Genomic DNA, 57671 nt, shown 5'->3' with positions numbered 1-57671 from the left:
GCAGCCTGATGGAAATTCTCGGATTGAACGTCGGCAACTATCTGGTGGCGCAATTATTTGGTGATGACGTCGTGGGGATAAACTGCGCGGCGGCGGATGTTGGTATCCGCGACGGCGTGGCGGCACCTCGGCTGTTTGTGTTCGACACCGAGAACGCGATTATCAACATCAGCGGCAATACCAACTTCGCCACCGAGCGGCTGGACCTGTCCATCGATCCTGAAAGCAAGGGCATGCGGGTGCTGACGCTGCGTTCACCGCTGTACGTGAAAGGCACCTTCGCGCACCCGGATGCCGGTGTGAAGGCCGGCCCGCTGATTGCACGTGGTGCGGCGGCGGTGGCACTGGGCGTGGTGCTGACGCCGGCAGCGGCCCTGCTGGCATTGGTTTCCCCCAGCGAAGGCGGTGAAGAAAACCAGTGCGGGAAAATCCTTCAGCAGATGAAGCAGAAAAAATGATCGCTAACGGCCCGCATTGCGGGCCACGCTTACTGCAGAACCCGGCAGTCGTGATCCTGGATCTCTTCTGACGAAGCCAGCGTAAACGGCAGCAGGCTGCGCTCGGTGGCCAGCAACAGAAAATCGCCGCCCGGCAGTGCGGTCATTGCCAGGCCAAAGCTCCCCATGCGCCCCTTTGAGCGTGAGACCTCATCTGCCAGCAGGCGGAAAGCACCCTGTTTGTGCAACTCTTCAGGCGTCACCCGGCGCACCAGATAGTCATGGCCCAGCAGGCCGCCAGGCAACGGTTCCCACCGCTGGCTGTAATCTGCCGCATACTGCGCCAACTGCGTTTTTACCGCAGGCAGCAGGCAGGAGATATGAATGTGCAACTGGTTCTGAGTGCGGCCATAGGCCGAATTAATCGCCAGCGAAATATCGGCGTCGTCGATCGCCTTGCCGTACTTATCGGCCATAAAGTGCCGTGCCTGCCAGGCTTGCTCAAAGAAGTTTGGGGTCGTGGCAGCCAGTACCTCGGGGCTTTCAATGCCGGTAATTTTAGCGCTTGGCATCAACAGATATTGCAGTGGCCCGTTACGGTCCTTAAACACCACAAAACCGGCCTGAGGGTCCACCTGCGCACAGGGCGCCGGGTTGTTATTTGCCTGTTGGTTGGGCAGACACTGTTGGCTGACGATGCGCCACAGCGCGCTCGACTGGGGTGGCTTCACCCATATCCAGAGCGCACCAGCAATGACAATGGCGGCCATTAGCAACGGCGCAACGTACAAAAACAGCCTGCGGCGCAAAGACATGATTGATTTCCATTTCCGTAAAAGGAGAAGCATTCAGCATAGTCTGATTTTATGACAGGAGACAACGCGGGGAGTGCGGCCCGCAGGCAGGGGCCGCATAAGCAGGATTACAGCGACTGGTCGCGGGTTTCTTTCATCAGCAACAGGGCTATCAGCGTGAGACAGGCCATGGATGCCAGATACAGCCCGACGTAGAACAGGCCGTAGTGGGTTGCCAGCCAGGTAGCGATATAAGGTGCCACTGCCGCCCCGAGGATTGACGCCACGTTGTACGAGAACGAAGCCCCGGTATAACGCACTTCGGTCGGGAACAGTTCTGGCAGCAGCGCGCCCATCGGGCCGAAGGTCAGGCCCATGATGCTCAGACCACACAGCAGGAAGCCCATCACCAGCGCCTGGTTACCGGAGCCCAGCATGCTTGGGAACAGGAAGGCGAAGGCGATCATCAGCAGAGTGATAACGATCATGGTCTTGCGACGACCAAAGGCATCGGCCAGCAGGCCGGCAATCGGCACCATCACACCAAAACCAATCACCGCCACCATCAGCATCCACAGGAAACTGTTGCGCGAGTAACCCAGCCCCAGCGGCTGCGCCGTGGTGCCGTAGGTCATTGAGTAAACCGTCATCAGGTAGAACAGGGTATAGGTCGCCAGCATGATAAAGGTGCCGAGGATGGTCGCCTTCAAATGCTTGCTCAGCAGGGTACCGAGCGGGATTTTCACCTGTTTGCCGGCTTTGGCCACCTTGGCGAATACCGGAGTTTCATGCAGCGACACGCGCACGTACAGGCCGATCAGCACCAGGGCGGCGGACAGGATAAACGGCACGCGCCAGCCCCATTCCATAAATTGTTGGTCAGTCAGCAGCCAGGAGAGCAGCAGGAAGGTGCCGTTAGCGAAGAAGAAACCGATAGGCGCGCCCAGCTGTGGGAACGAACCATACAGCGCCCGCTTCTTGGGAGGGGCGTTCTCGGTTGCCAGCAAGGCGGCTCCGCCCCATTCACCCCCCAGCCCCAGGCCCTGACCGAATCGCGCCAGCGCCAGCAGGATAGGGGCGAAGATGCCGATGGTTTCGTAGCTTGGCAGCAGGCCGATCAGCACGGTGGAAATCCCCATGGTGAGCAGCGAGGCGACCAGCGTCACCTTGCGCCCCACGCGATCGCCAAAGTGGCCGAACAGCGCCGAGCCAATCGGACGCGCCACAAAGGCGACGGCAAAGGTGGCCAACGACTGTAGCGTCGCGGTGGTGGGATCGCCCTGCGGGAAGAAGATATGCGGGAATACGATCACCGCTGCGGTGGCGTAAATATAGAAATCGAAAAACTCGATGGCGGTCCCGACCAGCGAGGCGACAATCACTTTTCCGCGTGAGTTGACTGGTGTTGGCGCGTCGTCGGCGTCCAGAGTTGGTGCGATGGAGGCTTGCATAATTTTTCTTATATTTTGGATTGGTAAAAATCCATCTTAGTCATAGCAAAATGCCTTTTCAATGGTGAAACTTTGTACAATGCCGCAATTAACCGGTTAAAAAGCTTAATGTTTCATTGGCGTGTTTCTGCGTGGTTTTTAACGTTGCCAAATGAATGATTTGCAGACTTAACATCTGTAAAAGCCGCAAAGAAAAGTTATCGGGTAGTTTGTTATGCTGGATTTGCTAGGTGTGGTGTTGATATTTTGGTTTTATGTGCTGGGTTTTGGGCTAAATATCGGAATAAAAAACCAGCCACCAGAAGGTGGCCGGTATGATTGCATTGCTTTAGGGGGCAGGTTGCTCGGAGGCTGGCAGAGTTTTGTCTTCTTTATACTGCGCGGTGGCGATCCAGGCGGCGCAAAAAAGCGTCAGTCGGGCAAAGAAATAGAAAAACGCCATCAACCCGATTACCGAACCAAAGGCGGCACCGGAAGGCGATTTAGCCACCTGTGGCAGCGTCATGGTCATCACAAACTTAATCACTTCGAAGCCAATGGCGGCAAGCAGCGTGCCACGCAGCAGCGCCTTCTTTTTCGGCTTATGCCGCGGCAGCATCCAGAAGATCCACAGGAACAGCAGATAGTTGGCGAAGATGGAGATTGACAGCGCAATCAGCGTCATCGCCGGCCGCAGCCACTCGATACCCTCCAGGCCCAGTGCACGGACAATGGCCGCCTGTGCCGAACCGGCGATGGAGGTCAGCGTCAGGGTGATAATCAGCGCCACCACCAATCCACTCAGCGAAATAAAGTCGCGGGTGTATTTGAAGTAGATTTTTTCCTGATCCTGCGGATTACGTTCCCATACGTCACGCGACTGCGCGCGGATCGCCTCACGCAGGTTACCCATCCAACTGATGCCTGAATACAGCGCCAGCGCCAGACCGGTCAGCCCCACGGTGGTGCGCTGCTGAATCGCCGTATTGACGGTGTTTTTCAGCGTGCTGGCCAGCGTAGGGTCACTGATGCTGCCGACAATCTTATTAATCAGCTCAGTCAGCAGGTCAGGATTGGATGCCAGCACAAAGCCGACGGCGGCAAACGACACCATCAAAATCGGGATCAGCGAAAGAAACGAAAAATAGGTGATAGCGGCGCCGAACTGGCTGCCCAGACGATCGTTAAAGCGCTCGGTGGCGCGCAGCAGGTGAGCGATGCTTGGCCAGGCCTTGATGCGTTCGACCAGGCGTGAAAAACCGGAGATGCGGCGGTCAATAGTCTGATGGCCGGTTTTGATGGCGATCAGCGGCTTTTGCGGCGCTTCACTGTTGGGCTGTCGGGGGTCTTTATCTGATCCTGTAGGCATTACGTCACGATTTCCTTAACGATAAATAGGCTCTCTCAGCCTTGATTATAGCCAAAAGGCGCGCTGATTTGGCCGCCGGGTGGGGCAACCGGCTAATTTGTGAGCTTAACGCGTTCGTTCATCGGGTGAAATGTTACTACCTGCCGATAGGTAAAATTCTTATGTCAGCCCCGTGCCAGCGGGGTTTTTTTCGTTCATCGACCTCCAATTTTTATCTGTTTCATCACCAAGAAAGCGTTTACTCATGATGTGGCGCTGCGGTTTACCAGCCGCCGCGTGACTGCAGCCGTAGGGGCTGGAACGGTTTCACCTGTTATCACTGGATAAAATGGAAGGTCATATGAAATTACTTAATCACCCCACCTGTCGTCCGTTTACCGAAGCGGGCAATTTGACACAGATTTCCGCTTACTATGAAGAAGGGCGACACATCATGTGGATGCTGCTGCGTGCGGAACCGCGCCCTTGCTTTAATCAGGCGTTAATTGAAGACATCATGACGTTGGCGCAGGCAGCCAAAGAATCATCATTGCAGTTTGATTTTTGGGTCACTGGCTCGTTGGTGCCCAATATGTTCAACGTGGGTGGCGATTTGCAGTTCTTCGCCGAGGCGATTAAAAATCGCAAACGTGAGGCGATGATGGCTTACGCACGGGCCTGCATTGATTGCGTGCATGCGGCGGCTCGCGGATTTGATACCGGAGCGGTTAGCATCGCGATGGTCGAGGGCAGTGCACTGGGCGGCGGCTTTGAAGCGGCGCTGGCGCACCATTTCGTTCTGGCGCAGAACAATGCGCGCATGGGCTTCCCGGAAATTGCGTTTAATCTGTTCCCCGGCATGGGCGGTTATTCGCTGGTGGCGCGTAAAGGAAACATGCGCCTGGCAGAAGAGCTGATTTGGGGAGGCGAGTCGCATACCGCGGAATGGTTTGAAAGCCGTGGCCTGGTCGATCAGTTATTCCAGCCAGGCGACGCTTATATAGCGACCCGTACCTTTATCGATACCATTCGGCCCAAACTGAACGGCATGCGTGCCATGCTGCGTGCCCGTCAGCGGGTGTTGCAGTTGACGCGTTCGGAACTAATGGACATTACCGAAGACTGGGTGCATTCGGCCTTCACTATCGAGGAGAAAGATCGCGCCTATATCGAACGTCTGGTGATGCTGCAGGATCGTCATACCCTGAACCTGCGTCGTGCCGGCTAATGTTGCCCTGCCCGCCTCACGCTGAGGAGGATGGCGGGCGATAAGACTGCAGCCAATGCTCCAGCTGTTCCGGGAGCATTGGCCGCGCAAACAGGAACCCCTGTTTTTCATCCACGCCGATTTCATCGAGGAACCGATTTTCGCTTTCTGTTTCCACGCCTTCGGCGATCACCCGGAATTTAAGCGCTTCGGCCGCTGCGACGATGGCTCGCACCAGCGATTGTGAAACCGGATTGTCATTCACTCCGCGCACAAAGCTTTTATCCAGTTTAATCGCATCCAGCGGAATACGCGCCAGCTGTGCCAGCGAAGAGTAGCCGGTGCCAAAATCATCAAGATGAACCTGTGCGCCCAGCTCGCGTAGCCGGGTGATCACTTCGCGAGCGCGTTTCTCATCCTCAATCAGGCTGCTTTCCGTGAGTTCAAAATCCAGCAGGCAGGGGGTCAACTGATTGTGCTGCAACACCTGCGCCAGATCTTCAACGATAGAGTCATCCACCAACTGGCGGGCGGAAAGATTGACCGCGACCCGCAGTTGCAAGCCCTGTCGTTGCCACTGAGCGGCCTGTTTGGCGGCGGTTTGCAGCACCCAACGGCCGAGTGGGCCGATCAGACCGGACTCTTCCGCGTAAGAGATAAACTGCAGCGGCGGGATCAGGCCGCGCTCGGGGGAATCCCAGCGTACCAGCGCTTCCACGCTGCATACCCTGCCGCTGAGCGCCTCTATTTTTGGCTGGTAATACACCACCAGTTGATTTTGTTCCAATCCCTTACGCAGGTTGGTGTCCAGCCACATGTATTCCGCGACGCGTTTATTCATTTCCGGCGAGAACACGGTATAGGTCCGTTTGCCATGCTCTTTGGCGACATACATGGCGGTATCGGCACTGCGGATCAGGCTGTCGAGGTCGTTGCCGTGTTCGGGACACAGTGCGATACCAATAGAACAGCCGGTATAAACTTCGATAAGCCCTATGCGGAACGGCGTTTTCAGCCGGTCGATAATGCGCTGGGCCAGGCGTTGCAGCATTTCGCGGTCGGCCTGCTGGGCCAGCACCAGGAATTCATCTCCCCCCAACCGGGCCAGGGTTTGGTCGTTATCCAGACAGCCGAGCACCGCCAGCGACACCTCCACCAATAAACGGTCGCCGAACATATGGCCGTAGGCGTCGTTAACCTTTTTAAAATTGTCGAGATCGAGGTACACCAGGCCAACACTGTGGCCATCGCGAGTGGCGATCGACTGGGTTATTTTGTCCTGAATGGCATTGCGATTGGGCAGGCCGGTAATGATGTCGGTATTGGCCAGCACCCGCAGACGTTCCTGGGCGCGGCGTTCTTCGGTGATATCGGTACCGGAGCAAATCAAAAAAACTTCATTTTTGCCGCTGCCGCTGTGGACGAACTTGTTGCGGAACAAAAACAGCCGCTCGCCTTTCACCGTTTTGATCCAGCGTTCTACCTCATAGGAGGAACCATTACGGAAAAAACCGGCGATGTTGCGCCGTGATGCCGAGGCTTCCTCCGGGCTCATAAATAATTGAAAGACGTTTTTACCAATAACATCATGTTCGTGCAGGCCGGTGTACTCTTCGCTCAGGCGGTTGAAACGCTGAATGCGGCCGTGTTGATCGACAATCACAATCACGGAGTTGGCTTCGGACACCACCTGCTCGGCAAAGGATAGGCCGTGTACCAGGTCACGGGCGACCGATTGAGTGTCGCTGAAGGCGGAGGCGGTGCCTGCCCATTCCAGATTGTTGACTCGTCGGCCGACCAGATGCAGATGTATCGGTTCGCCGCCGAGCGTGATGGTGATATCAAGGCTGGCGGTAATGCCACTCAGGCGACGGATTTTAGCCGCCTGCATGGCGCTGAGCGCCACGGCCATATGAGTTTTACCTTTGACTGCCGACAACGCCAACGCATTGCTGTCAAACGCCAATCGCCAATAAGGGCTGTTGGTGCCGAAGTGAGCGTTAAGAAGCATAGGGCCTTGGTCTGCGAACATGATGATTCCTCAAAAGGGCACGACAGCCAGGTCTGTGCGATGAGCGCAGCCGCAGGTTTCTGGCCCGGGAGTGGCCGTAGTGCACGTATCTCCATCATATAACAGGTTTTACACCGGCGGGGGATGAAACTATTATATAAGCAATAATTAGTTTTGCCCTGTAATCGTCAAATTGCCGCACGTTTTAAAGTGTAAGTGAGAACCTGGGATTTCGAGAGATTGATGCGATCCTGGTGCTTCGCGCACTGCGATCATTTTGTTGCCGGGCGGTTGTAGCGGAGGGGGCTACATTATAATAAAGTGGGCCGCTGGTGGGAATAATCCTATAGAAAAAGACATCATGTTGTGGTGGTTTTTATGCTCTGGGAAACCAAACTTTCCAAATAATACGCATTATCTTCATAATTCATTCATTATTGATGGATAAAAGTGTTTCGGGCTTTAATAAATTTACACACAATCGCATTACTATATATTTATCGGCCTATTATTATCTCCGACGAAAGATGAGCCTGTTCACGTACAGCGCTCCTGATGAAGAATAATTTTAAGGAAATGAATATGCGTAAACTGACCGCTTTATTTGTCGCTTCAACTCTGGCACTGGGTTCTGCTTCTATGGCTTTCGCTGCAGATACCACGGCAGCACCGGCTACTACAGACGCCGCCCCGATGAACATGAAAATGATGCATCATAAAGGTGAAGGTAAAGGCGGCCCGTTTGCCGGCCTGAACCTGACCGAGCAACAGCGCCAGCAAATGCGCGATATTATGAAAGAATCGCACCAGAAACGCGGCGAAGGTACTAAAGAAGAACGCCAGGCACTGCATAGTATGGTCGCTTCCGACAGTTTCGATGAAGCCAAAGCGAAAACCCAAATTGATGCCATCAGCAAAGCACAGTCCGAACATATGCTGGAGCGCGCCAAGGCTGAAAATAAAATGTATAACCTGCTGACCCTTGAGCAGAAAAAACAATACAATGAGAATTATCAGAAACGCGAACAAAAAATGATGGAACACATGAATAACATGAAGTCGAAAATGACGAATTCACAGTAATAAATTCATGTGGTGAATATAAAAAGGGCCAGAGTAATCTCTGGCCCTTTTGCTTATCTCACTGCTACTTCACTTCCCGTTAAACAACGGGTTTCCCTGGTGTTGTGCGCGAGTAAGCTATTTTCCTGTCAATCTCTGTTAATTTTTTTAAATTGGCGCGTGGTTTCAGTTAACGCCAGTTCCGTAGGTAAGCGCTCCATCGAGCTGGCGCCGTAGAAACCATCGACTAACGGACAGTGCTGCATGATATACGCAGCATCTTCAGGCGTGGCTATGGGGCCGCCGTGACACAGGACGATTACGTCTTCGCGAACCTGTTTGGCGGCCTGGGCCCATTCGTTAATCAGAGGGACGCAATCAGCCAGTGTCAGCGAGGTTTCTGCGCCAATACTGCCGCCGGTTGTCAGCCCCATGTGTGGGACGATGATATCTGCCCCTGCTTCGGTCATCGCGATCGCATCTTGCGCATTAAAAACGTAGGGGGTGGTCAACAGGTCTTTCTCATGCGCCAGCCGAATCATATCCACCTCTAACGCATAGCCCATCCCGGTTTCTTCCAGGTTGGCGCGGAAATTGCCGTCAATCAGGCCGACCGTTGGGAAGTTTTGTACGCCGGCGAAACCCGTGTTTTTAATCTCATCGAGAAACTTATCAAAGTGGCAAAAAGGATCCGTGCCGTTAACCCCAGCCAGAACCGGGGTCTGCTTGACCACCGGCAGGACTTCTTTGGCCATGTCCATCACGATTTCATTGGCGTTGCCATACGCCAGCAGGCCAGCCAGAGAACCCCGGCCCGCCATGCGGTAGCGACCCGAGTTGTAAATGACGATCAGATCGATACCGCCGGCCTCTTCACACTTGGCCGAGAGCCCGGTGCCGGCACCGCCACCGATGATCGGTTCGCGGCGAGCAATCATTCCCCTGAATTTGGTCAGTAATGCCTGTCGAGTGTGTTTGGCCATGTGTAACTCCAATCAATAAGAATGAGAGATCTCCCGGAACTGTTGCACGGCGGCGTCGGCAAAGCGGGGATCGTTGATGTTGTAAGGGATCTTGATTAGGCGCTGTTTTTCTTTGGGTTGCCAAGTCGCTTCCAGCGCATTGACGAAAGCGGTCAACGCCTCTGGATCCCAAAATGCCTGCCCGGGTGAGTCAAGTGCTGAAACACCGCCTTCAGGGATCAGGAAGCGAATCTCCCCTGCGCATGCGTTCAACTTTTCGCCGATCCAGCGGCCCATTTGGGCATTTTCTTCTGGTGTAGTCCGCATCAGCGTCACTTGGGCATTATGGTTGTAAAACTGGCGTTCGGCGTAGCGAGCAGGGATGGTACCGGGATGACCAAAGTTGATCATATCCAGCGCACCGCAGGACATGACGCAGGGAATGCCGGTACGGGCTATCGCGTCGAAGCGATCTTCAGTACAGGCCAGCACGCCGCCAAACAGATGGTCACAGACTTCGGTGGTGGTTAAATCGAATACCCCGTTCAGCAGATGGCTGTCGACCAGTTTTTCCATTGCCTGGCCACCGCTGCCTGTCGCATGAAATACCAGGCAATCCCACTCATTTTCAATTGCCGCAGTTACTGCCTGAATGCAGGGAGTCGTGACACCGAACATGGTAAGCCCAACGGCAGGTTTACTGTCTGTATCAATCGGTGTGGCAAAGCGAACGGCACCGGCAATTTGATGTGCGGCATTGCCCAGCACGAGGCGGGAAATACGATTCAGCCCGGCGACGTCGGTAACCGAGTACAACATGCCAATATCGCTGGCACCGACATAGCCGGAAGTGTCACCGGAAGCCATGGTCGATACCATCAGCTTTGGCAGACCAATGGGTAATTGTTGCATGGCAGGTGTAATCAATGCGGTACCGCCGGAACCGCCCAGGCCAAGCAGGGCTGCAACATCCTGGCGTGAGAGCATGAATCGCTCGAAAGCAATGGCCATGGCGGCAATGGCTTTACCACGGTCGTCACAAAATACGGCATTCTCGCCTTCAGGATGATAACTGGCGACGGTGGCGGCGGAAACATCGGCAGGGTAGCTGGCCGGGATATGATGAGTAGATAAATCGACGGTTAGCGTGGGTAATCCGGTATCGGCGATCAGGCTGCGAACATAAGCCAGTTCTCGTCCTTTAGTATCCGCCGTTGTCGCAATATAGATGATTGCCTGATTATTGTTCATTAGCCTGTTCCTGAATTGTAGGTTCGGATGGCCGCCACGCTTTTTGATAATTTTATTATAATTTAATTGGTTAACTAAATTGAATCCCTGGTGCTGACTAAGGTTGCTGAGCGTAGTCGGTGAATTCATCATCATAATGAGACTGTAGTATCATTTATGCAAGTGGGTTTGATGGAAAAATGAGATTAATGTCTCATTAGCTAAGTGAAAGGACAGAATTGCGTCTTCTCCTGGATAGCACAGAGTCAGGCAAGTTTGTTACAGTGGGCTATATTTGCCTGAGCTCTTGTTCTGGCCTGCGTTAGATTGGTGAGAAAGGGGTCATCGTGCCATTAAATCTACCCGAAAATTTGACTCATACACGAGCCAGAACCCGCAAGCTGTTGCTCGCCAGCGCGATGGTATTGTTCGATGGTGGGGCCTTTCCCTCCATTACTGAATTGGCCCAGCACGCGCAGGTTTCCCGCGCGACGGCCTATCGTTATTTTCCTACTCAGAGCGCATTGATCACGGCGGTGGTTGCAGAGAGTTTGGGACCTATTCTTGAATGGCGGCCGATAGACAATGATGCCGGGGCGCGGATCCAACAATTACTGAGTTTTGCTTATCCGCAAATGGAGCAACATGAGGGAGCTTTGCGCGCGGCATTGCTATTGTCCCTCCAGCAATGGGCCGAGGCACAATCGAGCAACATTAAACCTGTTGAAAAGTTCGTCCGCGGCAACCGCAAACGCCTGCTGAATCTGGCAGTTGAGCCGTTGCAGGATAAACTACCGCCCGAGGCGTTACAGCGGGTGATTCATTCTTTCTCGCTGATCTATGGTTCGGAAGTTTTTCTGGTACTGAAAGATATTTGGGGACTGGATCTCGGTGGCATCCAGGATGTGACGCAATGGATGGCGAAAGCCATTATTCGCCAGGCTGAAGAAGATGCGATGAACAGCAGAAAACCACTAGCATGATAGTCCAATTTTTACGGTCATTCTCGGCGAAAACCAGCACATTTCACTGAGTGAGTATTGGCAATAGTTATAATTAAAACTGATAAAAAGAGCGTCTTAAGCATTTTTTTACCGGCCGCATGGAGATGTCCCTGCGGCCTTTTTTGTCTCTATTATCCCTATTTTTCATTGAATTATATTTTATCCTCAACACCCTAAATTCACGCTTCTCGCTGGTGATAGCCATCGAAGATCCTTATGCCTTTCCCCTGTTTTCTCGATCCTTAGGTTTGCCGTTTAGGTCATTTCGCCCATTGACCCATTAGGCGCGCTTGAGATTGTTGTGCTTTATTTATTTGGTGTTACGAAACTGTTACACAAAAAAATCAATAAGACATTTGCAAACAACAATGGACGGTATCTGGGATGGAAAATAGACGTAGAGGAGTCAAGCCTGTTCAGGCGGCCTTCGGCTGGCCTGAAATTGGTGTTAATCGCGCACAGTGGAGTGCTGTGCTTTTTTGTCTGGTGGCGATCGGTGGAGCGCAGGCTGCACCTTATGTAGAGAGCGGTAAGCCGGGCGATCCTGCGAGTTGGCGCAGTAATGAATTTAACGCCGAATGGGGGCTGGGAGCGATCCACGCCGATCAGGCCTATGCCGCCGGTTATAGCGGGAAAGGCGTAAAACTCGGCATTTTCGATCAACCGGTGTATGCCAAACATCCGGAGTTTGCCAGCCAGGGCAAAGTGATCAATCTGGTGACGACTGGCATTCGCGAATACACCGATCCCTACATTCCGGTAAAAAAAGGCGACGTATTCCGCTATGACGGTACGCCGAGCGTGGATTCCGACGGCACTCTGGGTTCACACGGCACCCATGTGGGCGGCATTGCTGCCGGCAACCGCGATGGTGGCGAGATGCACGGCGTGGCGTTCAACGCACAAATCATCAGCGCGGAAAACGGCGACCCCGGGCCGGAAGACGGCATCATTCTCGGTAACGATGGCGCGGTGTACCAGGCCGGCTGGGATGCGTTGATCGCCAGCGGCGCGCGCATTATCAACAACAGCTGGGGTATTGGCATCACTGAGAAGTTTGATCAGGGCGGCAAGGATCCGGCCTATCCCCACTTCACGCTCGCCGACGCGCAAAAGCAATTCGATCAAATCAAACAGATCCTCGGCACAAAAGCCGGTGGCGCTTATCAGGGGGCAATCGATGCGGCACGCAGCGGCATCGTCACCATTTTTGCCGCCGGTAACGATTACAACCTCAATAACCCGGACGCCATGGCCGGGCTGGCCTATTTCGTGCCGGAGATAGCCCCTAACTGGCTGTCGGTCGCCAGTCTGCAGGATCCGAATAACACCGGCGACTACAGCATCAGCACCTTCTCCTCCCGCTGTGGCTATACCGCCAGCTTCTGCGTTGCCGCGCCGGGCAGCAAGGTTTACAGCTCAATCATCGAAGGCAACAGCGTAGATAACCTGACCACCGGTTACGCCAAATACAGCGGGACCTCAATGGCGGCGCCACACGTGGCCGGCAGCATTGCGGTGCTGATGGAGCGCTTCCCGTACATGACCGGCGCACAGGTTGCCTCGGTGCTGAAGACCACCACCACCGATATGGGCGCACCGGGTATCGATGCGCTGTACGGCTGGGGGATGATCAATCTGGGCAAGGCGATTAACGGTCCGGGCATGTTTGTTACCGAGCAGGATATTCCTGAAGAGTTTCGGGTTAGCGGCGCTTACGGCCCGGAGCAGTTCGTGGTGAATCTGCCGGGCGTCGGTGCGGTGCTGGACAAGGGCAAACCGACCGAGCGCGTGTGTGACGATACGCATTGCGGATTGGATGTCTGGAGCAACAACATTTCCGGTCACGGCGGCCTGACCAAACAGGGTATCGGTACCCTGGTGCTGACCGGCAACAACAGCTACGCGGGGCCGACGCTGATCAATCAGGGCCTGCTGGCAATTAACGGCTCGGTGACTTCCGACGTCACGGTGCAAAACGCCGGCGTGCTGGGCGGTTCCGGCACGGTCGGTTCACTGACCGCCCGCAGCGGCGGTACCGTGGCACCGGGCAACTCGATCGGCACGCTGAACGTGACGCGTAACGTCAGCTTCGAGCCGGGTTCCCGCTATGCGGTGGAAGTGGCACCCAATGGCCAGAGCGATCGGATCCAAAGCAGCGGATCGGCGACGATCGGCGGCGGTGAAGTCGTGGTGTTGCAGGAACAAAACGCCAACCTGCTGTCGCAAAGTGAAGTCCGCAGCCTGCTGGGCCGCCAGTACGACATTCTGACCGCCCAGCAGGGTATCAGTGGGCAGTTTGCTTCCACTTCAACTTTCTCTCCCTTCCTGGGCGCGGGACTAACCTATCAACCCAATCAGGTCACGCTGAACGTTGGCCGTAACGACACCAGTTTTGCCAGCGTGGCCGCCACTCAGAATGAGCGTGCGGTAGCGGCAGCGGCGGATGCCCTGGCGGCAGGCAACCCGGTGTACGAGAGCATCCTCAATGCTGGCTCTACAGGGGAAGCGCGGCAGGCATTCCGTCAGCTGTCCGGGCAGATCCACGCGGATATCGCCTCGGCGCAGGTGAACGACAGCCGTTATCTGCGTGATGCGCTGAACGGCCGTCTGCGGCAGGCGGAAGGGCTGGCAACCTCGCCGGACATCAAGGCGGACGACGACGGCGGTGCCTGGGCGCAGCTGTTGGGAGCCTGGGACCATGCGTCGGGTGACGCCAATGCCACCGGCTATCAGGCATCGACCTACGGCGTGCTGGTGGGGCTGGACTCGGCGCTGGCGGACGACTGGCGGCTGGGGGTGGCGACCGGTTACACCCGCACCTCGCTGGACGGCGGCTACGGCTCGAATGCCGACAGCGACAACTACCACCTGGCGGTATACGGCGGCAAACAGTTCGGTGAACTGGCGCTGCGTGCCGGCGGTGGCTACACCTGGCACCGCTTCGATACCTCACGTTCGGTCAATTACGGCATGCAGTCAGATCGGGAAACCGCGAAATACAGTGCGCGCACCGAGCAGGTGTTTGCCGAAGCGGGTTACAGCGTGAAGGCCGATTGGGTGAATCTGGAGCCGTTCGCCAACCTGGCGTACATCAACTTCCAGAACAACGGTATCTCGGAGGACGGCGGGGCGGCGGCGCTACACGGCGACAAACAGCACACCGACGCCACGGTATCGACGCTGGGGCTACGTGCGGATACCGAGTGGCAGGCGAGCAAAACCACCAGCGTGGCGCTGCGCAGCGAACTGGGCTGGCAGCATCAGTACGGCGATTTGGATCGCGGCACCGGGCTGCGCTTCAACGGGGGTAATTCCCCGTTCGTGGTGAACAGCGTGTCGGCCTCGCGTGACGGTGCGGTGCTGAAAGCCAGTGCGGAAGTGGCGGTGAACAAGAACGCCACGCTGTCGCTGGGCTACGGCGGGTTGCTGTCGCAAAACTACCAGGACAACAGCGTCAACGCTGGCTTCACCTGGAAATTCTGATCTTAAAAAACAGAGGGACAAACCGCCTCGTCGGGGGGCGGTTTGACTAAAACAAAAAGGATAAGGGAATGAAGCAAGCTACAGGAAAGAATAAACCGGCATTGACGCCGACATGGAAACTGAACGCCTTGCTGTGCGCGCTGTTGGCGGCCGGTGGCGTACAGGCAGCGCCCTATACGGAAGGCGGTAAGTCAGGCGATCCGGCAAGCTGGCGTAGTAATGAATTCAACGCCAACTGGGGGTTGGGGGCCATTCACGCTGACGAGGCCTATGCCGCGGGTTATACCGGTAAAGGGCAAAAGGTGGGCATCTTTGATACCCCGGTGAACAAGCACCCTGAATTCGCCGGTGACGGCAAACTGGTGAACGTGGTGACCCAGGGGAACCGCGCCTATACCGATCCGCATCGGGAGGGGATTAAGGCCGGCGATCGTTTTTACTTCGACGGCACCTTCCATTTCTACAGTGGTTCACAGGGTATGCTGAGTAACCACGGCGTACACGTGGCCGGCATCAGCGGGGCCAATCGTGACGGCATCGGTATGCATGGCGTGGCCTTTGATTCACAGATAATCAGCGTTGATAACGACAATGATGGCCCGGCCTATGGCGAATTCCTCGGGCTGGATGGTAGCGTAACCAACGCCGGTTGGCAGGCGATGATCAACAATGGCGTGCGGGTTATCAATAACAGTTGGGGAGTCAGTATTCCCGATTTCTTATCGGATAATGGCAAAAAACCAGACGCGCTGCATTTCGAACTGAAAGACGCACAGGAACAGTTTGATCAGGTGAAACCACTGCTGGGCAGCCTGGCGGGAGCGGGTTATCAGGGCGCGATCGATGCGGCACGCAAAAACATTTTGGTCTTGTTCGCCGCCGGTAACGACGGCAACTACAACCAACCTGACGTGATCAGCGGTCTGGCCTATTTCGTGCCGGATATTGCGCCTAACTGGCTGTCGGTTGCCAGCGTCGCACAGGATGATGCCTCCACCAACAGCGTGCCTTATACCATCAGCAGCTTCTCTTCACGCTGCGGCTATACCGCCAGTTTCTGCGTCTCGTCACCGGGCAGTAAAATCTACAGTACCGTGGCCAACGGTTCCGATCCGAATCAACTGGTCTCGGATTATGGCAATAAAAATGGGACCTCAATGGCGACGCCGCACGTGACCGGCGCGGTTGCCGTGTTACTGCAGCGTTTCCCGTACATGACGTCGGCGCAAATTGCCGACGTGTTGAAGACCACCGCCACCGATATGGGCGCACCGGGGATCGATGCGCTGTACGGCTGGGGGATGATCAATCTGGGCAAGGCGATTAACGGCCCGGGCATGTTCTATACCGTCGAAGATATTCCTGAAGAGTTCCGCATTCCGGATCCGACAGGCGTGGCTTACGGCTCGTCACAGTTTGTCGCCAACATTCCCGGCTTCGGGGCGCAAATCGATCAAGGCACGCTGCAGGCTCGTATTTGTGATGACTACCACTGTTCGGTGGAGGTCTATTCCAATGACATCTACGGCCATGGTGGCCTGACCAAGGAAGGCCAGGGTGCGCTGGTACTGACCGGCACCAATACCTATTCCGGCCCGACCTGGGTAAATACCGGCCTGCTGGCGGTTAACGGTTCGGTCACATCAGACGTCACGGTGCAAAACAGCGGCGTGCTGAGTGGTTCCGGCACGGTCGGTTCACTGACCGCCCGCAGCGGCGGTACCGTGGCACCGGGCAACTCGATCGGCACGCTGAACGTGACGCGTAACGTCAGTTTTGAGCCGGGTTCCCGTTATGCGGTGGAAGTGGCACCCAACGGCCAGAGCGATCGGATCCAAAGCAGCGGATCGGCAACGATCGGTGGCGGTGAAGTCGCTGTTTCGCTGGAGAACAGCACTAATCTGCTGTCGCAAAGCGAAGTCCGCAGCCTGCTGGGCCAGCAGTACAACATTCTGACCGCTCAGCAGGGTATCAGCGGGCAGTTTGATTCGGTGGCTCCAAACTACCTGTTCCTGGGTACCGGGCTGACTTATCAACCGAATCAGGTCACGCTGAACGTTGGCCGTAATGACACCTCCTTTGCCAGCGTGGCAGCAACTCAGAACGAGCGCGCGGTAGCGGCAGCGGCGGATGCCCTGGCGGCGGGCAACCCGGTGTACGAGAGCATCCTCAATGCTGGCTCTACAGGGGAAGCGCGTCAGGCATTCCGTCAACTGTCCGGGCAGATCCATGCGGATATTGCCTCGGCACAGGTTAACGACAGCCGTTATCTGCGTGATGCGCTGAACGGCCGTCTGCGGCAGGCGGAAGGGCTGGCAACCTCGCCGGACATCAAGGCGGACGACGACGGCGGTGCCTGGGCGCAACTGCTGGGAGTCTGGGACCATGCGTCGGGCGATGCCAATGCGACGGGCTATCAGGCATCGACCTACGGCGTGCTGGTGGGGCTGGACTCGGCGCTGGCGGACGACTGGCGGTTAGGGGTGGCAACCGGCTACACCCGCACCTCGCTGGACGGCGGCTACGGCTCCAATGCCGACAGCGACAACTACCACCTGGCAGTGTATGGCGGCAAACAGTTCGGTGAACTGGCGCTGCGTGCCGGCGGTGGCTACACCTGGCACCGCTTCGATACCTCGCGTTCGGTCAATTACGGCATGCAGTCAGATCGGGAAACCGCAAAATACAGTGCGCGCACCGAGCAGGTGTTTGCCGAAGCGGGTTACAGCGTGAAGGCCGATTGGGTGAATCTGGAGCCGTTCGCCAACCTGGCGTACATCAACTTCCAGAACAACGGTATCTCGGAGGACGGCGGGGCGGCAGCGCTGCAGGGTGACAAGCAACACACCGACGCGACCGTCTCGACGCTGGGGCTGCGTGCGGATACCGAGTGGCAGGCGAGCAAAACCACGTCGGTGGCGCTGCGCAGCGAACTGGGTTGGCAGCATCAATACGGCGATTTGGATCGTGGCACCGGTCTGCGTTTCAACGGGGGTAATTCCCCGTTCGTGGTGAACAGCGTGTCGGCCTCGCGTGACGGTGCGGTGCTGAAAGCCAGTGCGGAAGTGGCGGTGAACAAGAACGCCACGCTGTCGCTGGGCTACGGCGGGTTGCTGTCGCAAAACTACCAGGACAACAGCGTCAACGCCGGTTTCACCTGGAAGTTCTGATCCCCCTATCTTAATTTTGTTAACGAACACTGGGCCAGCTTGCTGGCCCTATTTTTTGGGATTTTAACGGGGTGATGACGGAGGGAAAACGTATGATGCATCACGCCGCTTTGCGGTAAAAACGACAAAAAAAACGGGACCCTTGCGGATCCCGGTTCAAAACGCGGTAAAACAGATTAGCGCTACGGCCCAAATTACGACGAGGATCTATTGCATACATTCTCTCACGTCGTAACTGAAACGAGCTTTCCCTGGTGTCATTATGATTATTGGTGATGCGATCTTACTATTGTTATATTTTTATTGTGGTGTTGCTGTGTGTCTCTTCTGATACCATGTTTGACTATATAATGTGGTATGTCAAGCAATGTTTAGGTTATACATTGTACCATATACCAGTTTTGGATCGCTTTTTTGCACGGCAAGTATGAAAACGACTGAAAAAACAGCAAAAAAAATCGAAGGAAAAAATGGATAACAATCACCAGAAATTCGATTCACAGTCGATAGCAAACCGGGTCAGGGAACTGTTTGTACATTATGGGATTGGTAAGCGTCAGCATGCCAAAGAGCTCAGCCGCATTCTGGATCTGAGTTTTTCGCATGCGCATCGTAAGCTGAAGGGGCAAAGTCCCTGGACTCTGGAGCAAATTAACAACGTCGCTGCGGCATTAGGGGAAACGCCTGCCGCGATCGTGGACACCGGCCCTGAAAATGTCATCTCTGCGCAAACTATGGTGCGAGATGCCATCTTTTACGTGGGTGGTGTGGAACTGGGTTGTGTGGCTTATATCGGCCATGAGCTGGTTGGCGGACGTTCGTCGGAATATGTCGCGTTGCAGCAGGCGGGGCAATGGTGTCTTTATCGTGCGGATGATGCGCCGCTGGGGCAGCGTTTTTGCGTGGAGCTGATCGAGCTTCGCTCAGCCGCCGTCGAAGATGAGCGCCTGAGCATTGCGGTACTTGATGATTCACATCAGGCGGCCGATGAGCTGACCAAATACCTAAACAGCCGCGGTTTTCATGCGGTGGCATTTTATGATGTCAGCAGTTTTAACCTGGCGTTGCAGCAGAGCCTGTTCGATGGTTATGTGGTCGACTGGTTGATTGGTCAGGAAACGGCAGATCAATGTATTGCAGCCATCCGCGCCTCGGATAACCCGGATGCGCCGGTTCTGGTTCTCACCGGCCAGTTAGGGACCGATCAGCGCGAATCTGAAATCGCCAGGGCGATGCGCGACTATGACGTACTGGGCCCTTATGAAAAGCCAGTACGGCTCCATGTGATTGAAGCCGCACTGTTGCGCTGTTTTAATCTTTAGCGGCCAGCAGTGAAGCCAGTGCGGAAGACAACGCGTCCAGCCTGACCGGCTTCATCAGGTAATTGTCGAACAGCGCCCGCTGTTCGGCAGACAGTTGTTCCGGGGTGTAAGCGCTAATGCCCACGATCGGAATACCGCGGTTGGGGCCACGTTGGCTGCGTAATTGTTTAGCCAGCGCGGCACCGTCAATGCCGGGCATTTGCAGATCCAGCAGTAATGCGTCATAAGGGCGACGGAGCAGCTTTTGCAGCGCCCGTTCCGACGAATTGCACAGTTCATGTTGATAGCCGAGCTTGTCCAGCAGCGCCGCGAAGGCGTCACTCACCGATTTGTTGTCATCAACCACCAAAATATGCCGCTGTTTTTGCAGCAGGCCCTGGTGGTGGTGAGGTATTTCGTCGAGCCGTTCTTCGTTGCTGACTTCAACCGGAATACTGACGATGAAGGTGCTGCCTTTTTTGGGCTCACTGTAGACGGTAATGCTGCCGTCGAGCAGCGTGACCAGTCCGTGTACAATCGCCAGCCCCATGCCGACGCCGCCATACTGCCGGGTATGCGACTGATCGAGCTGGGTGAAGGGCTGGAATATCTGGTCGAGCATCTCCTTTTCGATACCGATACCGGTATCCGTGACCTCAATAATCAATGCATTGCCGTTAGGCTGGCGCCGCAGGCTGCTATACAGCGTGATGGTGCCGCTTTCGGTATATTTGAACGCGTTGGTCAGCAGGTTGACGATAATTTGCCTGATGCGCAGTGGGTCGGAATGTATCTGCAGATGACCGCACTCCACTTCACACAGCAGCGTCACCTGATCTTTCTGACTCAGCGTATTGATTTCATTAGCCGTTTCCTCGACCAGTCGCTGGACGTCGAAGGGGGCGATGCGCAGCTCCATCATTCCGCTGTCCAGGTGCGCGTAATCGGTCAGATCTTTCATCTGGCTTTCAATTTGCTGCGCGGCAGTTTCCAGACGTTGGAAGGTGTCCGCATGTTCGGCCGACACCTTGGTATTCACCAGCACATCAATGGCAGACATAATACTTTGCAGCGAGGTGCGCAGTTCGTGACCAATGGCCCCCAGGAAGGCGTTTTTGGTGCGAGTGGCTTTCTCTGCCTCAATCGCTTTGGCCTGCTGCCGGATTGTCAGGCGCTGCTGGCGTAGCACAATCAGGGTGATGGCGATCAGCGCGATCACCGAGAACATCACGATCACCAGACCATAAAAAATGATGTGTCGTTTTTCGATATAGTCTTCGTAGGCGGCGGTGCGCTGCTTCACTTCAGCGTGATCGGTCAGGTTGGCCATCTCAATCGCATAGGGCTTGATTTGCCTCATGGCCTGCGAAATCAACGAGAAATCAATCTTCGGGCTGTTGAGCAAATGATCAATCTGATCCATTTTCTCGCGCATGTGCGTGACCACCTCGGGATAACCCGGTTCGGCGTACAGTGGCTGGGTGGATTCGGACACCGTTTCCAGCACGTAAAAGCGAGAGTAAAGGATTTCAAATTTAAGCCGCAGATCCTCGGCATCCACCTGCGGCGCATTTTTCAGCTGTTCGACCAGCGTATCAAACTCGGCCAGCTTGATGGAGAACTTGGCGATCGACCAGGAGTAATTCTCCTGGGTGCCGGCGATAGCATACAGCCCCTTCTTTGACAGGGTTGCGCTGTAGTAATACAGCGTCACCGTAGAGGCAACCAAAAACAGTGCGGCAAAAATAGCCGGGATCGCCAGCCTGCTGTTGCTTTTAAACCCTGTGAGCTTCATTTGATCACAATCCTGTCCACTTGCCAGATAAAGCGTGAGTTGTAGAGCGGGGAATTCAACTCAGGCCCTGCGGCATCCCTGGGATAAACCAAAAACAGCGGGCCGAAGTTTCTGATCTTCAGCATTTCGCCGTCCATCTTGTAAGCCAAAATCATATTGTATTTCTCGACGTCGGACAGCGGCACGTCGATGTAATAATCGTTCAGCGCATAAAACGTCAGAGTGCTGCCCTTGGCCCCCACACGCGCCAAAATGTCTGCCACGGCAACCCCTTCGAACTTTCTTTGCGGCGTCCAGGAGGTTGAGGTGGTGATGCTGCTCACCGGCATCGCTAACAGTTGTTTATCGGTAAACAGGTAGTTTTTCTTTACCGGGTCGGTGGTGTTTTGGATGTTGCCCGAGACTTCCAGAGTAAAACTCAGCGCGCTGGATTGGACGACCATCAACGCAACAAATGCCAACGTGATGTTTTTAAATAACTTGAACAGCATCGGTGTCCTCCCGTGTCGCGGATGCTTGCATGAGCTCCGCCCATTGATCAGGCAAAATAATGGCAGAAAATAACAGTTTGTGTTGAAGGAAAGGGCAAAGAGCACGAAAAGAAAAGGCCAGGGATTGCCCTGGCCTCGGTTTGTGCTGATTTTTGCGCTTAACGCATGGTGACAAACTCTTCCGCAGCGGTCGGGTGGATCGCGACGGTGTTGTCGAAGTCTTTTTTGGTGGCGCCCATTTTAATCGCCACGGCGAAGCCCTGCAGGATCTCGTCCATGCCGAAGCCAATGCCGTGCAGGCCAACAATCTTCTCTTCCTTACCCACGCACACCAGCTTCATGCGGCACGGTTGACGGTGCTGCGTTACGGCGCTGTACATGGCGGTAAATGAAGATTTATACACTTTCACGCTGTCCGCACCGAATTTCTCGATTGCTTCCGGTTCGGTCAGGCCGATAGTGCCGATCGGCGGGTGGCTGAACACCACGGTGGCGATGTTGCTGTAATCCAGGTGTTCTTCCGGCTTGTTGTTAAACAAACGCTCGGACAGACGGCGGCCTGCGGCCACGGCAACCGGGGTCAGTTCAACGGCACCGGTGTTGTCGCCCACCGCGTAAATGCCTTTTACGTTGGTGTTCTGGTATTTATCGACGTCGATATAGCCATTTTCGTTGGTTTTCACCCCGGTAACGGCCAGGTTCAGGTTATCGGTCGCCGGTTCACGGCCGATTGCCCACACCAGGCTGTCGACGGTGAATTCCTTGCCGTTTTCCAACTGCAATGTCAGGCTGCCGTCGGCGTTTTTAACGATGGCCTTCGGCACCGATTCGGTGTGCAGGCTTGGCCCTTCGGTGTTCATCACTTCCACCAGGGTTTCGACAATCATCGGATCGAAGCTGCGCAGCGGCGCGTGTTTACGCACGAACAGGTGCGTCTCGGCACCCAGCGCGTTCATCACACCGGCGATTTCCACCGCGATGTAGCCCGCGCCCACGACCGCAACGCGTTTTGGCATCGCGTCCAACTCGAAGAAACCGTCGGAGTCGATGCCGTATTCTGCGCCCGGAATGTCTGGGTGGCTTGGGCGTCCGCCGGTAGCGATCAGAATATGATCGGCGGTGATTTTCTCACCGTTCACTTCCACCGTGTTAGCGTCGATAAAGCGCGCAAAGCCTTTGATCACGTCGACTTTGTTTTTGCCCAGCACGTTGTCGTAGGAATTATGGATGCGGTCGATATAAGCGGTGCGGTTAGCCACCAGCTTTTTCCAGTCAAAGGCATTGACGGTGGTATCGAAACCGTAATCCGGGCCGTACATATGAATGGCCTCGGCGATTTGCGCCGCATGCCACATAACTTTTTTCGGTACACAACCCACGTTGACGCAGGTGCCGCCCAGTTCTTTGGCTTCAATCAGTGCGCATTTCTGGCCATACATGGCTGCCCGGTTGATCGATGCGATGCCGCCGCTGCCGCCGCCAATTGCTAGATAATCGTAATGTTTGGTCATCTGGGATTTCCATGAATTGTGTGAATCGAAGAGCGTAAGAGTTTAACGCCTGATGCAGGTTTGTCGCAAAGGTTGCGTCGATGGTTGCGATAGGTGGGGTATACCCGTCATCTTTCAAGTTGCAGCGTTGTTATCTGCACTCGCTCACCCCAGTTACTTACTTAAGTAAGCGCCTGGGGATGAGCGAGTTGGCCGCCTAGCTGCAACTTGAAAGCTATAGGGTATAAAGGCGCGGCAGGCCGCGCCCCGGAAGCTTATTCCGGCACCACCCAGTTCACCAAATGGTGACCATGGCCCGACGGCACCAATATTTTGTGCAGCCATGGCAGCACGTTTTTCATCTGTTGTTCCAGCTTCCACGGCGGGTTAATCACGATCATGCCGGAGGCAGTCATGCCGCGCTGGTCGCTGTCGGGTTTTACCGCCAGTTCGATCTGCAGAACATTGCGGATGCCGGTGGCTTCCAGCTCTTTGAGCATACGTTTGATCTGCTGGCGCATGACCACCGGATACCACAGCGCGTAAGTGCCGGTGGCAAAGCGCTTGTAGCCTTCCTGCAGGCCTTTGATCACGTCCTGATAATCGGTCTTCATCTCGTACGGCGGGTCCATCAGGATCAGCCCACGGCGTGACAGTGGCGGCAACTGGGATTTCAACTGTTGGTAGCCATCGGCGCGTTGCACCTTGGCACGTTCGTCCTTCTGAAATTCGCTGCGCAGCAGTGGGAAGTCGCTCGGGTGCAGCTCGGTCAGATGAATTTTATCCTGCGGGCGCAGCAGCTGACGGGCAATCAGCGGTGAGCCAGGGTAGTAGCGCAGCTTTTCGGTACGGTTAAAGTGGTGCACTACTCCCATGTAGGCCGCCAGCTCTTCCGGCAGATCGTCACGTTGCCACAGCAGACCTATGCCTTCCAGGTATTCCCCGGTGCGCTCGGCGTGCTCACCGCTCAGCTGATAGCGCCCTGCGCCGGAATGGGTATCCAGGTACAGGAAAGGTTTGTCTTTTTCTTTCAGCGATTCAATGATCAGGCTCTGAACGGTGTGCTTGAGCACGTCGGCGTGGTTGCCGGCGTGGAAACTGTGGCGGTAACTTAACATGGCTTGTGGTAATTCCTTGTGCTCCCGACGGAGCGTGCTGAACAGAATAAAGGCTTATATTCTGCACAGTATAAACTGTCTGGGCGGGAAAAACCGGAATGCGTTACCGCAGACCCTCTATCAAGGAGCAGGACAATGACCGAATCGACTATTCTGGCTAAGTATCCCGGCGCATCGCGCTGGCAATTCGGCGACAGCCCGGCGCTGGCGGACGAACTGTTGCAGCGGGTGCTCGACGGCGACAAAACCGCAACCTGTGGTTCCTATGTCACCTATCAACAAGAGAAATCACCGATGGTCGGGGATTATAACGTGATCCTTAATGGCCGGGGTGAACCCGCCTGTGTCATCAGAACGCTTTCACTGAGGCTGACTCGTTACTGTGATGTCACCGCCGAGATGGCCGCGCTGGAAGGCGAGGGGGATAAGAGCCTGGCCTTCTGGCGTGAGGGACATCAGGCGTTTTTTACCCGAGAAGGCACTTTTTCGCCGCAAATGTGGCTGGTATTTGAAGAGTTTGACCTGGTCGATGTCCTCTAGTTACGCAGCTGATGACTTCAGGGCGGCAACCACCTGCTCGCGCAGCCAGCTATGGGCCGGATCCAGGTGCGATCGCTCATGCCAGACCATCACCATGTCATAGCCGGGTAGTTCCAGCGGCACCGGGCAGGTGCGCAGACTGCCGAGCAGTTCCCCCAGCATGCGTGAAGGCAGCATGGCGACCATATCGGATTTTGCCAGCAGCGCGGGAATGAACAGGAAGTGCGGCAGCGACATCACAACGCGCCGCGCTAATCCCTGTGCTTCCAGCAGCGTGTCGGTCAGGGTACGAAAACCGCCCCCGTCCTGTGAAACCATAACAAACTCCAACTGGCAGAACTGCTCGAGCGTAGGCGGGGTCTGCAATAACGGGTGGTCACGACGGCCTACCAGCAGGTAATTCTCGTGAAACAACGGGCGATGACGCAACTCGGCGGGCGCCTCTTCACGGGCCAGAAAACCCAGGTCGATCACGCCGTCGGCCAGATTGCGGCTCATATTTTTGGGGGACGCTTCGCGGATCGCCAGACGGGAATGGGGTGCCGCCAGCCGCAGTTTGGGCAGCATCGGCAGCAGGATGGCATATTCGGCCGCATCGGCGGCGGCCAGTTGCCAGGTCATTTTGGCCTGCAGCGGATCAAACGGCTGTTCCGGTGCCACCAAACGACCGAGATCGGCCAGCGTCTGGCGCAGCGGCGTCAGCAGGCCGAGTGCGCGTGCCGTCGGCAACATGCCGCGTGAGCCTGGCAATAGCAGGGGATCATGGTAAATCTCGCGCAGTTTGGCGAGCTGGATACTGACCGAGGGTTGGCTCAGGTTAAGGCGTGCGGCCGCCCGGGTTACGCTGCGCTCTGTGAGCAGCGCTTCCAGCGTGACCAATAAATTGAGATCGACCCGCTTTAAATTGTTGATAACTATTCCTCATATTAAATCTATCAATTTCAACTATAGCGTTAATCCCACTACCGTGGAACGGACGGCGGAAAAGTCGACGAAACTGCTACGGATCTACGGATAAGGACGAAATGATGAAATTGAGCGAGTACGTTAGCTACGATGCGCTGGGGTTGGCCGAACTGGTACAGCGCGGCGAAGTAAGTGCGCAAGAATTGCAGCAGACGGCGCAGGCCGCGGTTGAGGCGGTGAACCCGGCGATTAACGCAGTGGTGGAACATTGGACGCAGCCGCTATCGGAGGGGGATGGCCCACTGTCTGGCGTGCCTTTCCTGATTAAGGATATCGCCATCAGCATGGCCGGTAAGCTCTCGGAACTGGGCAGCCGGTTGGCGCAGGGTAATATTGCCACTACAGACAGTTATCTGATGAGCAATATTCGTCGAGCAGGGCTGGTCACTTTCGGTCGCACTACCACGCCGGAAATGGCGTTCAGCACCACCACCGAAGCGGTGCTTTACGGCGCGACGCGCAATCCCTGGAACCCGGATTTCAGCGCCGGCGGTTCCAGCGGCGGAGCCGGTGCGGCGGTGGCTGCCGGGATCGTGCCGATTGCTCACGCTACGGACGCCGCCGGCTCGATCCGCGTACCTGCCTCGTCGAATGGGCTGTTCGGACTCAAACCGACGCGTGGCCGGGTATCGCATGGCCCGGCAATGGATGAAGTGTTCAACGGTTTTGGCGTCCAACTGGGGCTAAGCCGTTCGGTACGTGACAGCGCGGCCTTGCTGGATGCCCTGCAGCATCCACATCCCGGCGAACCCTATTACACCGCGCCTCCGGCACAGAGTTGGCTGTCACAGGTCACGTCAGAACCCGGCCGACTGCGCATCGGCATGATGACTCAGGCGTGGAACGGCGGCAAAACCGATCCACAGATTGCCCAGGCCACGGCCGACACTGGCGTGCTGCTGAGTGAGTTGGGCCATCAGGTTAGCGAAGTGGATATGGCGATCGGCGTCAGTTGGCAGGAGCTGGTGTTCGCCAATGCGCAAATCTGGTGTGCCAATCTGGTCGGTTGGCTAGATGGCCTGAGCCAGGCGACCGGGCGGCCGATTTCAACCGAAACGCTGGAGCCGGAAACGCTGGCCTGTTACCGCTACGGTTTGGCTGCCAGGGCGGTGGATATGGTCGCTGCGCTTGAGGTGCGTAATCGGGTGACTCGCGGCGTCGCGGCTTATTTTCAGCAGTATGACCTGCTGCTGACCCCAACTCTGCCCGACTTGCCCTGGCGGATTGGCCGTTACGGCACAGGAGCGGCGGAGATGAGCGGCCTGGAGTGGACGGCGCATTTATTCGATCACTCGCCGTTTACGCCGGTATTTAACGTGGCGGGCGTGCCGGCGATGTCGGTGCCGTTGGCGCATGATGCGCAGCATAACCTGCCGATTGGCATGCAATTCGTCGCCGGTTTTGGCCGTGAAGATTTGCTGCTGCAACTGGCCGGCCAACTGGAGCGGGCGGCACCCTGGCAGCAGCGACGTCCTGCGATTTGGGCGGGAAATGCACGGCCGTAGCAGTCAAAAGGCAAAATATCGGCTATGTTGCTAAAGGTTTTTTGCGGCGGGCCGTCGGCTCGTCGCTGGATTCAGGAGGCGTGATGAGCTGCATATTTTGTGAAATGGTGGCAGGCCGGGTGCCGTGCCATAAAATTTGGGAGGACGACGGCCACATGGCGTTCCTTTCCATCTTTCCGAATACCGAGGGTTTCAGCGTGGTGATCCCCAAGGCGCACTACGAGAGTTACGCTTTTGCCGTACCGGACGAAGTGCTGAGCAAACTGATGCTGGCGACCAAACGGGTGGCGCAGTTGCTCGACCGGGCGTTTGACGATGTGGGCCGCTGCGGCATGGTGTTCGAAGGCTTTGGCGTCGATCACCTGCACGCCAAGCTGATCCCGATGCACGGCACCGCAGCACTGGAACAATGGCAGCCGATTGAGTCGAAATCGACGAAGTTCTTCGACCGCTACGAAGGTTACCTGTCTTCCCACGACGCTGCCCGTGCCGACGACGATCGTCTGGCCGCCCTGGCGGCGCAGATCCGCCAGAGTGCGGTTTAAGGCACTATCCATCAACACCGGCCATTGATTTTCCTGCGCCGGTTTCCGCCATTCGGCAGAAAATTTCGTGCACTGCTAGTGCAGCCCGCTGTGGGTTGGATCCAGATACGATTGTTCATGCCAAACCCTCACCCTGTCTGCCAATAGTTTTTGTTAACGAGATCTCCTTTAGGGTTGTTTGTTTTTGCATCAACCGATATATCGGTGTATCGTTGCTTTGCATCGAGGGTTACAGACAGTGAAGTCACTTAGTCGTTTGTTTTAATAGGTTTTTAATTCCTGTGCCGACTTTGGAGTATGCCAATGGACAAAATAAAACAGGTCAATCTCTATCGAGCCGTATCACCTTTATCTCGCCCTATCGCGGATTCCACTCATTACATCAATGAAATTTCCTTTGTGGTTGCCGAAGTGGTGCTGGCCAGTGGCATCACTGGCGAAGGGTATTTGCTTTCTTTCCACTATTCGCCCGAGGCCATTGCCGGAGCAATGAAAGATCTCCAACAGTTTGCCGTGGGTTATCACTGTTGGCAGACCGGTAAATTCCTGCGGGACGTGGCGGCAGAGCACGAATACTTTGGCCACAACGGTTTGCAGAAGTGGGCGGCGGCAACGCTCAATGTTGCGATGTGGGACGCATGGGGTAAGACCCTGCAACAGCCGATCTGGAAGATGTTGGGCAACACCGTCGATCGCGTGCCGGTGTATGGCAGTGGCGGTTGGTTGTCATACAGCGAGGCCGAACTGCTGGAAGAAGTGCTGGAATACCAGGCGCGTGGCTTGCAGGCCGTGAAGATAAAGGTGGGTTCGCCGGAGGTAGAGCAAGACATCATGCGTTTGCGCAAAGTGCGGGAAGCGGTTGGCCCCGGGATGAAAATCATGATGGATGCCAATCAGGGGATGACCCTGCCGGATGCGCTGAAGTTATCGACGCAGGCGGCAGAAATTGGCATCCACTGGTTCGAAGAACCCTTGGTGCATACCGATTTTGACGGCTATCAGCAGTTGCGCCAGAAAACCGGCATCGCACTGGCAATGGGCGAGCGGGAATATGACATGGAACCGCTCAAGGCCTTGATCGCCCGTAATGCGCTGGATTTATGGCAACCGGATCTGATCCGCATCGGCGGCGTTGAACCCTGGCGTGAGTCGGCGATGCTGGCACATGCCCATCACCTGCCGGTATTACCGCATTACTACAAGGATTATGACGTGCCGCTGCTGTGCACTATCCCCAACCCTTACGGTGCGGAATCTTTCGACTGGATCGACAGCATTATCGATAACCCGATGACCATTGACGGCGGCTACGCTTTTCCGCGCTCGGGTGCAGGCTGGGGCTTTAATTTCAACCCGGCATCTCTGACAGAAATCAAATAGGGACAGGGCGATGAAACAGGACGTTTTAACTCAGTATTTTTCATTACAGGGCCGGACCGGCATTGTTACCGGCGCATCATCCGGTATTGGGCGCGGCATTGCTCATTTGCTGGCAGATGCCGGGGCACGGGTATTCAACTTCAGTCTGGAACCCACGCAGACTACCGGCATTGATTATGCCTTGAACCCCGGAGTGGTTGATATACAAGTGGATATTACCGATCGCGAACAATTACAGGCCGCAGTCGATAGGGTGGCAGCTGATGGGGCGATCGACTTCCTCATTAACAACGCAGGCATTACCAAGCGTGTGCGTGCCGAACAGGTTGATGAAGCCTGGTGGCGGAAAATTCACCAGATTAACGTTGATGCCGTATTCTTCTTGTCGCAACTTTGTTTCCCGCATTTGACCCGCTCGGCGTATATCGGCCGTATCGTCAATATTTCCTCAATGGCGGCGCATCTGGGTTTTAGCGAGGTGGTGCCCTATTGCTCGACCAAGGCAGCGGTTACTGGCATGACCCGTGGGTTGGCTGTGGAATGGGCGCAGGAAAACATCCGCGTCAATTCGGTGGCACCGGGTTGGATCCAGACCAATATGACGCAGGTGGTCGCCGATCCGCAGCGGCTGGAACGTATTATTAACCGGATGCCGCTGCACCGTTACGGCCATCCGCGTGAAGAACTGGGTGCCATGGTGTGGTTTTTGGTCAGTGAGGCCTCGCGTTACATCACCGGGCAGGATTTTGCCGTGGACGGGGGGGCGCTGAGCTATGGCTTCTGAAATGAAGGTATTAGTGTGCATCAAACCGGGCCAACTGAGCCAACAGCGGCGGCCAATACCGTTGCCGGGGACTGGAGAAGTCCTGCTGAAAATGTGCGCTTTGGGAGTCTGCGGTTCGGATATTCACGCTTTCCACGGACGTCAACCGATGATGCAGTACCCGGCGGTGTTGGGGCATGAAATCAGCGCCGAAGTGGTGGCCTGCGGGCAAGATGCCGCGCTGTATCAACCCGGTCAACAGGTGGTGGTGATCCCCTATCGTCATTGTGGGCGGTGTGCGGCCTGTCGGCGTGGGCGCACCACTTGTTGCACTGCTTTGTCGGTGATGGGAATTCATCGAACCGGAGCGATGCAGGAATATGTGACGGTGGCTGAAGATGCTCTGCTGGCGGTCACGGGGATCTCTCATCTTCAGGCAGCGTTAATTGAGCCTTATGCCATTGCTGCCCATGCGGTACGACGCAGTGGGGTGACCCACGGAGTGAGCCTGTTGGTGGTGGGGGCGGGAGCTATCGGATTAGGCATTGCGGATATCGGGCGTAGCCTGGGGGCCGAAGTGATAGTGGCAGAAGCCGATCCGCAGCGTCAGGCATTTGCTGGCGAGCAATATGGTTTTACCGACGTATTGAACCCATTAGATACCGCTTTTGAGCAACAATTGCGGGTGTTGACCCACGGCGATGGCCCACAGGTGATTATTGATGCAACGGGCAACCCGGCTTCCATGAACAGTCAGGTAGAACGGATCGCCGCAGGCGGGACGTTGGTGTTTGTCGGCCTGCATACCGGTGAAGTGAGCTTTAATGACCTGGCTTTCCATAAAAGGGAATTGGAACTGCTCGGTAGCCGTGCAGCGGATCGCGAAGACTTCATCAAGGTAATCACTTTACTGCAGCAGGGAAAAATCAGCCCGGAAAAACTGTGCACCCGGGAAATACCCTTCTCTGAATTAGATCAATATCAATTTGAACAACTCAATCAGCCAGGCAATGTGAAGTCGGTCATTCTATTTTAAGCATCCGCAGTCGGTTACCTGAATAATTGAACTGGAGATTATTATTATGAAAGGACAACTTAAGTGCTGGGTCATATTGACCTGCGCATTATTTTCTTTACTTGTTTTCAGCGCGGAATCAATTTCCGCAAAATATACTATACGGGTTTCTTATGAAAATAACCCGGGTGAGCCTTTTGATCTGGCGGTAAGAAAGTGGGCTGAACTCTTTAAAGAAAAAACTAACGGCCAAGGCGAACTTATTTTGTTCCCCAGCTCTTCATTAGGATCAAAAAAAGACGTGATGGAGCAAATCAAGCTGGGGAGTGCGATGATCACCCTGGCAGATGGGGCCTTTTTTGCCGACTATATACCCGACTTCGGCATTATGATGGGGCCGTATCTGGGGCGCGATTACAACGATATTTTCACCTTGACCAAAACGCCCTGGTTTACCGACCTGTCACGTCAACTGGACGACAAAGGGTTTCATATCCTGGCGGCTAACTGGCTGTACGGTATCCGCCAGATGGTGGTGAACAAACCCATCCATACCCCGGCTGATCTGAAAGGCGTAAAAATCCGCGTCGCCAACAGCCGTATCTTTATTGAAGCCATCAAGGCGATGGGGGCAACCCCAACCCCCATGCCATTGGGCGAAGTGTATACCGCGTTGACTACCGGAGTGATCGACGGTGCGGAAAACCCAATCCCGGTACTGTACGGCCAAAAGCTTTTTGAACCGGCCAGGTACCTGATCATGACCGGGCATATTGATAATGTCACCCAACTGATTATTGGTCAGAAATATTACAGCCAACTTCCTGATGAGATTAAAAAAGCGTTAACGCTATCCTGTGAGGAAGCCGGTAATTATATGACCAGGTTAATTATCCAGGCTGATAAGCAAGATCGGGAAAAAATGAAAGCGGCGGGCGTGACGGTGATTGAGGTTGACCGTGAATTATTCCGGCAGGCGTCAAAGTCGGCCTATCAGAAATTCCCGGAATGGACGCCGGGATTATATGAAAAACTTCAGGGCTATTTAGAATAATTTACTGCCTTTCTTCTATAACTTCCGCTGCATCGCACCGGGGGAGTAATAATCATGATCCGAAAGTTATTGGTTAATCTTGACGATATTCTCGCCTGCCTGGTGTTGACTGCGATTGTGGCGGTAACGGTACTGGCGGTAGTGATGCGTTACCTGGTGCATGCGCCGTTGCCCTGGGTGGAAGAGCTGCAATTAGCGCTCTATCTGTGGGCCATCATGCTGGGGGCGGTCAGCGCAATGAAGCGGCGCAAGCATGTCGGCATTGATGTTTTTGTCAATCTGTTGCCCACAAGTGCCCGTCGGCTGGTGCTTTATTGGAACGATGCCTTGAGCATAGTTGTCTTGCTGTCGTTTGCCTGGCTTGGTTTGATGCTGGCGGAAGGTGCGGGAGAAAAGATCACCCCGATCCTCGGTATCCGTTACCGCTGGATCGATATGGCGATCCCGGTGGGGTCATTGCTGATGGTGCTGCAATTGGTCGTCAACCTATGTTACCGCGACAAACGCATGGGAGAATCATCATGACGGTAGCGATCTCCTGCATTATTTTACTGCTGGGTTTTATCAGCAAATTACCGATATTTATCAGTGTTATCCTGGCGGTATTGAGTTGGTTTTTCCTCGCGGGCGATCCCTCGCCGCTCATTGCAGCACAAAGGATCGTTGGAGCCAGTGAGAACACCACGCTGCTTGCGATCCCCTTCTTTATCTTGCTGGGCAATTTGTTGAATTACACTGGTATTACCCGAAGAATGCTGACGCTGGCGGAATTACTGACGCGCAAATTCTACGGCGGACTGGCGCAGGCCAATGTGCTACTCAGTACCTTGATGGGCGGCCTTTCGGCCTCCAGTTTGGCGGACTGCGCCATGCTGTGCAAAATGCTGGTGCCGGAAATGACGCGCAAAGGCTACAGCAAGGCCTTCGCTACGGTGGTGACGGCGGCGGGGTCGTTGATCACGCCAATCATCCCGCCGGGTATTGCCCTGATTATTTACGGCTATGTGGCGGATGTGTCGATCGGCAAAATGTTTCTGGCGGGTATCGTGCCGGGAATATTGTGCTGTGCGGCGCTGATGCTGACTATTCGCCATCTTTCCCGGCGGCGCAATTACCAGGCCAGTAATACCGATGCACCGAACTGTCGCGAGCTTGGGCAAGCGCTGTGGCAGGCGATGCCGGCGCTTGTTCTGGTGCTGGTGATTATCGGCGGGATCCGCATCGGTGCTTTCACACCGACCGAAGCGGGGGCGATTGCGGTGGTGTTTGCCATTGGCATCGGCCTGTTTTTCACCCGTGAAATGAAGGTGGCCGATATCGGTGAGGCCCTGTTGGATACGGCCGCTTCTACGGCGGGTATTATGCTCATTATCATGGCCTGCTCAGCATTCGCCTGGATATTGAGTTGGGAACGAACTGCCCAGACGGTCGCGGAGATGATTACGTCACTGTCGGATAACCCGCTGTTGTTCCTGTTGGCGCTCAACCTGTTTTTACTGGTCCTGGGGATGTTTATTGAAGGTAATGCGGCAATTATCGTGTTGGTACCGCTGCTGATGCCAACGGTGAAGGCTCTGGGGATCGATCCGATCCAATTTGGCATTCTGATCATTCTTAACCTGGCGATTGGCAGCCTGACACCGCCGATGGGCACCATTATGTTTATTGCCAATTCGATTACCGGTACCCAGGTTTCTGCCTTTATCAAAGAGGTCTGGCCGCTGTTACTGGCATTGCTGACGGTATTGCTGTTGGTGACGCTGGTACCGGCGATTTCGACCTTTTTACCTGGGCTATAGCTTTGTAAACAGTGGGAGAATACTATTTCAGAAATACCACTTATGAGATCCGTTATGAGTCGGCTGCTGTTGGATCGGGAAAAACCCGTCAAGATGCAAATTTACCATTGGCTGAAAGAACGCATTATTTATGGTGAGTTTGCGCCGGGAATGATCCTGGAAAAAAACGAACTCGCGCATCAATTGAATGTATCGCCCACGCCATTGCGAGAAGCTTTGATTTTGTTGAAGCATGACAACTTCATCGATATGGTGCCGAACCTGCATACACGGGTAAAACTGATAGAAGTCAAACGGGTAGAAGAGAACGCTTTTATCCGTGCGGCACTGGAAGGTGCGGTCGTCGAGCAATTGGCATTAAGCGGTATCAGTAAAACGGTGGAAAAAGCCTGCCAAAAACTGATCGATAGCCAGCTTGGCGCTTTTGACAAGCAGGACTACGCCAGCGTGTTTCGTTTTGATCTGGAGTTCCACCACCGGTTGGTCGACCAGCTGGCGCTGGATTCGCTGTGGGATAATCTGTATGCCAATCGTGCCCATCTGGATCGCGCTCGCCAGTGTTCACCGGTGAATGTGGCAGGTATTCGCCGCTCCATAGAACAACATCAGCAACTGCTGCGGTTGATCGTCAGTGGGCAGGTGCAACCCGCGCGGGAACTGATTAAAGCCCATGTTTGGTCAGTGTTTGATGATTTGAAACAGATCGCACCGGAATACCTTAGCCGCGATCATTGATTTTCCTGCCGCTTGGCTCCATGTTAGATATTCATACGCATTTTAAGGCCTGCCCGCTGCGGCGGGCCCCAACGCTAATCAGGACTGCCCTATGATAAATCCGTTGCTGACCCCGTTTTCCCTGCCACCGTTTTCCGCCATTCGCCCAGAAGATATCGTGCCTGCGGTGCAATCCGCCTTGGCCGATTGCCGCGCTGCGGTAGAGCGCGTTGTCGCGCAGCCGGGACCGTTCACCTGGGATAATCTGTGTCAGCCGCTGGCGGAGTCTGACGATCGCCTGTCGCGCATCTGGTCGCCGGTGGGGCATTTGAACTCGGTAAAAAACAGCCCGGAACTGCGTGCCGCCTATGAGCAGGCGCTGCCGTTGCTGTCTGAATACGGCACCTGGGTTGGGCAACACGAAGGTTTGTATCAGGCGTACCGCAGCCTGAAAGAAGGCGAAGCCTTCAATCAACTGACCGCACCACAGCGCAAGTCGGTAGAAAATGCGCTGCGTGATTTTGAGCTGTCGGGTATCGGCCTGTCGCCGGAAAAACAGCGTCGCTATGGTGAAATCGTCGCGCGTCTGTCCGAGCTGGGTTCTACCTACAGCAACAACGTGCTCGACGCCACCATGGGTTGGAGCAAGTTGATCACCAATGAAACCGAACTGAGCGGCCTGCCGGAAAGCGCGTTGGCCCAGGCTCAGGCGATGGCGCAGGCCAAAGAGCAGGACGGCTGGCTGCTGACGCTGGATATGCCGAGCTATCTGCCGGTACTGACCTACGGCGACAACCGCGCACTGCGTGAAGAGATGTATCGCGCCTTCGCTACCCGCGCTTCCGATCAGGGGCCGAATGCCGGTAAGTGGGACAACAGCGAAGTGATGGCGGAAACGCTGGCGCTGCGCCATGAACTGGCCCAACTGCTGGGCTTTGACAGCTACGCCGACAAATCGCTGGCGACCAAAATGGCGGAAAACCCGGAGCAGGTGCTCGGTTTCCTCAGCGATCTGGCCAAACGCGCCCGTCCACAGGCCGAGCAGGAATTGGCGCAGCTGCGCGCCTTCGCCAAACAGCATTACGGCGTAGATGAACTGGAAGCCTGGGACATTACTTACTACGGCGAAAAACAGAAACAACACCTGTTCTCGATCAGCGACGAGCAACTGCGCCCGTACTTCCCGGAACAGCGGGTGGTGGAAGGGCTGTTCGAAGTGGTCAAACGCATTTACGGCATCACTGCCAAAGAGCGCAAGGATGTGGATACCTGGCATCCAGAGGTGCGCTTCTTTGATCTGTTCGACGCCAACGGCGAGCTGCGCGGCAGCTTCTACCTTGACCTGTATGCGCGTGAAAACAAACGCGGCGGGGCGTGGATGGACGACTGCGTCGGCAGCCTGCGCAAGGCCAACGGCGAACTGCAAAAACCGGTCGCCTACCTGACCTGTAACTTTAACCGTCCGTTGGGCGACAAGCCGGCGCTGTTCACCCATAACGAAGTGACCACCTTGTTCCACGAGTTCGGCCACGGTCTGCACCATATGCTGACCCAGATCGACACCGCAGGCGTTTCCGGCATCAGCGGTGTGCCATGGGATGCGGTCGAACTGCCAAGCCAGTTTATGGAAAACTGGTGCTGGGAGCCGGAAGCGCTGGCGTTTATCTCCGGCCACTATCAGAGCGGTGAACCGCTGCCGAAAGAGATGCTCGACAAGCTGCTGGCCGCGAAAAATTACCAGGCGGCGCTGTTTATTCTGCGCCAGTTGGAGTTCGGCCTGTTCGACTTCCGCATGCACGCCGAATACAACCCTTCAAGCGGCGCGCAGATCCTGCCAACCTTGGCGGAAGTGAAGAAAATGGTGGCGGTGGTGCCTTCACCAAGCTGGGGCCGTTTCCCACATGCTTTCAGCCATATCTTCGCCGGCGGCTACGCGGCGGGCTACTACAGCTACCTGTGGGCGGAAGTGCTGTCGGCCGATGCCTATTCGCGCTTTGAGGAAGAGGGGATTTTCAACGCTGAAACCGGTAAATCCTTCCTCGACAACATCCTGTCGCGCGGCGGTTCGGAAGAGCCGATGGAACTGTTCAAACGCTTCCGTGGCCGTGAGCCGCAGCTGGATGCTATGCTGCGCCATTACGGCATTAAAGGATAACCCCACCGGTGAGCGTGTGTTTATTGTGTGAAGAAGGCGCCGACCCCGGCGCCTTGTCTATTCTGGCGCAGCGCTGGCAGTTAACTTCGGACGACGAGGCGCTGATGGCGCTGGTATTGACGCCCGAACGGCTGGAGCTGCGCAAGCGTGACGAACCCAAACTCGGGGCGATCTACGTTGATTTTGTCTCTGGCGCCATGGCGCATCGGCGCAAATTTGGCGGCGGGCGCGGTGAAGCGGTGGCGAAGGCGGTTGGCATCAAGGGCAGTTACCGGCCTGACGTGGTAGACGCCACTGCCGGCCTGGGGCGCGATGCCTTTGTGCTGGCCTCTCTGGGTTGCCGGGTGCGGATGCTGGAGCGTAATCCGGTGGTGGCGGCATTGCTGGATGACGGCCTGCAGCGCGGCTATCAGGATGCGGAGATCGGCCCATGGTTGCGTGAGCGCATGACGCTGTTGCATGCCTCCAGCCTGACGGCGTTGGGGGATATTGATCCACGGCCGGAGGTGGTGTACCTCGATCCGATGTACCCGCATAAGCAGAAAAGTGCGTTGGTGAAAAAGGAGATGCGGGTGTTCCAGTCGCTGGTGGGCAGCGATGATGACGCAGATGGCCTGCTGGAACCGGCACGTCGTCTGGCGACCAAGCGCGTGGTGGTGAAACGCCCGGATTATGCCCCGCCGTTGGCTAACGTACAGGCGCATGCGGCGTCGACGACAAAAAGTCACCGTTTCGATATCTACATGCCCGTGTAAATATTTATGCCCGCGGGCTCAGAGTGCTGAGTTCGCGGTTCAATCTGATCTACCTCCCAATTCTCTGAATCCGCTTGAAATCCCTCTGGCAAATATGCCGACCAGATCGCATGATTCCTTTTCGTTTCCCTTCCTATAATTAAATAAATAATGAAAAAGACACTCCTTGCCGTTTTGCTTTGCCTGGGTACCTCTGCGATGGCCTCTGAACCTGTCAATATCACCATTCTTGGCACTTCCGATCTGCACGGCACCTTTGTGCCCTGGGATTATTCTACCGACACCGCCAATCAGGCCGGCAGCCTGAGCCAAATTGCCACTCAGGTGCATCAAGTGCGCGCCCAGCAGCCGAACGTGATCCTGGTCGATGCCGGTGACACCATTCAGGGCAACTTTGTCGAGACCTTTAAAAACGACAAAACCAGCCCGATGATCCTCGGCTTTAACGCGCTGGACTATGACGTCTGGGTGATGGGTAATCACGAATTCGACTTCGGCCTCAAACCGCTTTCCACTTCACTCAATCAATTCAAAGGCACGGCACTGGCCGGCAACATTCTCTGGGACAGCGGTAAGCCCTACCTGCCGGCGTATAAAATCATTGAACGCCAGGGGGTGAAAATCGGCATTATCGGTATGGATACGCCGATGACTGCCGAATTCGCCAAAGGCACCGATCGGGTGAAAGGGCTGAACTTTACCAACCCGGTCGAGGCGGTGAAGCAGGTGATCCAGCAGATCCAGGGGCAAGTGGACGCCATCGTGCTGGTGGCGCACATGGGGATCGACAACGAGAACCAGCGGCCGGGTACCGGCGTGGGCGATATTGCCAGAGCCAACCCGGAACTGGCGGCGATCGTCGCCGGGCATATGCACGTAAAAGTCGATAAAGAAGTGATTAACGGCGTGATCGTCACCGAACCGGACAAATATGGCCGCGCGCTGTCACGCATCGATCTGCAGTTTGAGCAGCACAACGGCAAGTACGTGCTGATCAACAAAGACAGTTACACCTACCCGATTAAAGGCATCGCCTCGGATAAAAAACTCGAAGAGATTTATCAGCCGTACCACAAGATTTTGCGCGCTAACGCCAACCGACCGATTGCTCAGCTCAGCGGCCAGGATCTGGTACCGCCGGATGCGGTGAAGGGCATTCCGCAGGTGCACGTGCAGGATACCGGTATCAGCAAGCTGTATCAGGAAGCCGGGCATTACTATGCACCGCAGGCGCAGGTGATCGCGTTGCAGATTGATAACGACCGCCCGAAGCTGAACGTCGGTACCATCACCGCCAAGGACATTGCCTTTAACTACCAATATGCCGGCGGCGAGATCACCGTCTATCAGCTCAGCGGCAAAGAATTGAAGAAGTATATGGAATGGTCGGCGGGCTACTTCAATCAGCTGCATGACGGCGACGTGACCTACAGTTTTAACCCGCAGCGCCGCGCGTCCAAATATTCCACCAATGATTTCTTCGATGGCGTGACCTACAAAATCGACCTGCGCCAACCGGCCGGGCAGCGCATCCGTGACCTGAAAATGGCCGACGGCACGCCGGTGACGGACAGCACGCCAATCCGTCTGGGAATGAACAGCTACCGCATGGGGCACCTGACGCAAAAAGGCGGCGCGCTGGAAGGCATGCAGTTCCCGGTGCTCTCTGACAGCAAGGTGGAATACGGTGAAGAGGCCGGTACCATCCGCAATCTGACCATTCGCTATCTGACCGAGGTGAAAAAGGGCCAGTATCAGGGGCAGGCGGTGCAGCGCTGGCAGTTGGTCGGGCTGGAAGGTTACGAACGTGAGCGCAAAATCGTCGAAAAACTGCTGAACGACGGCAAAATCAGCGTACCTACCAGCGAAGATGGGCGTTATGGCAACGTGGCGTCGTTCAACGTGAAAGGGTTGCTGATCGGCGAACCGCAGGCCCGTCAGCAGCAACAGGCCGCGTTGCAGGCACAGTTGAGCGCCGCCAGCGATCCGCTGGTGAAAAAGCGTTTGAGTGACCAGTTGGTGATTATCGAGGCGATTAACAAAGCCTGAGGGTGATAACGGGCTCGGCATGTGAATGCTGAGCCCTATCGGCACTAATTTCCCTGCCGTAAACGCTTGCCGACGTCGCCGCCCGGGTGTACCGCCAGCAGCGTTTCCTTGTCATAGCCACTGCGCTCCATCAGACAGGCGCAGGCCGCATCGAAAATCGCCAATACCAGCACGATAGAAGTCGTTGCCAGCATGTTCAGCGGATCTATCTCATTTTCAACCCCGGTGCGGACCGTTAACTGAGCCGCCTGAGCGATCGCCGAATCTGGGTTTTCCGTCACGCCAATCACGGTTACGCCCTTGGCCTGCAGCGTCGGCAGCAGGCGGGTCAACTCGTCGGAATTGCCGCCGCGTGAAATCAAGATCATCAGATCATCACCGCGCAGAAAACCCAGATCGCCGTGCGCCGCGTCGGTAGCGTTCAGGTAAATAGCCGGTCGCTCCACGCAGGCTAGCATATGGGCAATCTTGCGTGCCGCGATGCCGGAAGTGCCAACGCCGGTGACCACAATTTTACCCCGACACGCCGCCAGCAGGGTCAACAGCCGTTGCCAGGTTTGTGGGTCGATGCGCTGGCCCAACTGCGCCAGCTCCCGGCTGTAAATTGCCCAGGCCTGCGTTGCCCGTTGCCATTCCTGCTGCATCAGGCGTCCTCCTGCATCAGTTGGCGGTATTTCATATGGTCGTTATACAGCTCATGGAACACGCGGTATTTACGATCGTAATAGCGTTTGATCTTGTTGGTCTGCGGCGTCACGGTTTTACCGATACGGCTCATGGCGCTCATCGCTTCCGGCAGGCTGTCGAATACCCCGGCCGCCACGGTGCCCATCATCGCGCCGCCCAGCAGCATCGCCTCGCTCTCTTCCGGCAGCAGCATGGCACAGCCGGTGGCGTTGGCATGTTCCTGCACGAAAATCGGGTTCTTGGTGCCGCCGCCGCTGGCCATGATGGTATCGATGCTGTAACCGCTTTGATTCATGGTTTCGATAATATGACGGGTACCGAGGGCGATGGCCTGGATGGTGGCCAGATAGTGCAACGCCATGTCTTCCGGGGTGCGTGACAGCTTCAGCCCGGTCAGGGTGCCGGTTAGCGTCGGATTGGCACGCGGCGAACGGTTACCGTGGAAATACGGCAGCATATGAATGTCTTTGGTCAGGTAGGCAATATCCTCCGGCTCGCCCGCCATCCGGCGCAGCAGGGCGTTTAGTACCTCATAGATGGTCTGCCCCTGGGTTTTTGCCTGCGCCAGCAGCTCCTGATAACAAGGATGTGACTGGATGATGTGGTCAATCAGCGCGCCGGTGGCGGACTGGCCGCCTTCGTTCAGCCAGTATTCCGGCAGAATGGCCGAGTAATAAGGCCCCCACACGCCGGGGATAAAGCGTGCAGTGCGCGACATCGCCATATGCCCGGTCGAGGTGCCGCCGATCAGTGCCACGCGGCGATTAAAGTCTGCCACTTCACCGGAAGCCCCGGTAGCCCCCAGCGTGCCGAGAGTACCGGCGTGGGCATCAATGATCGACACGCTGACCGCGGTGCCGGCAATCAACCCCATCTCACTGGCGGCGCGCTGGGTCAGGCCGTGGCCCAGCGGTTCACCCATCATTTTGACGTCGCTGCCAATTTTGGCGGCATCGTGTTCCAGTACGTCTTCCAGGCCAATCTGTTTGAAATAGCTTTTGTCCCAGCGCTGTTCATGGCCGAGATAAGTCCATTTGCACACCGTCGAACACAGCGAACGGGTGGCGTCCTGGGTGGCGCGCCAGGTGAGGAAGTCCGGCAGATCAAACAGGTAACCGGCGTTGGCCCAGGTGGTCGGCATATGCTGCTTGAGCCACAGCATTTTAGGGGTCTGCATCTCCGGCGAGATGATGCCGCCGACGAAATCCAGCACCCGGTGTTTGGTGGCGTTAATACGCTCGGCCTGGGTGATGGCCCGGTGATCCATCCACACGATAATGTTCTGTTCGGTACGGCCGGAAGGGCTGATGGTCAGCGGTTTCCCCTCTTTGTCCAGCACCACCAGCGAGCAGGTGGCGTCGAAACCCAGCCCCTTGACCTGAATCGGGTTGATATCGGCCTGATTAACCGCATCGCGCACCGCGTTGCACACTGCCTGCCAGATATTGTCCGAGGACTGTTCAACAAAGTCAGCCTTCGGTCGATACAGGTCGATAGCCCGGCTGGCCTGCCCGACCATATGGCCGTTGAGATCGAATACCCCAGCGCGCGCACTTCCGGTGCCTACATCTACGCCAATAAAATAGCTCGCCATTATTTTTCTCCTAGGCTTTTCGATTCTGTAACGCGATAAACAAGATCAACACCGCACCCCACAGGGCCATGGTCAGATAGCTGCTGACGCCCAGCAGGTTGAGGCCGCTTTCCAGCATTTGCAGCACAATCAGTGCCAGCACCAGGCCAAGCACCCGGCCAAACCCGCCGTCCGGGTTAATCCCACCCAGCACCGAGGCCAGAATGGTCACCAGCAAATAGGATTCGCCGTAGCCGGCCTTGGCCGAGTTGAACTTGGCCATCATCAGCAACGCCGCACCCCAGCCGAGCAGGGCGGACAGCACATACACCGCGATTTGCACCCGGGCGGTGTTCACCCCGCTGAAACGGGTAGCCTGCTCGTTGGAGCCGATTAAATACAGGCTGCGCCCCAGCGTGGTGTGCTCCAGCAACAGCCACAGGCCCACGGCGACCAGCAGGAACAGCAGCAGCGCCACCGGAATGCCGAGCAGGCTGCCGTTGCCGAGATATTGAATCGCCGCCGGGAAGCCGGAGATCACCGCGCCGTTGGACAACAGAATATTCAGGCCGGTGATCAGCGTCATGGTGCCGAGCGAGGCAAGGATCGGCGAAACGCCGACCCAAGCGACCAGCACGCCGTTAAGCGCGCCAATGGCGACGGCGACCAACAACCCGGCCAGCAGCGCCAGTACCAGAAACAGCGGTTGGTCCGGGTGGCTGACGATAATTGCCGCCATCACCAGCGAACAGGCGTTGGCCCCGGCGATAATCGACAGATTGATACCGCCGGTCAGCATGGTAATGCCCATGCCGAGCGCCAACATGCCGAGGATCGGCAACTGCGAGGCGATCGACTGGAAATTACCCAGGCTGAAGAAGCGCGATCCAAGCAGCCCGGCGAACAGCAGCGCCACGACGATAATGATCGCGCTTTGCAGGCGGATGATCCGATCGCTTGGGATCAGACGGGTTAACTGGGTCATCTCATAGCTCCTTGGCCAGCTTGCGTTTTTCATTCCAGGCGGTGCTGCTGATGCTGATCAAAATGATCGCGCCGCTGAACACCTGGTGCCAATAGGCCGATACGCTGAGCAGCGTCAGACCGTTCTGCAGGAAAGCCAGCAGCACCACGCCGAGCAGCGTACCGGTCAGCGAGCCGCGGCCGCCGGTCATGCTGGTGCCGCCCAGTACCACCGCCGCCAGCACCGTCAGTTCGAAGCCGAGCAGGGAGTTGGGCGCCACCGACTGGGTGATCTGTGCCTGCACCACGGCGGCGATACCCGCCAGAATGCCCATGTAACCGTAAACGTAGAAGTGCAGTCGCAGCAGGTTCAACCCCAGACGCGATGCCGCATCGCGGTTGCCGCCCATGGCGAAAATCTGGCGGCCAAGACGGGTGAAGTTCATCAGCACGCCGGTGACGATAATCACCGCCAGCAGGCACAATAGCGGCAGCGTCAGGCCGTAGTCGTAGCCGTCGGCGCCCTGGAACGAGAACCAACTGATGCCGTCCATAAACCAGTCGGGGAAACCGTACAGCCAGGTGCCGTTGGTGGCGTACACCAGCAGGCCGTAGAACAGGTTCAGCGTGGCGATGGTGATGATGATTGCCGGTACTTTCAGCCAGTAGACCAGAAAACCGTTCACCAGCCCGAGCAGCAGGCCGACGCCTATCGCCAGAGCGAACGCCAGCGGGAAACCGCCGCCGTGCTGGATCACCCAACTGGCCATCACGTACTGGGCGATAGCGGTGATCGCCGGGAACGAAATGTCGATGCCACCGGCAATCAGCACCACGAACAGGCCGCAGGCAAGAATGCCGAGAATGGCATAGCTGGTGGCGACGTCGGTCAGGTTGCCCAGCGTCAGAAACTCGCTGGTGCTAACGCTCAGGCCGATGGCCAGCAACAACACCAGCAGGCCAAGGTAAAATTCGTGCCGCCCGGCCAGGCGGGCCAGTAATGACTTATCCATTCACCACCTCGGCGATCTGTTGTTCGGTACTCTGGTGCGGCGAAAACTCGGCGATCAGCTCGCCCTTGCGCATCACCAACACCCGATGGCTGTTGTAATAGGCTTCCGGGATCTCGTCGCAGATCATCAACACTGCCATGCCGAGCGCCGCCAGATCTTTGGCGATCTGGTAGATCCCCTCTTTGTTGGCGATATCTACCCCGACGGTCGGCGAGTCGAGGATCAGGATCTTCGGCTGCGTGGCCACCCACTTGGCGATAGCGATGCGCTGCGCGTTGCCGCCGGACAGGGTTTTGACCGGTAGCGCGCTGTCGGAAACCTTAATGTTCAGATCGTGGATCAATCGGTTCACCAACGCGGTCGCTTTGGCGTGATCCAGTAGCCCGAGCGAGGTATGCAGTTGATCAAACACCGTGACAATGGTGTTGTCGTAGATCGACTGCTCCATGATCAACCCCTGCGTCAGACGATCTTCCGACACATAGCCGATGCCCTGGCGCACCGCTTCGCGGTTGTTATGCAGCCGCACCGGTTGGCCGTCGATCCGAATTTCACCGCTGTCCGGGCGGGTCATGCCGAACAGGCTGAGGCACAGCTCGGTGCGGCCTGCGCCCAGCAAGCCGACGATCGAGACGATCTCGCCGCCGTGCAGTGAAAGATTGATGTCCTGATATTTACCGCGTCGGCTGAGATTGCGCACTTCGAGCAGTGGCGCACTCTCGGCTGCGGGCCGTGGGGGTAACTGGCTGTAGTGGAAGCGTTGGCCGGTCATCAGGAACGCCAGCTCATGGCTGTCGAGTTCACTTGCCGGGTAAGTACCGACCAGCTTGCCGTCGCGCATCACGCTGATACGGTCGGCGACTTCCATCACCTCGTCCAGCCGGTGGCTGACAAACACCACGCAGATGCCGGCCGCTTTCAGTTCGTTAACCACCCGCAGCAGGCCGTCGACCTCCTGACGCGTCAGCGAGGCGGTAGGTTCATCCATAATCACCAGCCGCGCTTCGGCAGCGATGGCGCGACAAATCGCCACCAGTTGGCGATCGGCAATCGACAGTTTTTCGACTTTCTTGTCGGGATCGATATGCACGCCGACGCGCGCCATGGCAGCCAGCGCCGTCTGACGCATCACCCGTTTGCGTACCCAGAAATGACCGCCGGGCAGGTAGCGGTGAATGGCAATATTTTCCGCCACCGTCAGATTGGGGAATAACGAAAGATCCTGATAAATCACCTGAATGCCGTAATAACCGGACAGCTGCGGCGTCAGTGAATGAAAGAGTTTGCCTTCCAGCGAAATATTGGCGCCTTTTTCCGGCTGATAAACGCCGGAAATAATTTTAATTATGGTGCTTTTGCCACAGCCATTTTGTCCGGCCAGGCAGTGCACTTCGCCAATATTCAGGGTCAGGTTGATCTGGTCCAGTGCCAGCACGCCCGGAAATTTTTTACTGATATTTTCCAGGCTGATAAATGCGGTGGATGTGGTCATGGCATTAACCTATGCAGGTTGAGGTTGATGACAAAGTGGTCTTTGAGCCCGAGATACCCGGGCCTAGCGCACCGAGGGGCGCTCCGGCGGGCAAGCCGCTACGACCCTTTCGGCACGCTCTCCGAATAATGGACTTTGTCAGTCGTCTGAACCTATGCAGGTTCTTATTATCGTCGGGCGCGATAGGCTGCGCGCCGACGTTATTTAATTACTTTCCCGGTGTGGAGCAATATTACTTAAGGTTAGAAGCCTAGCGATTTGGCATTATCTTTAGTCACTTCAAGAATTTTATTAAACCGAATCACTTTCTTATCCATATCGACGTCGGCCTTACCCAAACCTTCGATCGACAAGTCTTTGGTCACTTCTTTGCCCTGCAAGAGCTGATCGGCCACCGTCACCAGCGCGTAGCCGGCGTCTTTCGGATCCCACAGCAGCGCTTTCTTGATGTCGCCGCGCATCAGGTAAGGGGCGGCCTGCCCCGGCATGGCGATACCGACCACGGCAATTTTGTCCTTGGCGCGTTTCTTGGCGACCGCCTGACCGGCACCAATCGGGCCGAGGGAGCCAAAACCGATAATGCCTTTCATCTGCGGGTAGGTTTTCATCAAATCCAGCGTGGTGGCGTAGGATTTATCAATGCTTTCGGCCACTGGCAGACGTGACGTCACTTCGAACATGTCCGGGTATTTGGCTTTCTGGTACTTGATGGCGGAATCCGCCCAGGCGTTGTGCAACGGCACGGTCAGCGAGCCAACGTAAATGGCGTAGCCACCTTTGCCGCCCATGTCTTTTGCCAGTTCATCGACGTTGGCCTGCGCATACTTCTCGCTGTCGATGGTTTCGATATCCCACTGACCAATCTGCTGGTCTGGCGATTCATGGGTCAGCACTACGATGCCTTTATCACGTGCCTTCTTCAGCACTGGCTCCAGCACCTTGGCGTCGTTCGGCACCACGATGATGGCGTTAACGTTCTTGGCGATCAGGTCTTCAATCACTTTGACCTGTGCCGCGGGATCTGGGGTCGCAGGCCCGGTCTGGTAGGCATTAACGTCGAGCTTTTTCGCCGCTTCGTTGACGCCGACTTCCATACGGTTGAACCAGGGAATGCCGGTCACTTTAGCGACCACGGCAATTTCGTACTTTTCAGCAGCCAGAACAGGTGTTGTCGATAACATGCACGCAGAAACCACACATGCATTTAATAATGCGAGGTTAAATTTCATTTCGCTGTACCTTTTTTATCTGTAGGGGTGGTTGTTTTTCCACCTGAGCAGATTACAAAGGAAAGGAAGAGGGAGCGTAACGAGAGTAGAGAAATTGTGATCTGTGCACATTGAAGTAAAATTACGACGGTTTTAATGTTAATTAAATGTTGAATAATTCAGTGGTGGTAATTTTACCACCTAAAAACATCATTAAATTAACATAATAAATCGCAGTTATTAACAATGCATAAACAATAAGAATGGGAGGACGAGGGTTTTCGGCGGAAAAAATGCCGGCTTGAGCGCCGGCATGGAAGCATTTGATCGATGTGTGAACAAGATCACCTTATGCGGCGGTTACAGCACGCCCTGTGCCAGCATGGCGTCGGCAACCTTGACGAATCCAGCGATATTGGCACCCTGTACGTAGTGGGTTTGCTTGCCCTCACCGCCGTATTCCACGCAGGCTTGATGAATATCCGCCATGATATGTTGTAAACGTACATCCACTTTTTCCGCTCGCCAGCCGATGCGCGCGGCATTCTGTGCCATCTCCAGCCCGGAGGTTGCCACCCCACCGGCGTTGGCGGCCTTGCCCGGCGCGAACAGCACGCCGGCATCCAGGAACGCATCGGTCGCCTGAATGGTGGTGGGCATATTGGCGCCTTCGGCCACGGCTTTGACGCCGTTGCGGATCAGCGTTTGTGCCGCTTCCAGATCCAGCTCGTTTTGGGTGGCGCACGGCAGGGCGATATCTACCGGGACGCTCCAGGGCTGCTGGCCGGCCAGATAGGTCAGGCCGCGTTCACGGGCATAGTCTTCTACCCGGCCATACCGCTGGTTTTTGATCTCTGCCAAATGGGCCAGCTTTTCGGTGGTGAAACCTGCCTCATCGACCAGTGTACCGCCGGAGTCAGAGACGGTGATCACCCGTGCATCCAGTTCCAGCGCCTTTTCAATGGTGTACTGCGCCACGTTACCTGACCCGGAAACCGCCACCCGCATGCCTTCAAAACCCAACCCGTGACGTTGCAGCATGGCATCGGTGAAGTACACCAGGCCATAGCCGGTGGCTTCGGGGCGGATCAGACTGCCGCCGAATGACAGGCCCTTGCCGGTAAACACGCAGGCGGTGTTGTTGGACAGCTTCTTCATCATGCCGCTCATAAAGCCGACCTCACGGCCGCCAACGCCAATATCCCCGGCGGGCACGTCGGTGTCAGGCCCCAGATGGCGGTACAGCTCGGTCATCAGCGACTGGCAGAAACGCATGATCTCCGCCTGGCTTTTACCTTTCGGATCAAAGTCCGAACCGCCTTTGCCGCCGCCCATTGGCAGCGTAGTCAGCGCATTTTTGAAGGTCTGCTCGAAGCCGAGGAATTTCAGAATCGACAAATTGACCGACGGATGAAAACGCATGCCGCCTTTATAAGGCCCAATCGCGGAGTTGAACTGCACGCGCCAGGCACGGTTAACCTGCACCTGGCCACGATCGTCGACCCAACTGACACGGAACTGGATGGTGCGTTCCGGTTCCACCAGGCGTTCCAGCAGGGCATATTCACGGTAGCGCGGGTTACGCTCGATAAACGGCCACAGCGAGGTGAAAACTTCTCTTACCGCCTGCAGAAACTCCGGCTGATGAGGATTATGCTGTTGTAGTGAGGACAAAAATGATTCTACCGATTCCATGGATAACTCCTTGTAGCATTGAATTTCCCCCACCATTTTTATAGCTATAGGTTTAGGTAAAGCGTGGGGAATGATGTTGTGTCTTTAGCGACTATATCATCGGAGGGCGGTTGATTATCAAGCGATTAATGATGGCGGCAGAATGAAAAACGCCCGCAGTAGCGGGCGTTGGGGAATTTAGTTGGTAGGCGCTTACTTAGTCTTCAGCTTTTTCGTCTTCATCGCGCAGCGGTACGATCAGCATGTCGATGTGCACGGTGTTGATCAACTGACGCGCGGAGGACATCAACTTGCTCCAGAAATCCTGGTGGTGGCCGCACAGAACCAGGTCCATATCGTACTTCTTGATGGCGTCGACCAGCACCTGCGCCAAATCGCCGCTGCCACTGAGGGTTTCGGTAATCGGATAGCCGGCATTTTGTGACAGCTCGGTCAGGGCATGGTGGGTTTCTTCCGAGATACGTTTTTGCATATCGCCGAGATTAACGTCGATCAGGCCGGTATACAGGTCGGAATAGTTAACATCTACGTGGATCAGGGAAACTTTGGCGTTGTACGGACGCGCCATAGATACGGCTTTCTCCACCAGGATTTTACTTTCCGGGGACAGGTCTACCGCGATCAGAATGTGTTTGTAAGCCATGAGAATACTCCTTCCATATAATGCCGATTAAAAGGTTAGCAGGCATTCAGCGTACCAGCCTGGCGCTTTAGGTTTCATTTTATCATTCAGTTAACGCAATGATATGTTGAGGCGATCACACTGCATCGCATCAAAAAATCTCTTTATTTCAACCCGGTCAGTTTTACACCCGCCAGCCGGAAAATCCTATCGCTCGTGGTGCTATTGGCGTGTTGACCGCTTGAAATATAAGCATTCTTAAACAGAGTATAGTCCCGAATGTCCCATCGGACAGGAGAAAAGGCCCGGTGGGCTATTCAGCGCGGTAATCAGTTATAACTAATGAGTCGCTGACAAATCGGCGGGATGCGGTAAATTTTATCTACTGCTCAGGCCAGTTTGCGTTTCATTAACCTACAATAATGAATATGGGCCTTATCATTACTCCACTGAGTGAAACCCTGCGTTGAGTCTCTGCGTGGCGAGGGTTTGCTTTCAGTGGCGGTGGGTTATGCGCGGCCTGTGCGGTGCCAAGGGGATCGGAGCGGTAGGCTCCCGCAGTAATGGGTAATAGAGGTAGGGCAGTTGGACCCGGCGGAGCGCCGTGGATTACAACGCCTTGAGGAGGCAATCATGATCAGTACCGTCGCGCTGTTTTGGGCTCTGTGTGTGGTGTGTGTGTTAAACATGGTGCGGTATTACTCTTCTCTGCGCGCGCTGTTGGTGGTTTTGCGCGGCTGTGACCCGCTGCTGTACCAGTATGTTGACGGTGGTGGTTTCTTTACCGCCCATGGGCAGCCGAGCAAGCAGATACGGCTGGTGCGTTATATCTTCTCACAGCGCTATATCGAGCATCACGATCCGGAGTTTATCCGCCGCTGCGAACGGGTGCGCGGGCAGTTTATGCTGACTTCCGCCCTGTGCGGGCTGGTGGTGATCAGCCTGCTGGCGTTGATGATCTGGTATTAAGCCCGGCCTGTTTGCCCTGCAACAGATAAAGAAAAGGCGGCCACCAGGGCCGCCTTTCATATGGAGCAAACTGCTTAGATCACCTTAAGCGCCAACCAGTACAGCGAACCGGAAAGCAGAATCGAAATCGGCAGGGTTAACAACCAGGCCAACAGGATATTCTTCACGGTTTTGCTTTGTACGCCGCCGCCGTCCACGATCATGGTCCCGGCTACCGCCGAAGAAAGCACGTGGGTGGTGGAAACCGGCATACCGGTATAACTGGCGACACCAATCGACAAGGCTGCGGTCATCTGAGCCGACACGCCCTGAGCGTAGGTCATGCCCTTCTTACCGATTTTCTCGCCAATGGTGGTGGCTACGCGCTGCCAGCCGACCATGGTACCGAGTGACAACGCCAGAGCAACCGCGACGATAATCCAGATCGGTGCATACTCAACGGTTTGCAGCAGATCCTGACGCAGGTTTTTCAGGAAACGTTGGTCCTGGCTTGAGGTTTCCGGCAGCTTGGCAATCTTGTCTGCGGTGTCTGTTACGCACATCAGCAGGCGGCGCAGGTGGCTGCGCTGATCTACCGACAGTTGATCGTAACTTTGCAGATTGTTCAGCAACCCGGAGGCAAGCCCAATTGCCGGCATGGCGCGGGCACTGTCACAGTGGAACTCGACGGGTTTATCCGGCGAGACGTCCTCATCCGGGCTTGGCACCAACGGAGTGAGAGCGACCACGTGCGACAGGGCATCGCTGTGCTGCTCATAATATTGCTGCAGGTGGGCCACGGCATCACGAGTACGGGTGATGTCATAACCGGTTGCATTCATATTGAGCACGAAGCCGGCCGGCGCAACGCCGATCAGCACCAGCATAATCAAGCCGATACCTTTCTGGCCGTCGTTGGCGCCGTGCGAGAAGCTAACGCCGATAGCCGACAGGATCAGAGCGATACGGGTCCAGAACGGCGGCTTGCGTTTGCCGTCGACCTTTTCACGTTCAGCAGGGGTCATGTGGATACGCTGGCGTTTCTTGGTGCCACTCCAATAGCGGCGCAAGGCAAACACCATCAACCCGGCGACCATCATGCCAACCAGTGGCGAGATGAGCAATGACAGGAAAATACCAATCATTTTCGGGACGTTAAGCGCATCCACCACCGAGGTGTGGGTCATCAGTGCGTTGGTCAAACCCACACCAATAATTGCGCCAATCAGCGTATGAGAACTGGAGGCCGGCAGACCGAAATACCAGGTGCCGAGGTTCCAGATGATAGCCGCCAGCAGCATGGAAAAGACCATGGCTAATCCGTGTGCTGAACTGACGTTCAACAACAGATCTGTTGGCAACAGGTGAACAATGGCGTAAGCAACACTCAAACCACCGAGCATCACGCCAAGAAAGTTGAACAAACCAGCCATCACGACCGCAAGTTGCGAGCGCATGGCACGGGTATAAATTACTGTAGCAACCGCATTGGCCGTATCATGAAAACCATTAATGGCTTCATAAAACAACACGAACAACAATGCGAGAATTAACATCAGGCCGGTATGGAAATCCAGGCCAGCGAACAAATGCAGCATAAGCGTTACGCCAGTTTGTGGACATGAACGCCGCGCATTATCCGTGACAACCGGGCCCGGGGAAAAGGAAAATATGACGTTTTTTTGATTTGGACATGACGAAATGATGGCGATGGCATGACAAAGATATGAAATATCAGCGCGTTATGCTGCCTGGTCCGTTGTAATATTTTCTTACTATGGCGTTGTCGGCGTCATGGCTTTACAATCTGCCGCCGTAAAGTTGCCGGTTACCGGTAGCGATTCGGCGTAATATGGCGGCCTTTTGTCGCGATTGTGGTTTTTATAGAGAGGCGCAGGTGGAACAGTTTGATGTCGTGGTAATAGGTGCGGGCGCAGCGGGTATGTTTTGCGCGGCGCAGGCAGGGCAACTCGGTCGCCGGGTGCTGCTGCTCGACAACGGCAAAAAACCGGGCCGCAAAATCCTGATGTCCGGCGGCGGACGCTGTAACTTTACCAATATGTACACCGAACCGGCTGCTTACCTGTCGAATAACCCGCATTTTTGTAAATCTGCACTGGCGCGTTATACCCAGTGGGATTTTATCGATCTGATCAATCGCCACGGCATTGCCTATCACGAGAAAACGCTCGGGCAGCTGTTTTGCGACGACTCGGCGCAGCAGGTGGTCGAACTGTTGGTTAAAGAGTGCGAGCTGGGCCAGGTGACGACACGTCTGCGCAGCGAAGTGCTGGCGGTGGAAAAAACGGACGAAGGCTTCGAACTGGCGCTTAATGGCGAGAAAGTGAGCGCTCGCTCACTTGTGGTGGCCAGCGGCGGTCTGTCAATGCCGGGGCTGGGCGCTTCCCCGTTCGGCTACAAGCTGGCGGAGCAGTTTGGCCTGAAGGTTCTGCCGACGCGCGCCGCGCTGGTGCCTTTCACCCTGAATAAACCGTTGCTGGAACACCTGCAAACCCTGTCTGGCGTCTCTGTACCGGCGGTGATCACTGCCGAAAACGGCGTTAGCTTCCGTGAGAGCCTGCTTTTCACCCACCGTGGCCTGTCCGGCCCGGCGGTATTGCAGCTTTCCAGCTACTGGCAACCCGGTGAGTTTGTAAGCGTTAACTTACTTCCTGCGCTCGATCTGGCGGGGTTCCTCAATGAGCAACGCCAGGCACACCCCAACCAAAGCCTGAAGAATACCCTGGCGCTGCACCTGCCAAAGCGTCTGGTGGAATGTTTACAGACGCTGGGGCAATTACCAGAAGTTACCTTGAAGCAGTTGAACCCGACACAGCAGGCTGCGCTGGTCGAAACATTGCAAAATTGGCGGGTACAGCCGAACGGCACCGAAGGCTATCGCACGGCGGAAGTGACGCTCGGCGGGGTCGACACCAAAGAGTTGTCCTCCAAGACCATGGAGGCCGCCAAGGTGCCGGGCCTGTACTTTATCGGCGAAGTGGTGGATGTGACAGGGTGGCTGGGGGGCTATAACTTCCAGTGGGCCTGGAGCTCGGCCTGGGCCTGTGCCCAGGCGCTGGCAGCAGAATACTAAGCCCACTGCGGGCGCTATCTCCCGAGAGTCAGCCGCATGGCGGACGGCGTCAGGCCAAAATAGCGACGAAATTGGGTACTGAATTGCCCCGGCGAACTAAATCCGCATTGCAGCGCGATGGCGGTCAGCGTGAGCGTCGTTTGGGTCACTTGCTGCCTGGCCCGTTCCAGGCGTCGCGATAAGACGTATTGATAGGGCGGTAAACCAAAGTGTTGCCGGAAAGCACGCGAAAAATGAAAGATGCTCAGTTCGGCAATCTGCGCCATCGCCTGCAAGGTAATATTCTCCCCCAGACTGTCCTCGATATAACTGGCCAACCGTTCGCGCACTGGCCGGGAAAGCGTTTCCCGGTGTAACCCATCAGGCGTTGCCGCGTGCTGATAACGCGCCGCTTCTGCCAGCATCGCCATCATCAGTGATGAAGCATGCAACTCGCTGTCACTTTCCTGCAGGCCAAGACACAGTTGTTTAAGTAGCGGATTACGCAGATTTGCTCCGGGTTCGATAATCAGGCCGGCCTTCCCACCCGGCATTTGTTCAATCAGCCGCGGGGAAATGGAGATTGCCGTATAACTCAGGGTGCCTTCGGCATAGCTGATGGCGTCAAAATCGCATCCGGAGGGAATGATATCGGCAACCTGGCCTATCACTCGGGTTGCCGGCGTGCGTTTTTGGTCAAACCAGACATCCCCGTTGATGGTGGTGTTGCCATCGGCCGAGTGGTAACCGTCATAGACGATTAACGTGTGTGCTGGACGAACCAGGCGCGCCTGATGGGGGCCGCTGACTCGCACGCGATCGACCCGGCCATAGTCCCAGCAACATGAAGATAGCTGTAATTCTTTTTCGTCCGAATAGACTAATCCATCAGATCCCATGGTTAACCTTTTAATCAATGAAAGCCTATTTCATATTATGAACAGGGCTCACTCAACAACGTTATACGGTGATTATGCACATATTCCTTGATGAGATAATCAATAACCCATGTCAATATGATATACCGCAATAAAGAAGTTAATTGATACTGATGGAATAGATTACATGATGTAATTTCTTATTTTACCACTAGGGAGTTTACAACGTTTTTTTAAAAATATAGCTTTGCTGCTGTGAACTACAGGGAACGTATCTGAATTTTCTCGGTGTGGAGCGTCAGTCATACCCGGAAACTTTTAGATAACTCTTCTTTTTCAATCATAGAGAGAGAGCGAATCATGCACCATCAAGATTTAAATCATGCTGCTGAGCTGATGAAAAAAATGTTGGACAATTTTGCTAATAATCCGGAAAAAATCATCGATCTGTTTTCCGAGGATGCTGTGGTTGAGTTTCCTTATGCACCGGGCGAAGCGTTAGGTTTTCCTAAGAAATTGACTGGGAAATCGGCTATTTTAACCTATGCCAAAAGCTTAGGGCTATCCTTACGCGATTACAAAATAAACCCCCTGAGCGATTGGGGCCGCTACACCTTGAGCGGTACAAAAACCTATTTCTTCGAGTATACCGGGGATGCCATTACGGTGCCGGGGAACAAGCCTTATCATCAGGATATACACGCATTTGTAGAAATCACACATGGCAAAATTTCTCATTTTTGCGAGTATTGGGATCCGCTCTATGCCTTGATGGTGTTTGACATGGTCACAATTAAATCGGCTTGATTATTTTACTACGAAATAATTTTGACGCGCTATGAAACAAAATAGCGCGTGATTAAGATAACGGCCCCTTGCTTCGACTAGGGGGGCGAAACCGGCTGTAGCGTCACCACTAAAAAGTCCATCAGGCTGCGCAGCGCCAGTGACTTATGCCGCTGATGCGGATAGACCATAATAAAGGGCCGCGTGGTGCCGCCATATTCTGTCAGGACCTCCACCAGTTCACCGCTCGCCAGTAAGTCCGCTACGGTAAAGCGATAAGTTTGAAAGACGCCCATGCCATGTTTTGCCAGCGTTAACCCTCCCAAAAAATCCCCGTTGCAGCTCACGTTGCCGCGCGTGGTGACATCTATCGATTTGTTATGGTGCCTAAGCGTCCACGGGGCGCTTTTGCCGGTGCTGGGTAGCTCAAACTGAATGCAGTTATGCTGGGCCAGATCTTCCGGGTGAACGGGGGTACCCGCTCGCGTCAGGTAATCCGGTGCGGCAACCACCACCAATTCGGCATCCTCCAGCTTGCGGGCAATCAGGTTTGAGTCTGCAGGGTGGTAACCGCGAATGGCCAGATCGTATCCCCCATCAGTGAGGTCAACGTTAGCGTTATTGAGATTCAGCGCCAATTGAATTTTAGGATAGCGTTGGCTAAAGGCGGCCAGGACCGGCAACAGGCGGTAGTGGGCGTAGGGGGTGGGAATGCTGATGCGCAGCAGCCCGGCTGGCTCCAACTGCTGGCCTTGTATTTGACGCTCCGCATTATCAATGAGGGCGATCGCCTCCCGACATTGCTCGGCATAGCTCTTACCTGCATCAGTCAGATGAATATGACGAGTGGAACGGACAAACAGCCGGACCCCTAACCGATCCTCCAGCCGGGCGATGGAACGGCTGACCGCTGCGGGGGTAATGCCCGAAGAGACGGCGGCGGCCGAAAAACTGCCCACCTCTGCCACCAGACAAAATAGCTCCAGCGTGCCTAATTGGAGATCGTCAAATTTTCGCTGCAATCTATTACCCCATGTAATAAGCCATGTGTTCTCCACCTTATTTATCATCCCGGCGTCGGGAAGTACAGTGGCTTTCTCTTAGGACGCTCGTGATATTTAACGGAGATAACTGATGACTATTTTGGGTTATGAAACGGGCGAGATCCTCGCCAAAGCGGCAATGACTTCCGATTTTGAATTAGTGGGTGATATTCCAAACCAGGTGCTGGTTGATCAGATGGAAATAGAACGTCGCAGCATGGATATTCGTCCTGGCATGAACCGTAAGTATTCACCGCTGGGTTACCATGCCGCCACGGGTGTTCAGACCAACGGCGGGCGATACCTGTTTGATACCTGGGAAAATGTTTCTGACTACGCACGTTTTACCAGCGAAGAGCTGGAGTTCGAACCGGGCGTTAAATTTTGGGATCGCGATATTTTTGGCCCGGTGGATCGTCACATTTGGAAAGTGATCGGCGCCCACGACTTTACGCCATTAGCGACCACTCACCATGTGAATCGCTTTGAGCGCTGGACATTTAATGGTGACAACCCGGAGCAGCTGCTGACTCGCATCTGGCCAACCGTGCGTAAGCACGCCGCCAAGCATGGGCTGGCGGCAGTTTGGTTAATGTACCAGCCGGATGAAAAGCAAATAGCCATTTTGTCCGTTGCCGACAAGGTGGAAGGAGACCAGCCGCTGGAGGTTGCGACACGTTCTATCGATCGTCTGGCGTTAATTCCGTCAGCAGAGCCACTGCTGCCGTTAGAGCTGAACGTGCAGAAAGTATTTGAACGCACTACGCCGATCCTGACGATGTGGTTACCGCTGTCACGTCATTTGCATGGCGCGCCTTCGGCTTACCCAATGTCACCTCCTTTCTGTCAACCGCAGGTTGCACCGCAGCGCGTATAACAGAGTTATTCGCGTAGTTTGAATTTAACCGGGGCCGCATAAAGTCAGCGGCCCATTTCATTATTTATATTTCAGAGATGATATTCCGCGATAAATCGCTTAATAAGTTCGGTTTCTTGAGTAAGGAAATACTATGTTTGCAGAAAAAACGATATTGATCACTGGTGCTTCCTCCGGTTTGGGAAAAGCGATGGCCGAACACTTTTTGGCTAAAGGCGCCAATATTGTTATTAATGGCCTGACCGCGTCGAAGTTAGACAAATTTCTTGCAGAACACCTTGCCGATAAAGATCGCATTGCGTTGGTTGCCGGGGATATTGGCCTGAAAGCCACCAGTGATCGTATGGCCCAGGCCGCGCTGGATAAATTCGGCAGCATGGACGTGCTGATCAATAACGCCGGTATCTTTGTGCCCAAGCCATTCCTTGATGAAACCGAAGAAAATCTGGATCGCTATTACGCCAGTGGCGTCAAGGGGCCGTTCTTTGCGTCACAGGCGGTGATCCCCACCATGATCAAGCAGGGCGGTGGTTCCATTATCAATATCGGTTCAATGTGGGTAGAGCACCCGCTGGAAGCGACACCGAGTTCCGCTTCGCAGGTGGCCAAAGGCGGCATGCATACCCTGACTCGTCATCTGGCCATCGAGTTTGCCAAAGACAATATCCGGGTTAACACTGTCGCACCGGGCGTCATTGAAACCCCGTTGTACGACGACCTGATGGATAAAGAGGCGTTCCGCGCGCTGGCTAACCTGCATCCACTACGCAAACTGGGCAAAATATCAGACATTATTGCCTGGGTAGACATGTTGGCCGGTGAAGGCAGCCGCTTCGTGACCGGGCAAACCCTGTTTATCGACGGTGGTATCACCGCAGGTAACCATGTAGTTTAAGTTTTGAATCTTTCGCTAGTATAAAAATAATTGCGGCCACTGCCTTCCCCGGCAGTGGCCGCGTGCGTTATATATCAGTCATAATATTTAAATGAATCGGTAAGTGAAAAAGTATTTTCACGTGTGATCAAACGGAAAAAATCCAATCATTATTCCCCTTGCAGCATTGATGACTCATTGCTTAATGATTAAAAATTTATATGGATTTAGATATGGCGTTGAAAATATGTGATCTCCGTAGTTTTATTTTATGGGTATTGGATTGATTTTAAGTACTTTGCGGGTTAAAAATAATTCGAATTGAAAATGTATGAAATAAAAATAGGGATAACATGGCAAGTC

The 57671-nt window shown here is 55.3% G+C and carries 48 protein-coding genes (2 of these 48 running past the window's edge); 26 read left to right on the top strand and 22 right to left on the bottom strand.

Features of this window, described 5'->3' with window-relative positions:
- Positions 1-458, top strand: the 3' end of a protein-coding gene (locus tag ACSOSI_RS24920) for an AsmA family protein (RefSeq protein WP_012147421.1). The gene continues 1579 nt to the left of window position 1, outside the view; 458 of the gene's 2037 nt are visible here — the last part of the coding sequence; its start codon lies off the left edge, out of view; its stop codon occupies positions 456-458.
- Positions 459-487: 29 nt separating this feature from the next.
- Here the strand turns inward: ACSOSI_RS24920 and ACSOSI_RS24915 are convergent, their stop codons facing one another.
- The 3 genes from ACSOSI_RS24915 to yhjD form a co-directional block, all read right to left on the bottom strand.
- Positions 488-1252 carry a CDP-diacylglycerol diphosphatase gene (locus tag ACSOSI_RS24915; protein ID WP_476706315.1) on the bottom strand — a complete coding sequence of 255 codons (765 nt, stop codon included), beginning with the start codon at positions 1250-1252 and terminating at the stop codon, positions 488-490.
- 107 nt (positions 1253-1359) lie between these two features.
- A complete protein-coding gene (locus ACSOSI_RS24910; protein ID WP_012147419.1) occupies positions 1360-2682 on the bottom strand; it encodes an MFS transporter in 1323 nt (440 codons plus the stop codon).
- Positions 2683-3010: 328 nt separating this feature from the next.
- A complete protein-coding gene (gene yhjD / locus ACSOSI_RS24905; RefSeq protein ID WP_115183554.1) occupies positions 3011-4030 on the bottom strand; it encodes an inner membrane protein YhjD in 1020 nt (339 codons plus the stop codon).
- Between the two features lie 340 nt (positions 4031-4370).
- Between yhjD and ACSOSI_RS24900 the strand changes: the two genes are divergently transcribed.
- A complete protein-coding gene (locus ACSOSI_RS24900; protein ID WP_017894383.1) occupies positions 4371-5237 on the top strand; it encodes a crotonase/enoyl-CoA hydratase family protein in 867 nt (288 codons plus the stop codon).
- A gap of 16 nt (positions 5238-5253) precedes the next feature.
- On the opposite strand, the gene pdeR is transcribed toward ACSOSI_RS24900, so the two are convergent.
- Positions 5254-7248: a cyclic di-GMP phosphodiesterase gene (pdeR, locus tag ACSOSI_RS24895; protein ID WP_012147416.1), complete on the bottom strand. Its 1995-nt coding sequence runs from the start codon at positions 7246-7248 to the stop codon at positions 5254-5256.
- A 561-nt stretch (positions 7249-7809) separates the two neighbouring features.
- Here pdeR and spy point away from each other — a divergent pair.
- Positions 7810-8310 (top strand): ATP-independent periplasmic protein-refolding chaperone Spy, encoded by a 501-nt coding sequence (spy, locus tag ACSOSI_RS24890; protein ID WP_476706314.1) that lies wholly within the window; start codon positions 7810-7812, stop codon positions 8308-8310.
- A gap of 128 nt (positions 8311-8438) precedes the next feature.
- Here spy and ACSOSI_RS24885 read toward each other — a convergent pair whose 3' ends face one another.
- Together ACSOSI_RS24885 and ACSOSI_RS24880 are read right to left on the bottom strand one after the other, a co-directional pair.
- Positions 8439-9272 carry a phosphoenolpyruvate hydrolase family protein gene (locus ACSOSI_RS24885; protein ID WP_261133083.1) on the bottom strand — a complete coding sequence of 278 codons (834 nt, stop codon included), beginning with the start codon at positions 9270-9272 and terminating at the stop codon, positions 8439-8441.
- A gap of 12 nt (positions 9273-9284) precedes the next feature.
- Entirely contained in the window at positions 9285-10502 is a 1218-nt protein-coding gene (locus ACSOSI_RS24880) for a Tm-1-like ATP-binding domain-containing protein (protein WP_476706313.1), read from the bottom strand.
- Between the two features lie 326 nt (positions 10503-10828).
- On the opposite strand from ACSOSI_RS24880, the gene ACSOSI_RS24875 reads away from it, so the two are divergent.
- The 4 genes from ACSOSI_RS24875 (at position 10829) to ACSOSI_RS24860 (ending at position 19463) form a co-directional block, all read left to right on the top strand.
- The gene (locus ACSOSI_RS24875) at positions 10829-11464 is read left to right on the top strand and encodes a TetR/AcrR family transcriptional regulator (RefSeq protein WP_261437841.1); all 636 of its coding nucleotides are present in this window, start codon (positions 10829-10831) and stop codon (positions 11462-11464) included.
- Positions 11465-11869: 405 nt separating this feature from the next.
- Positions 11870-14971 (top strand): autotransporter outer membrane beta-barrel domain-containing protein, encoded by a 3102-nt coding sequence (locus ACSOSI_RS24870; protein WP_476706312.1) that lies wholly within the window; start codon positions 11870-11872, stop codon positions 14969-14971.
- Positions 14972-15039: 68 nt separating this feature from the next.
- Positions 15040-18141 carry an autotransporter outer membrane beta-barrel domain-containing protein gene (locus ACSOSI_RS24865; protein WP_476706311.1) on the top strand — a complete coding sequence of 1034 codons (3102 nt, stop codon included), beginning with the start codon at positions 15040-15042 and terminating at the stop codon, positions 18139-18141.
- A gap of 470 nt (positions 18142-18611) precedes the next feature.
- Positions 18612-19463: a helix-turn-helix domain-containing protein gene (locus tag ACSOSI_RS24860; RefSeq protein WP_012147410.1), complete on the top strand. Its 852-nt coding sequence runs from the start codon at positions 18612-18614 to the stop codon at positions 19461-19463.
- Here ACSOSI_RS24860 and ACSOSI_RS24855 read toward each other — a convergent pair.
- The 4 genes from ACSOSI_RS24855 to ACSOSI_RS24840 form a co-directional block, all read right to left on the bottom strand.
- Entirely contained in the window at positions 19453-21237 is a 1785-nt protein-coding gene (locus tag ACSOSI_RS24855) for an ATP-binding response regulator (protein WP_476706310.1), read from the bottom strand. The genes ACSOSI_RS24860 and ACSOSI_RS24855 overlap by 11 nt on opposite strands.
- Complete coding sequence (locus ACSOSI_RS24850; RefSeq protein ID WP_112363550.1) at positions 21234-21728, bottom strand: putative pterin-binding protein; 495 nt, start codon at positions 21726-21728, stop codon at positions 21234-21236. The genes ACSOSI_RS24855 and ACSOSI_RS24850 overlap by 4 nt, the downstream gene beginning before the upstream one ends.
- Before the next feature lie 158 nt (positions 21729-21886).
- Positions 21887-23239, bottom strand: coding sequence for a glutathione-disulfide reductase (gene gorA / locus ACSOSI_RS24845; RefSeq protein WP_112363549.1), 1353 nt, complete (start codon positions 23237-23239; stop codon positions 21887-21889).
- A gap of 254 nt (positions 23240-23493) precedes the next feature.
- Complete coding sequence (locus tag ACSOSI_RS24840) at positions 23494-24336, bottom strand: 23S rRNA (adenine(2030)-N(6))-methyltransferase RlmJ (RefSeq protein ID WP_476706309.1); 843 nt, start codon at positions 24334-24336, stop codon at positions 23494-23496.
- Positions 24337-24471: 135 nt separating this feature from the next.
- Between ACSOSI_RS24840 and ACSOSI_RS24835 the strand changes: the two genes are divergently transcribed.
- Entirely contained in the window at positions 24472-24876 is a 405-nt protein-coding gene (locus ACSOSI_RS24835) for an ASCH domain-containing protein (RefSeq protein WP_476706308.1), read from the top strand.
- Here ACSOSI_RS24835 and ACSOSI_RS24830 read toward each other — a convergent pair whose 3' ends face one another.
- The gene (locus tag ACSOSI_RS24830; protein WP_476707297.1) at positions 24877-25788 is read right to left on the bottom strand and encodes a LysR family transcriptional regulator; all 912 of its coding nucleotides are present in this window, start codon (positions 25786-25788) and stop codon (positions 24877-24879) included.
- A gap of 113 nt (positions 25789-25901) precedes the next feature.
- Between ACSOSI_RS24830 and ACSOSI_RS24825 the strand changes: the two genes are divergently transcribed.
- From ACSOSI_RS24825 to ACSOSI_RS24770, 12 genes are all read left to right on the top strand, one after another.
- Positions 25902-27347, top strand: a complete 1446-nt coding sequence (locus ACSOSI_RS24825; protein WP_476706307.1) for an amidase — start codon at positions 25902-25904, stop codon at positions 27345-27347.
- Positions 27348-27430: 83 nt separating this feature from the next.
- The gene (locus ACSOSI_RS24820; RefSeq protein ID WP_476706306.1) at positions 27431-27892 is read left to right on the top strand and encodes an HIT family protein; all 462 of its coding nucleotides are present in this window, start codon (positions 27431-27433) and stop codon (positions 27890-27892) included.
- Between the two features lie 303 nt (positions 27893-28195).
- Entirely contained in the window at positions 28196-29272 is a 1077-nt protein-coding gene (locus ACSOSI_RS24815; protein WP_017894363.1) for a mandelate racemase/muconate lactonizing enzyme family protein, read from the top strand.
- Positions 29273-29282: 10 nt separating this feature from the next.
- Positions 29283-30056 (top strand): SDR family NAD(P)-dependent oxidoreductase, encoded by a 774-nt coding sequence (locus ACSOSI_RS24810; protein ID WP_476706305.1) that lies wholly within the window; start codon positions 29283-29285, stop codon positions 30054-30056.
- The gene (locus ACSOSI_RS24805) at positions 30046-31071 is read left to right on the top strand and encodes a zinc-binding alcohol dehydrogenase family protein (RefSeq protein WP_476706304.1); all 1026 of its coding nucleotides are present in this window, start codon (positions 30046-30048) and stop codon (positions 31069-31071) included. Before ACSOSI_RS24810 ends, ACSOSI_RS24805 begins: the two co-directional genes overlap by 11 nt.
- A gap of 46 nt (positions 31072-31117) precedes the next feature.
- Positions 31118-32104 carry a C4-dicarboxylate TRAP transporter substrate-binding protein gene (locus ACSOSI_RS24800; RefSeq protein WP_476706303.1) on the top strand — a complete coding sequence of 329 codons (987 nt, stop codon included), beginning with the start codon at positions 31118-31120 and terminating at the stop codon, positions 32102-32104.
- A gap of 54 nt (positions 32105-32158) precedes the next feature.
- Positions 32159-32629 (top strand): TRAP transporter small permease, encoded by a 471-nt coding sequence (locus ACSOSI_RS24795; RefSeq protein WP_476706302.1) that lies wholly within the window; start codon positions 32159-32161, stop codon positions 32627-32629.
- The gene (locus ACSOSI_RS24790) at positions 32626-33903 is read left to right on the top strand and encodes a TRAP transporter large permease (protein WP_012147377.1); all 1278 of its coding nucleotides are present in this window, start codon (positions 32626-32628) and stop codon (positions 33901-33903) included. The genes ACSOSI_RS24795 and ACSOSI_RS24790 overlap by 4 nt, the downstream gene beginning before the upstream one ends.
- Before the next feature lie 42 nt (positions 33904-33945).
- Positions 33946-34638 carry a GntR family transcriptional regulator gene (locus ACSOSI_RS24785; protein ID WP_476706301.1) on the top strand — a complete coding sequence of 231 codons (693 nt, stop codon included), beginning with the start codon at positions 33946-33948 and terminating at the stop codon, positions 34636-34638.
- Between the two features lie 91 nt (positions 34639-34729).
- Positions 34730-36772 (top strand): oligopeptidase A, encoded by a 2043-nt coding sequence (gene prlC / locus ACSOSI_RS24780; RefSeq protein WP_476706300.1) that lies wholly within the window; start codon positions 34730-34732, stop codon positions 36770-36772.
- A gap of 8 nt (positions 36773-36780) precedes the next feature.
- The gene (gene rsmJ, locus ACSOSI_RS24775; RefSeq protein WP_017894355.1) at positions 36781-37527 is read left to right on the top strand and encodes a 16S rRNA (guanine(1516)-N(2))-methyltransferase RsmJ; all 747 of its coding nucleotides are present in this window, start codon (positions 36781-36783) and stop codon (positions 37525-37527) included.
- A 150-nt stretch (positions 37528-37677) separates the two neighbouring features.
- Positions 37678-39576 carry a bifunctional metallophosphatase/5'-nucleotidase gene (locus tag ACSOSI_RS24770; protein ID WP_476706299.1) on the top strand — a complete coding sequence of 633 codons (1899 nt, stop codon included), beginning with the start codon at positions 37678-37680 and terminating at the stop codon, positions 39574-39576.
- Between the two features lie 44 nt (positions 39577-39620).
- Here ACSOSI_RS24770 and ACSOSI_RS24765 read toward each other — a convergent pair whose 3' ends face one another.
- From ACSOSI_RS24765 to uspA, 8 genes are all read right to left on the bottom strand, one after another.
- Complete coding sequence (locus ACSOSI_RS24765; protein ID WP_012147372.1) at positions 39621-40220, bottom strand: KpsF/GutQ family sugar-phosphate isomerase; 600 nt, start codon at positions 40218-40220, stop codon at positions 39621-39623.
- Entirely contained in the window at positions 40220-41857 is a 1638-nt protein-coding gene (locus tag ACSOSI_RS24760) for an FGGY-family carbohydrate kinase (protein ID WP_012147371.1), read from the bottom strand. The genes ACSOSI_RS24765 and ACSOSI_RS24760 overlap by 1 nt, the downstream gene beginning before the upstream one ends.
- Before the next feature lie 10 nt (positions 41858-41867).
- On the bottom strand, positions 41868-42821 hold the full coding sequence (locus ACSOSI_RS24755) for an ABC transporter permease (RefSeq protein WP_012147370.1): 954 nt from the start codon (positions 42819-42821) through the stop codon (positions 41868-41870).
- A 1-nt stretch (position 42822) separates the two neighbouring features.
- Positions 42823-43812 (bottom strand): ABC transporter permease, encoded by a 990-nt coding sequence (locus ACSOSI_RS24750; RefSeq protein WP_012147369.1) that lies wholly within the window; start codon positions 43810-43812, stop codon positions 42823-42825.
- The gene (locus ACSOSI_RS24745) at positions 43805-45304 is read right to left on the bottom strand and encodes a sugar ABC transporter ATP-binding protein (protein ID WP_375190148.1); all 1500 of its coding nucleotides are present in this window, start codon (positions 45302-45304) and stop codon (positions 43805-43807) included. The genes ACSOSI_RS24750 and ACSOSI_RS24745 overlap by 8 nt, the downstream gene beginning before the upstream one ends.
- Positions 45305-45546: 242 nt before the next feature.
- Positions 45547-46533: an autoinducer 2 ABC transporter substrate-binding protein gene (locus ACSOSI_RS24740; RefSeq protein WP_115183576.1), complete on the bottom strand. Its 987-nt coding sequence runs from the start codon at positions 46531-46533 to the stop codon at positions 45547-45549.
- Between the two features lie 339 nt (positions 46534-46872).
- Positions 46873-48207: an NADP-specific glutamate dehydrogenase gene (gdhA, locus tag ACSOSI_RS24735; protein WP_012147366.1), complete on the bottom strand. Its 1335-nt coding sequence runs from the start codon at positions 48205-48207 to the stop codon at positions 46873-46875.
- 196 nt (positions 48208-48403) lie between these two features.
- A complete protein-coding gene (gene uspA / locus ACSOSI_RS24730) occupies positions 48404-48850 on the bottom strand; it encodes a universal stress protein UspA (RefSeq protein WP_012147365.1) in 447 nt (148 codons plus the stop codon).
- A gap of 612 nt (positions 48851-49462) precedes the next feature.
- Here uspA and uspB point away from each other — a divergent pair.
- Entirely contained in the window at positions 49463-49798 is a 336-nt protein-coding gene (uspB, locus tag ACSOSI_RS24725; protein ID WP_026142575.1) for a universal stress protein UspB, read from the top strand.
- Between the two features lie 74 nt (positions 49799-49872).
- Here the strand turns inward: uspB and pitA are convergent, their stop codons facing one another.
- Entirely contained in the window at positions 49873-51375 is a 1503-nt protein-coding gene (gene pitA, locus ACSOSI_RS24720; RefSeq protein WP_012147363.1) for an inorganic phosphate transporter PitA, read from the bottom strand.
- A 299-nt stretch (positions 51376-51674) separates the two neighbouring features.
- On the opposite strand from pitA, the gene ACSOSI_RS24715 reads away from it, so the two are divergent.
- The gene (locus ACSOSI_RS24715) at positions 51675-52871 is read left to right on the top strand and encodes a BaiN/RdsA family NAD(P)/FAD-dependent oxidoreductase (protein ID WP_476706298.1); all 1197 of its coding nucleotides are present in this window, start codon (positions 51675-51677) and stop codon (positions 52869-52871) included.
- A 14-nt stretch (positions 52872-52885) separates the two neighbouring features.
- On the opposite strand, the gene ACSOSI_RS24710 is transcribed toward ACSOSI_RS24715, so the two are convergent.
- Entirely contained in the window at positions 52886-53749 is an 864-nt protein-coding gene (locus ACSOSI_RS24710; RefSeq protein WP_115183578.1) for a helix-turn-helix domain-containing protein, read from the bottom strand.
- Between the two features lie 339 nt (positions 53750-54088).
- On the opposite strand from ACSOSI_RS24710, the gene ACSOSI_RS24705 reads away from it, so the two are divergent.
- Positions 54089-54535: a nuclear transport factor 2 family protein gene (locus tag ACSOSI_RS24705; protein ID WP_476706297.1), complete on the top strand. Its 447-nt coding sequence runs from the start codon at positions 54089-54091 to the stop codon at positions 54533-54535.
- Between the two features lie 77 nt (positions 54536-54612).
- Here the strand turns inward: ACSOSI_RS24705 and ACSOSI_RS24700 are convergent, their stop codons facing one another.
- A complete protein-coding gene (locus ACSOSI_RS24700) occupies positions 54613-55536 on the bottom strand; it encodes a LysR family transcriptional regulator (protein ID WP_476706296.1) in 924 nt (307 codons plus the stop codon).
- A 112-nt stretch (positions 55537-55648) separates the two neighbouring features.
- Between ACSOSI_RS24700 and ACSOSI_RS24695 the strand changes: the two genes are divergently transcribed.
- From ACSOSI_RS24695 to ACSOSI_RS24685, 3 genes are all read left to right on the top strand, one after another.
- Complete coding sequence (locus tag ACSOSI_RS24695) at positions 55649-56434, top strand: hypothetical protein (protein WP_259191246.1); 786 nt, start codon at positions 55649-55651, stop codon at positions 56432-56434.
- 133 nt (positions 56435-56567) lie between these two features.
- Complete coding sequence (locus tag ACSOSI_RS24690) at positions 56568-57329, top strand: SDR family NAD(P)-dependent oxidoreductase (RefSeq protein ID WP_476706295.1); 762 nt, start codon at positions 56568-56570, stop codon at positions 57327-57329.
- 332 nt (positions 57330-57661) lie between these two features.
- Positions 57662-57671, top strand: the 5' end (the start) of a protein-coding gene (locus tag ACSOSI_RS24685; protein WP_476706294.1) for a hypothetical protein. The gene runs 200 nt beyond the window's last position; only the first 10 of its 210 coding nucleotides appear in the window; the start codon lies at positions 57662-57664; the stop codon falls past the right edge of the window.

The sequence above is a fragment of the Serratia sp. AR11 genome (genome assembly GCF_056376275.1).
The sequence above is the reverse complement of the archived record's forward strand: the minus strand, read 5'-3'. Positions and strand labels throughout refer to the sequence as shown.

Bases quoted from the DNA above. Each gene is read 5' to 3' on its own strand.
- uspA (WP_012147365.1), bottom strand. From the start codon at position 48,850: ATGGCTTACAAACACATTCTGATCGCGGTAGACCTGTCCCCGGAAAGT.
- ACSOSI_RS24815 (WP_017894363.1), top strand. From the start codon at position 28,196: ATGGACAAAATAAAACAGGTCAATCTCTATCGAGCCGTATCACCTTTA.
- ACSOSI_RS24745 (WP_375190148.1), bottom strand. From the start codon at position 45,304: ATGACCACATCCACCGCATTTATCAGCCTGGAAAATATCAGTAAAAAA.
- prlC (WP_476706300.1), top strand. From the start codon at position 34,730: ATGATAAATCCGTTGCTGACCCCGTTTTCCCTGCCACCGTTTTCCGCC.
- pdeR (WP_012147416.1), bottom strand. From the start codon at position 7,248: ATGTTCGCAGACCAAGGCCCTATGCTTCTTAACGCTCACTTCGGCACC.
- ACSOSI_RS24805 (WP_476706304.1), top strand. From the start codon at position 30,046: ATGGCTTCTGAAATGAAGGTATTAGTGTGCATCAAACCGGGCCAACTG.
- ACSOSI_RS24810 (WP_476706305.1), top strand. From the start codon at position 29,283: ATGAAACAGGACGTTTTAACTCAGTATTTTTCATTACAGGGCCGGACC.
- uspB (WP_026142575.1), top strand. From the start codon at position 49,463: ATGATCAGTACCGTCGCGCTGTTTTGGGCTCTGTGTGTGGTGTGTGTG.
- spy (WP_476706314.1), top strand. From the start codon at position 7,810: ATGCGTAAACTGACCGCTTTATTTGTCGCTTCAACTCTGGCACTGGGT.
- ACSOSI_RS24880 (WP_476706313.1), bottom strand. From the start codon at position 10,502: ATGAACAATAATCAGGCAATCATCTATATTGCGACAACGGCGGATACT.
- ACSOSI_RS24900 (WP_017894383.1), top strand. From the start codon at position 4,371: ATGAAATTACTTAATCACCCCACCTGTCGTCCGTTTACCGAAGCGGGC.
- ACSOSI_RS24705 (WP_476706297.1), top strand. From the start codon at position 54,089: ATGCACCATCAAGATTTAAATCATGCTGCTGAGCTGATGAAAAAAATG.
- ACSOSI_RS24855 (WP_476706310.1), bottom strand. From the start codon at position 21,237: ATGAAGCTCACAGGGTTTAAAAGCAACAGCAGGCTGGCGATCCCGGCT.
- ACSOSI_RS24835 (WP_476706308.1), top strand. From the start codon at position 24,472: ATGACCGAATCGACTATTCTGGCTAAGTATCCCGGCGCATCGCGCTGG.
- gorA (WP_112363549.1), bottom strand. From the start codon at position 23,239: ATGACCAAACATTACGATTATCTAGCAATTGGCGGCGGCAGCGGCGGC.
- ACSOSI_RS24915 (WP_476706315.1), bottom strand. From the start codon at position 1,252: ATGTCTTTGCGCCGCAGGCTGTTTTTGTACGTTGCGCCGTTGCTAATG.
- ACSOSI_RS24865 (WP_476706311.1), top strand. From the start codon at position 15,040: ATGAAGCAAGCTACAGGAAAGAATAAACCGGCATTGACGCCGACATGG.
- ACSOSI_RS24870 (WP_476706312.1), top strand. From the start codon at position 11,870: ATGGAAAATAGACGTAGAGGAGTCAAGCCTGTTCAGGCGGCCTTCGGC.
- ACSOSI_RS24740 (WP_115183576.1), bottom strand. From the start codon at position 46,533: ATGAAATTTAACCTCGCATTATTAAATGCATGTGTGGTTTCTGCGTGC.
- ACSOSI_RS24850 (WP_112363550.1), bottom strand. From the start codon at position 21,728: ATGCTGTTCAAGTTATTTAAAAACATCACGTTGGCATTTGTTGCGTTG.
- ACSOSI_RS24825 (WP_476706307.1), top strand. From the start codon at position 25,902: ATGATGAAATTGAGCGAGTACGTTAGCTACGATGCGCTGGGGTTGGCC.
- pitA (WP_012147363.1), bottom strand. From the start codon at position 51,375: ATGCTGCATTTGTTCGCTGGCCTGGATTTCCATACCGGCCTGATGTTA.
- ACSOSI_RS24790 (WP_012147377.1), top strand. From the start codon at position 32,626: ATGACGGTAGCGATCTCCTGCATTATTTTACTGCTGGGTTTTATCAGC.
- ACSOSI_RS24765 (WP_012147372.1), bottom strand. From the start codon at position 40,220: ATGCAGCAGGAATGGCAACGGGCAACGCAGGCCTGGGCAATTTACAGC.
- yhjD (WP_115183554.1), bottom strand. From the start codon at position 4,030: ATGCCTACAGGATCAGATAAAGACCCCCGACAGCCCAACAGTGAAGCG.
- gdhA (WP_012147366.1), bottom strand. From the start codon at position 48,207: ATGGAATCGGTAGAATCATTTTTGTCCTCACTACAACAGCATAATCCT.
- ACSOSI_RS24760 (WP_012147371.1), bottom strand. From the start codon at position 41,857: ATGGCGAGCTATTTTATTGGCGTAGATGTAGGCACCGGAAGTGCGCGC.
- ACSOSI_RS24770 (WP_476706299.1), top strand. From the start codon at position 37,678: ATGAAAAAGACACTCCTTGCCGTTTTGCTTTGCCTGGGTACCTCTGCG.
- ACSOSI_RS24885 (WP_261133083.1), bottom strand. From the start codon at position 9,272: ATGGCCAAACACACTCGACAGGCATTACTGACCAAATTCAGGGGAATG.
- ACSOSI_RS24785 (WP_476706301.1), top strand. From the start codon at position 33,946: ATGAGATCCGTTATGAGTCGGCTGCTGTTGGATCGGGAAAAACCCGTC.
- ACSOSI_RS24755 (WP_012147370.1), bottom strand. From the start codon at position 42,821: ATGACCCAGTTAACCCGTCTGATCCCAAGCGATCGGATCATCCGCCTG.
- ACSOSI_RS24710 (WP_115183578.1), bottom strand. From the start codon at position 53,749: ATGGGATCTGATGGATTAGTCTATTCGGACGAAAAAGAATTACAGCTA.
- ACSOSI_RS24820 (WP_476706306.1), top strand. From the start codon at position 27,431: ATGAGCTGCATATTTTGTGAAATGGTGGCAGGCCGGGTGCCGTGCCAT.
- ACSOSI_RS24690 (WP_476706295.1), top strand. From the start codon at position 56,568: ATGTTTGCAGAAAAAACGATATTGATCACTGGTGCTTCCTCCGGTTTG.
- ACSOSI_RS24795 (WP_476706302.1), top strand. From the start codon at position 32,159: ATGATCCGAAAGTTATTGGTTAATCTTGACGATATTCTCGCCTGCCTG.
- ACSOSI_RS24695 (WP_259191246.1), top strand. From the start codon at position 55,649: ATGACTATTTTGGGTTATGAAACGGGCGAGATCCTCGCCAAAGCGGCA.
- ACSOSI_RS24800 (WP_476706303.1), top strand. From the start codon at position 31,118: ATGAAAGGACAACTTAAGTGCTGGGTCATATTGACCTGCGCATTATTT.
- ACSOSI_RS24840 (WP_476706309.1), bottom strand. From the start codon at position 24,336: ATGTTAAGTTACCGCCACAGTTTCCACGCCGGCAACCACGCCGACGTG.
- ACSOSI_RS24750 (WP_012147369.1), bottom strand. From the start codon at position 43,812: ATGGATAAGTCATTACTGGCCCGCCTGGCCGGGCGGCACGAATTTTAC.
- ACSOSI_RS24910 (WP_012147419.1), bottom strand. From the start codon at position 2,682: ATGCAAGCCTCCATCGCACCAACTCTGGACGCCGACGACGCGCCAACA.
- ACSOSI_RS24860 (WP_012147410.1), top strand. From the start codon at position 18,612: ATGGATAACAATCACCAGAAATTCGATTCACAGTCGATAGCAAACCGG.